Here is a 56,766-nt window from a genome sequence, read left to right on the forward strand (position 1 = left end):
CCCAGGTTACGCCCGATATTCTGCGACAAATAAAGGCTGTCTCTGGCAAATATGTTCAGTCGATTAGTGTTGAACCATTCGGCAATCAAACCCGCGTTCGCTTGAAGATTGCGAACGGTATCCAACCCCGCATCTGGAGCCTCACCAAGCCCGATCGCATCATCGTCGATGTGCGTCCTGACAGTCTGATTGAACGCAATGTTCTGTGGGCACCTGGGTTGCGCTGGCGGCAGCAGACTGTGGCGATTGGCAGCAATCGAGTGCCCGTCACTTGGCTAGAACTCGATCCCCGTCAGCCCGGTCTGAGCCTGAAGCCAATTGTGCCCAACCCTTCCTCCATGATGGGAATTGCGCCCCTTGCCCAAACCGCTCAGCAAGCCCAGGCAACCGCTGCGATTAACGGTGGATTCTTTAACCGGATTCGGCAGTTACCTCTCGGTGCCATTCGTTTAGATGGACGGTGGCTGTCGGGTCCGATTTTGAATCGAGGCGCGATCGCCTGGGATGGATTAGGCAATTTTGCTTTCAAACGCCTTACCCTCCAAGAAACCCTGATTACTGCCACAGGACAACGGCTGCCGATTACTCATCTCAACAGTGGCTACATTCAAGCAGGCATAGCTCGATACACGCCTGATTGGGGAGCCACTTACACACCTTTATCAGACAATGAAATCATCGTTTCAGTACAAAATAATCGGGTTGTCAGCCAACAGCCCTTAGCAAAAGCAGGTAGTGCTGGAGTGCCGATTCCCAGCAATGGTTATTTATTGGTGCTGCGATCGAATCAATCCATCGCCTCTGTCTTTTCGCCAGAAACACAACTACAACTGCTAAGCAGTACCGATCCCCCAGAGATCAACCGCTATTCTTATGTGCTGGGCGCGGGACCTTTGTTAATTCAAAACTCGCAAATTGTGGTTGATCCAAAAATAGAAGGGTTTAGCAATGCTTTTGCGACGGAAGCCGCACCCCGCAGCGCGATCGCTCAAACAAACACCGGTCAAATCCTTCTAGTTACTGCCTATGAAAAACTTAGCGGTAATGCTCTTACCCTAACTGAAATGGCACAAGTTCTTCAACAGCTTGGTGCAACTAACGCACTCAATTTAGATGGGGGTAGCTCCACCACGCTTTACCTAGGCGGACAAGTCATTGATCGCCCCCCTAATTCAGCCGCCCGTGTCCACAATGGCATCGGAGTTTTTCTCCGCTAAATTCCTTCTCTACGTCAACCTGCCCCAACATAAAGCCACCTTCTTAGAAGGCAGTTAAATATATAGATTTAATCAATCTAAGGGGGGCAAGGTGTCAAGCCATCAGAAAAGTTTGTTATGGTAACGCACGGGAGATGTTCTTCCCACACGCCCCATAATGGTTAAGCTTAAGGAGAATTGCTCGTGCCTTCCACCCAAGAAATTCAAGAGATTTCAGCCCTGACCTTGTCTAGCGCCACCCCTCTATCTGTTGCATCTGGTGAATCACGCCCTTGGGGATCGTTCACCATTCTTGAAGAAGGACGAGGATACAAAATTAAGCGAATTGAAGTAAAGTCTGGTCATCGCCTCAGCCTTCAAATGCATCATCATCGGAGCGAGCATTGGATCGTAGTTTCGGGTACGGCTAGGGTCGTTTGTGGGGATCAAGAAATCATCCTACACAGCAATCAATCAACTTATGTACCGCAATGTACAGCTCATCGCTTAGAAAATCCTGGAGTGATCCCGCTCGTTCTTATAGAAGTCCAAAACGGTGAATATCTTGGAGAAGATGACATTATTCGCTTTCAAGATGATTACGCTCGTACCGCTTCAAAGTAATCTGGTTGAATAGTAATGTGATAACCTAATCGTCAGGTTTATTCGGCGATCGCAACTCACCCAGCGTCATGATTCAACTCAGTGCTTCTGCAACTAGCGAAATGTTGCGGCTCAAAGCAAAAACGCATAATGCTGACTCAAAGCTTCGGATCTCAGTATCATCCGGCAGTTGTCTCGATTTTTCCTACTCGCTCACTTTTGATATTGATACTCAACCTGGAGATCACATTTATCAGAACGCTAGCATTTCAGTATTGGTGAGTTCTGAAGCCTTACCCTGCCTAGACGGATTAACTCTTGACTACTCAGAAGACCTGATGGGCGGCGGCTTCCGCTTCCATAATCCTAACGCTACTCAATCTTGTAGCTGCGGCAACTCTTTTTCTGTTCAAACTAATAAATAGCTAATACTATTGGTTGCCTTAAAAATAAACGGTCGGATTGTCAAATCAGCGGTACGTTGATCCAAATAAATATGGTAGACTAGAATTTCTGCCGACTTCTCAGATTTCCTGTCTTAGTGCTTTGTCAGATTAGTGCTGAAGTAAAAAGACCGACACAATCTAAGAAATCGGAACAGCAAAACTGTAAGACTGCCGTACTAATTCTAGACATGCCTACAATTCAGCAACTCATTCGTAGTGAACGTCAAAAATTAATTAAGAAAACGAAATCTCCGGCACTAAAAAGCTGCCCTCAGCGCCGTGGAGTTTGCACTAGAGTCTATACTACGACACCCAAAAAGCCCAACTCGGCGCTACGCAAAGTTGCTCGTGTTCGCTTGACTTCTGGTTTTGAGGTAACAGCTTACATTCCAGGCATTGGGCATAACCTGCAAGAACACTCTGTCGTTATGATTCGGGGCGGACGTGTTAAGGACTTGCCAGGTGTCCGGTATCACATCATCCGCGGCACCTTAGACACTGCTGGCGTCAAAGACCGCAAGCAATCGCGCTCCAAATACGGAGCGAAACGCCCCAAAGCTAAGTGATTTAGTGATGTTTAACTTCATCAACTAATTTTTAATATCCTCAACTATTAAGTACTTCCTTTTTCATCAAGAAGTGCTTTTAGGATTTTGAGTTTTGGATTCAGTCTGCTGGTTCATTCCTGATTGTTTGAAAGTTTCTCTGGTTTATTTCTTTGTTAACTGAAGGTTATTTGCTTTATGTCCCGTCGTACGGTTATTCAGAAACGCCCTGTTCCACCCGACTCAGTTTATAACTCCCGGCTTGTCACGATGATGTCAAGACGCATTATGGAAAGTGGTAAGAAATCTCTAGCTTCACGCATCATTTACGATGCTTTCAAAGCTATTGAGCAGCGTACAGGCTCTGATCCGATGGGAGTTTTTGAGCAAGCAGTTAAAAATGCTACGCCTTTGGTAGAAGTTAAAGCTCGTCGTGTAGGCGGAGCAACTTATCAAGTGCCAATTGAGGTTCGCTCAGATCGAGGGACTGCACTTGCCCTTCGCTGGTTGATTCAATTTGCTCGTCAGCGGGCTGGAAAAACGATGGCAAGTAAATTAGCAAATGAGTTGATGGATGCAGCGAATCAGACTGGAAGTGCAATTCGTAAGCGTGAAGAGACTCACCGGATGGCAGAAGCGAACAAAGCTTTCGCTCACTACCGATATTAGTTGAGCTTCATCCCCAAAAGTAGAAAATCATCTGAGAGCATCAGTGTTTGCACTGATGCTACAGAGACCAAGGAGGTAGCTGTGCCCCGTAATGTACCGCTTGAGCAAGTTAGAAATATCGGTATTGCTGCACACATTGATGCCGGCAAGACAACCACAACAGAGCGGATTCTATTCTATTCCGGTGTGGTTCATCGAATGGGTGAAGTTCACGAGGGAACGGCTGTCACCGATTGGATGGATCAAGAGCGTGAGCGGGGTATCACGATTACGGCTGCTGCAATTACTTCTGCTTGGACTCGGCGTAATCCCCAAAATCCCACTCAATCTATGCCGGGTGAGCCTGAGTATAAGATTAATATCATCGACACACCGGGTCATGTGGACTTCACAATTGAAGTTGAGCGTTCCATGCGGGTGCTTGATGGAGTAATCACTGTACTTTGTTCAGTGGGAGGGGTTCAACCCCAAACCGAGACTGTGTGGAGGCAAGCTGATCGCTACAATGTTCCCCGAATTGTTTTCATCAATAAGATGGATCGGACGGGGGCAAACTTCTTCAAGGTGCAGGAGCAGGTTCGCGATCGCCTACGTGCCAACGCTGTACCTATTCAAATTCCCATTGGGAGCGAGGACAAGCTGCGGGGAATCGTTGACTTAGTTCGGATGAGAGCGTACCTCTTCAACAATGATTTGGGAACCGACATTGAAAACGCTGAGATTCCATCGGATATTGTGGAAACCGCCCAAGCATACCGTCTCAAATTAGTGGAATCCGTTGCTGAGACAGACGATACTTTGACTGAAAAGTATTTAGATGGGCAGGACTTAACCGAAGAAGAAATCAAGTTAGCTCTTCGCAAAAGTACGCTCAGTGGTGCCATCATTCCTGTAATTTGTGGTTCCGCCTTTAAAAACAAAGGTGTTCAGCTTCTATTAGATGCAGTTGTAGATTACTTACCCTCCCCTATCGATGTTCCACCCGTTCAAGGACTTACTTTGAAGGGCGAAACAGTTACACGGACTGCGGATGATGACCAGCCATTAGCAGCATTAGCCTTCAAAATCATGGCAGACCCTTACGGTCGTCTTACATTTGTTCGTGTTTATTCAGGTGTTTTACAGAAAGGTAGCTATGTACTAAATGCAGCGAAGGATAAGAAAGAAAGAATTTCTCGCCTGATCGTTTTGAAAGCAGACGATCGCATTGAGGTGGATGAGCTTCGAGCCGGCGATTTGGGTGCTGCTCTTGGGCTTAAAGATACCTTTACAGGCGATACTCTTTGCGACGAGAACTCGCCCGTTATTCTTGAGTCTCTATTCATTCCGGAGCCTGTGATCTCAGTTGCAGTTGAGCCGAAAACAAAGCAAGACATGGAGAAGCTATCCAAAGCGCTTCAGTCTCTTTCGGAGGAAGATCCCACCTTTCGCGTCAGAATTGATCGAGAGACGAATCAAACTGTGATTGCGGGAATGGGTGAACTACATCTTGACATTCTAGTAGACCGGATGAAGCGAGAGTTTAAGGTAGAGGCAAATGTAGGTGCGCCTCAAGTTGCCTATCGAGAAACGATTCGTAAAGCGGTTCGCGCTGAGGGAAAATTCATCCGTCAAAGTGGAGGCAAAGGTCAGTATGGACATGTAGTCATTCAGCTAGAACCTGGGGAAGAAGGAACTGGCTTCGAGTTTGTCTCTAAGATAGTTGGGGGAACTGTTCCAAAAGAATATGTTTCTCCGGCTGAACAGGGTATGCGAGAAGCTTGTGAATCTGGCATTTTGGCAGGTTACCCAGTCATCGATCTCAAAGCTACTTTAGTCGATGGGTCTTATCATGATGTTGACTCTTCAGAAATGGCTTTCAAAATTGCCGGCTCCATGGCAATTAAGGAAGCCGTAATGAAGGCGACACCTGTTATCCTGGAACCCATGATGAAAGTTGAGGTAGAAGTTCCTGACGATTTTGTTGGGAACGTTATCGGAGATTTGAACTCACGTCGAGGGCAAATTGAAGGTCAGGATAATGTGCAAGGAATTGCAAAAGTAACTGCAAAAGTTCCATTGGCTAACATGTTTGGATATGCTACAGATATCCGAACAAAAACTCAGGGGCGAGGAATTTTCTCAATGGAATTTAGCAACTATGAGGAAGTGCCCCGCAATGAAGCTGAAGCAATCATTGCGAAAAGCAAAGGGAACGCATAATCAGGAAAAGGACGCATAATAAATGGCACGCGCAAAGTTTGAACGGAATAAACCCCACGTAAATATCGGTACGATTGGTCACGTTGACCATGGCAAGACGACACTAACGGCGGCAATCACAATGACCTTGTCTGCTTTAGGGCAGGCGCAAGCAAGGAAGTATGACGAAATTGATGCGGCTCCTGAAGAAAAAGCGCGCGGCATCACCATCAACACAGCCCACGTTGAGTATGAGACTGAAAATCGTCACTACGCTCACGTTGATTGTCCAGGGCACGCTGACTATGTGAAAAATATGATCACAGGAGCAGCCCAGATGGATGGCGGCATTCTAGTGGTTTCTGCCGCTGATGGCCCCATGCCCCAAACTCGTGAACATATCCTGCTAGCTCGTCAAGTGGGTGTTCCTCGTCTAGTAGTTTTTCTGAACAAGAAGGACATGGTGGACGATGATGAACTTTTGGAACTTGTTGAGCTTGAAGTTCGTGAATTGCTAGATTCTTACGAGTTTCCTGGCGACGAGATTCCAATTACGGCAGGCTCGGCACTGCGAGCTTTGGAAAAGATGACCGCAGCCCCTACAACCAAACGGGGAGAAGACGAGTGGGTTGATAAGATCTATGAGTTGATGGAGTCGGTGGATGCATACATTCCTACTCCTGAGCGTGATATTGACAAGCCTTTCTTGATGGCAGTTGAGGATGTTTTCTCAATTACAGGTCGCGGAACGGTTGCAACTGGTCGAATTGAGCGCGGTTCGGTCAAAGTTAACGATAAGGTTGAGCTAGTCGGTATTAGAGATACTCGTGAATTTGTTGTGACGGGTATTGAGATGTTTAAGAAGAGCCTTGAGGAGGGCATGGCGGGAGATAACGCTGGAATTCTCCTTCGAGGCGTGGAAAAGAAGGACATTGAGCGGGGTATGGTGATTGCTAAGCCAAAGTCCATCAAACCTCACACTCAGTTTGAGTCTGAAGTCTATATCTTGAAGAAAGAAGAGGGTGGTCGTCATACTCCTTTCTTCCCTGGATATAAGCCTCAGTTTTATGTTCGTACAACTGATGTAACAGGTACAATCAGCGCCTTTACAACTGATGAAGGAACCGAGGCAGAAATGGTGATGCCCGGCGATCGCATCAAAATGACAGTGGACTTAATCAACCCGATCGCAATTGAGCAAAATATGCGCTTTGCTATTCGTGAAGGCGGTCGTACTGTTGGGGCTGGTGTCGTTGCGAAGATCCTAAAATAGCGATCTTTATTTGATGAAAGCTATTGGCAAGCTAGTTGAGTATCGCCAATAGCTTTCATTATTTCCTATCGTTTTTCAACTGGCTCTTTTTTGATTAAATAAAGCTCAAGCCCATTTTGCGGCTTGCGAGTTTTGATTCAGTACCTAGAAAATTAAAATTGGTGGACTTCGATGGCAACTATTCAGCAGCAAAAGATTCGTATTCGTCTTAAAGCATTTGACCGTCGGCTTTTAGACACATCCTGTGAAAAAATTGTGGATACAGCAAATCGAACCAATGCTACAGCAATTGGTCCAATTCCTCTCCCTACGCGGCGTAGGATTTATTGTGTGTTGCGATCGCCCCACGTAGACAAAGATTCTCGCGAGCATTTTGAAACACGCACACACCATCGCATTATTGATATTCACCAGCCTTCTTCTAAAACGATCGATGCGCTGATGAAGCTAGATTTGCCAGCCGGAGTAGATATTGAAGTTAAGCTGTAAGGTGTCAGACAAGTTTTTCTTCAAAGATAGCAATACCTTAGCGTTTTAACTAACCTGATTTCTAAGGGTTAACAGATTCTATGGTCGATGAAATGCCTTGATCGGCAAGAATTCTTGTTAGCTGTTCTGCTTTTGTGCGATCGCTAAAAGCACCAACTTGCATCAACACACTGTTAGTAGAAGGAATTAAAAACGCATCAGGCACGAGTGATAATACTTGTGCCTGTTCTGTTGCTTGCCTAGCATTTACAACCACCCGAAAACGAACATTACTAATCTTTGGGGCGTTAATAAAGAATGTTGTATTTTGTCCAAGAGATGGTTCAACTGCTCCGCGCATACTATAGACACTAGGCATTCCACCAACTCTGCCCAGTGGAATGTTGGGGCTTGGCACTGGAAGCAGAATTGTAGAAGTCTTTTTAGCGGCTTTTGGGGGTTCAATCATTAAACGATTTGATTTTATTCCCATATCAGGACGTAACGTTACAGTTTCGGGGGGTGGCACGGCGATCGCGATTGGCATCGCTGCAATTGGAGTTTCGGGAGGTGGCACGGCGATCGCGATTGGCATCGCTGCGGTTGAAGATGGGAGCAACAACGGATAGCTTTGAACTAGCTTCCGTGTAGATGGTTTTACGAAGGTATTAGGACGGATAGATTGAGTAGAAAATGAAGGGGGTAGGGGAAAGGTTTCTAAGGAAGGCGCTGTGATTGTTTGAGATGCAACTGATGAAGGTGCGATCGCGGGTAAGTTCTGCACTTTAGCCGAGGGTTGACTGGGTATATTAATCGCCAATGGTTTTGCGGTTGGCGGCGATAGTAATGGCGAAAAATTATCACTCACCGGGGCAACACTCAAAGGTCGAAGGACAGGCTGCACTGGTGTAGTCACTTGGCTAGAACGAGTAGATTGTAAAGGTGGAGTCTGATTATATGGTGCAGAAAGCATAGCAATTTGCACAATCCTCATCGGTCGATGCGGCTCTGCGGCTGGGTTAGATGAGAGTGTCGAAGGGACTGGGAATGCGGCAGCAGAGGTAGAAGTTGCCGACATGAGCAGTGCTGTTTTGGTTGTATTTAACGTGCCAACTGCATTTAGCCACTCGTTGCCGACTGCGGAAATCGCCTGATCAGTCGCTGAAACATCGACATCGGATAATCCATTATTCCGAAAGAAATTCCCTCCTAGGCTTGTGGTAGTTCCCAAATCAGGACGTGCTGTATCTTTGGCAATCAACCCATATTGCCGATTTCCTTCCACAGAATTGTTCCGAACCATCGGCTGGGCAGAGCCTTGAAAAACCATGCCGTTCTGGTTTTGTGTCATGCGATTATTCGCAATCAGGGGGGCAGCGCGATCGCCCCCTGTCACTGCCGAACCATTTTGTTCAAAAATATTATCTTGAATAGTTGGCTGGGCAATTCCTGCTACCCCAATCCCTGCTGTACGGTTCTGAGAAAAATAGTTATTTTTGATGCGGACACTGCTGTTGCCGACAATCACGAGTCCATAACCATTCTCGATAAAGGTGCTATTGGCGATCAACGAATTGCTGGAGTCAACCCCCACACCATAGCCCTGTGAATCTGGATTGGTCACTGTTACCCCGTTTAACGTCGCCGGAGCGGTGATTTCTATCGTGAGGGATTGCGCCAAGGTTTTACGAGTAGAAGCGCCACCGCCCTGGATTAGAATGTCTTGTCCTCTCGTTGCCGGATCACCTTGAAGCGTCACTCCTGCCTTAAGCTCAAGTGGAAAAGTCTCTCCCGTTGCAGTGCTGTAGGTTCCTGGGGCGAGGAAGACTGTTGTGCCTGACTGGGCAACTTTTAATGCACGAGCAATCGTTTTGAATGGAGTGCGATCGCTGCCATTTTCGCTATCACTACCCTCGCTAGGGTTAACGTACAATATGCTGGTTGTGGACTGATCTACCCCAGACTGAGCAAGCAGAATCGAGTGTTTAGTTGATACTTGGATATTTGTATTATTTCCCTTCAAAGAGTTGATATCATTCGCGCTTCCTGGCAGCGCGATCGCGCCTAAACTAATGCTTAAAAGCAGGACTGTAAAGTTCACTATTCGCACTTGGGAAAAACAGCTTAGAGAAAAAATTGGTACAGTGCTTAATCTCAAAGTATTCTCCTAAGACTCAGATTCTAATTGATTTAGCGATCCACTTAAACGGATTGAAGCCGCATTAAGCAACCGATTAGGTCGAGTTCAATGTACTCCATCTACTCAATTTTGCTGCATAGAAATTCGTCAAATTCACAAAAAGATCAGGCTCCAAACACTGGATAGATGAAGTAAATGGATCAAACTAATTAATAGTGAAGTAATCACCGATCCGAGAGGAAAATTGATGGGCGACCTACATATTCAGAATCGATTTGTTGAGATTGCAGTGTTACGCATTTTAGATGCCAATCTTGATCGCGCACGAGAAGGCTTGCGAGTTGTTGAAGAGTGGTGCCGTTTTGGATTAGAGAATGCTGAGTTGTCCCAAGACTGCAAAGCTCTCCGCCAAGAACTCGCCACTTGGCACACAGCGGAACTTCGGGCGGCACGGGATACTCCAGGCGATCCGGGAACTGCCCTGACCCATCTTGGAGAAGAAACCCGTGCGGATGTTCAACAAGTGCTACAGGCGAATATCTGCCGAGTTGAAGAGGCGCTAAGGGCATTAGAAGAATACGGTAAAGTGTATCAACCTGCGATGGCAACTGCGTGCAAACAAATGCGGTATCGAGTTTACACTTTGGAAAGTAAGCTGACGAGTTCTAAACTGCACCAAAAACTACAGCGATCGCGCCTTTACTTAGTTACCTCTCCGTCAGACAAGCTATATGAGCAAGTAGAAGCAGCGTTACAAGGTGGGTTAACTTTAGTGCAACACCGCGATAAAGAAGCGGATGATCACATTCGGTTAGAAACGGCTGACAAGCTGTGCCGATTGTGTCATCACTACGGAGCGCTGTTCATCGTCAATGATCGAGTTGATGTAGCAGTGGCTATCAATGCCGATGGCGTGCATTTAGGACAGCAGGATATCCCCTTTGCGATCGCCCGTCAGTTGCTTGGCGCTCAACGGCTAATTGGACGTTCCACCAAAAGCCCTGGCGAGATGCAACAGGCAATTCAAGAAGGAGCCGACTATATTGGTGTCGGTCCAGTCTATGAAACACCCACCAAAGCAGGTAGAGCCGCCGTAGGGCTAGACTATGTGCGCTATGCCGTAGACCATGCCACTATTCCCTGGTTTGCGATCGGGGGGATTGATATGAGTAACCTTAGTGAAGTATTGGCGGCTGGAAGCGATCGCGTTGCCGTTGTCCGCGCCATCATGCAAGCTGATCAACCAACCGAAGCAACGCAATATTTACTCAACCAGCTTTCTAACAATAGAAGAAGCAATGCCAGTAACGACCCCCTCTAAAAAGCACCCCCTGCCTAAGCCGCCTAGTAAAATTTCTCCATGTTCGACAATATCTGCAAATTCCTGGCAGAAACTTTCCCCACCGACTTTGCCCTATGGTTACTGGGAGAAACCATTGTTCTCACCGAACTTAGCCCCTCAGAACTTTCTTTGGAGCCGATTAGAGCCAATGCATTGATTCTTCTGCAATCCGAGGACGTGATTCTGCACTTAGAATTTCAAACCCAACCCAATCGTGACATTCCCTTTTGCGGTAGTGCCTTTTCGTAAAGGATAGATAAAATAGGGAATGACTGTTATCTTCAACGCCTATGTCAAGCCTTCCTCCCTTTCTGCGTTGTCCCAACTGTTTGTCTGAAGACATCATGAAAAATGGCACCACTCGACGGGGCAAACAAAACTACAAATGCCGTGATTGTGGTCGTCAATTTGTGGAAAATCCCCAGTGGAAACCTCGGAAAAAAGACAGCACTGCGATGATTGACCATCTGCTGTTAGAGAAGATCCCCCTGGCGGGTATCGCCCGTGTGCTGAAGTTGTCAGAGTCTTGGCTACAAGGCTATGTCAACCAATGCTCCAAGGAGGTGCCGCGTCAGGTGCAGGTCACCCCCAAGACCAAGGGAGCACTAAAGGTGCAAATGGATGAATTGTGGTCGTTTGTGGATGACAAAGGCAACAAGCAGTGGGTGTGGCTAGCACTGGATGTCGAGACACGTGAGATTGTGGGTTGCCACATCGGTGATCGTTCCAAAGACTCGGCTTTAGCCTTATGGCAATCGATGCCAGGGGTGTATCGGCAATGCGCCGTGATTTACACCGATTACTGGGATGCTTATCGGGCAGTCCTACCGAGCCAACGGCATTGTGCCGTTGGAAAAGAAACAGGGTTGACGAGCTACATCGAACGATTCAACAACACCTTAAGGCAACGGGTGTCTCGATTAGTGCGAAAGACACTGTCATTTTCTAAGAAATTGGATAATCATATCGCTGCGATTTGGAACTTCATCCATCACTACAACGAACGGATTCGCCTGCAACTATCAAACTGTTGAGAAGGCACCCCTTTTCCCTCATCCTTTACCAAAAAAGACTACCCCTTTCGCATGATTGACTATCGGCTGCGAGTCTATCGGCGCTTTCCTCACAAGCAGATGCGTCAAGTTGTGGTCTACTTGCAACCTACAACCTCCGATCTCGTGCAACAGACTACCTTCATACTCGAAAATACTTGTCATAATTTTGAGGTGATCCGATTATGGGAACAACCGACCCCTGACTTTCTCCCAGCTCCAGGATTGTTGCCCTTTGCCGTGTTGAGTGAGACTAACGACCGCGTCGGGACTCTCCAACAGGTGGCTCAGGCGATTAGTCAAATCCCTGCCCCTCGCACCCAAAGCAATGTGGCAGCGTCTACGTTCATTCTGGCTGGGCTAAGATTAGAGGCGGAAGCGATTCAGCAAATATTGCGGAGGGATGTTATGCAAGAATCAGTTACCTATCAAGTCATCAAAGCAGGCAGAAGGTAGCCAAGAGGCACTTCAACAGGTTGCGCTGAATTTGCTGAGGGAGGGGATAGAAATTGCTGTAGTCGCTCGTGTGACAGGCTTAGCAATCGCGCAAGTACAATTATTAGCGCAAACAGCAGGGCAAGCGCTCGATTCTCAATAGAATGCTTACCCACCTACCCCAAAAAAACAGTAGAAGCTAATAAGCAATTTCTGCTATCCAGGAAATGGCAACTCCAAGGATAGACCCGACAATCACCTGAAAGGGGGTATGACCTAATAGCTCTTTCAATCGGGTCTCTGTGAATTGATGTTCGCCTTGAAAGAATTCATCAATAATTTGGTTAAGTACCCGCGCCTGTTTACCCGCCGCTTGCCTTACTCCAGCAGCGTCATACATGACAATGACTGCAAAGACAACGGCGATCGCAAATTCAGGGCTTGCCCAGCCCAGGGTTTGCCCTACGCCAGTGGCTAAAGCGGTGACAAAGGCAGAGTGGGCACTAGGCATTCCTCCGGTTTCCACAAAAGCACGTAAATTTAGCTTGCCATGGGTGCCCAATTCAACGGGGATTTTAAGCACCTGGGCTATCAAGCACGCCGCGATCGCAACCACTAGTACCTGGTTGTGAAGAATGTCGCTAAAATCCTGCATGAGTTTCCGTGGGTTGAAAAGGGCGTTCGAGTGTTCAGTCAATTAGAGTTCGACAGGACAAAATAAACTTCAAAAAGACAATAATCTTAAACAGTAAATGCCTAATGGGTACGAGCAACAATGAATTCTGCCAATGCAATCAAAGGCGCAGCTTTTTCTTCAAAAACTGCGAGTTCTGCTTTTGCTCCTTCCACTAGCTTTTTCGCTTGACAGCGAGATTCTTCCAGCCCCCAGATGCTTGGATAGGTTGCCTTCTTCGCCTTTAAATCCTTACCCGCCGTCTTACCAAGCTCTTCTTGAGTTGCCGTGATATCCAAAATGTCATCCACAATTTGGAAGGCTAACCCAATGTTTTTTGCATAGCGAGAAAGGCGCTGTAAATCGTCTTCAGGCGCACCTGCCAAAACTGCACCCGAAAGCACGGATGCTTCAAGCAGGGCTGAAGTTTTATGGTTGTGGATAAAATTCAAGGTTTCTAGGGAAACGTCTGATTTGCCTTCACAGTCTAAATCTACCACTTGCCCCCCAACTAATCCCGCCGCGCCGACTGCCCGACCTAGCATGGCAACCACTTTCAGCAGATTTCCAGCGGCGACATCCTTTGTTTCCATCGCGACATGCTCAAAAGCATAGGCTAATAAACCGTCTCCTGCCAAAATCGCCACATCTTCGCCAAAAACCTTGTGGTTTGTGAGTTTGCCACGCCGATAATCGTCATTATCCATGGCAGGCAAATCATCGTGAATCAGCGACATTGTGTGAATCATCTCCAGCGCACAGGCAGTGGGCATCGCGGTGTCTATTGTGCCGCCGCTTAATTCACAGGTCGCAAGGCACAGAATTGGACGCAGACGTTTTCCCCCCGCCATGAGGGAATATCGCATGGCTTCATAAATCTTTTCAGGGTAGATCACTGGAAGTGAACGATCTAACGCTATCTCAACTTGGGCTTGTCGCTCTGCAAGATAAGTGGATAGATCGAAGTGAGATCTCCGCTGGGATGCTCGTACATCGTCCGTTATTATCATTTCATATCCCTCCCAGTTTCTCTTAATTACACAAGAATACGTGTGCATGGGCACGATGGGGAATCTATGGAATCAATATTTGCAAAGAAATGAGCATTAACTGATGGAGTTCCCCGAACCAAGCCATTTCTAATCATTCTACGGAGCTTTCTGCACTCACGGAACATTCAAGCAATAGAGATTAGAGTCGTTTCTCATAGCTTTCTACAGTGTTTTTGAGCAGCATGGCAACGGTCATGGGTCCAACGCCGCCGGGAACCGGGGTGAGATAGGCAGCGATCGCCTGTACCCCATTAAAGTCCACATCTCCCACTAGGCGAGATTTACCATCGAGGTCAGTGACGCGGTTCATGCCCACATCAATCACCGCTGCTCCAGGTTTGACCATATCCGCCGTAATTAACCCAGGGCGACCGACCGCCGGAATCAAAATATCAGCAGTGCGAGTAATGGCTGCTAGATCAGGCGTTTGCGAGTGGGCAATAGTGACTGTGGCGTTGGCTTCCAATAGCATCAAAAATTGGGGCTTGCCCACCAAAATGCTGCGCCCCACCACCACCGCGTGTTTGCCTTTAAGATCAATACCATAGTCTTGCAGCATCCACATGACTCCGGCAGGGGTGCAACTTCGCAATCCTGGCTCTCCTCGCAGCAGTCGCCCCAGATTCACGGGGTGCAGTCCATCTGCATCTTTATCGGGGTGAATTTGGTTGAGTAGGGCAACGGCATCGAGATGAGGCGGCAGAGGTAACTGCACCAAAATGCCATCGACGAGATCGTCCTGGTTAAGTGCTTGAATGGTTTGTTCTAACTCTGTCTGAGTGGTTTCAGCAGGAAAATGTTTGCCAAAGGAGGCGATACCTACAGTGGCGCAGGCGCGTTCTTTATTGCGGACATAGGCGGCACTAGCGGGATTATCACCCACCATGAGTACCGCTAATCCAGGCGGGCGACCTTTTTGGGGTTCTAATTGTTGAATTTGATGAATAAGGCTGGTTTGGATGCGTTGGGAGAGCGCTTTGCCATCCAAAAGTTGGGCGATCGCAGAAGACATGCAGGATAAACAGCGAGGTGAGTAGGAAAGCAAACTGTGACACTAGACTGTATTAACACAGTAAGCTGTTGATCAGTGTCTCAGATTCAACGTCTCAGACTCAACGTCTCAGATTCAACGGGTTCTGCAATGACGAAGTATGCTGGGCGATGTTGATTCACGGAGTAGGAGAAAACAATTGGTGCGTAAACGATTGATTATTGAAATGGGTATGGGAGTGGATCAGCATGGGCAAGAGCCAACGGTTGCAGCAGCGCGTGCGGTGCGAGATGCGATCGCCCATAATGCGTTGCCGGGAGTGTGGGAAGTAGCAGGGCTAAGCCATCCGAATGAAATGATTGTGGAAGTTCAGGTCGGGGTGCCCTATCCCGATCAGGTGAGGCAGGAAGAGGTGTTGGCAGTGTTGCCCTTTGGTCAAAAATCGTTGACCGTGGATCTGGGGGGCATGGTGGTGCAAGGGCGGGCGATCGCTGAGTTTGAAGACAAAAACGATGAAATGTTAATCGCCGTTGCCTCAGTGACCGTTTGGGTAGATATCTGAAAAACATCTAAACCGCAGTGCTTAGAGGCGCTGAAGTAGGCTAAGTCCGTGAGTATCGCTGCCACAGGTGTTCAGCAACCCATAGGTGGAGCTTAAGCGCTGTACTTGCTCAGTTTGGCGAGGACTGGTGCGCCAAGGAGACGGATTGTCATAAGCATAATAGGCTTCTACGCCGTTAATCCCCAAAGTGGCAGCCGCAGCGATTAGGTCGTCGGGCGATCGCCGATAGCGACAGGGATGCGCCAATACTGCTAACCCACCGGCTGTTTGAATGCTAGCAATCACCTGAGCCGCAGAGGCGATCGCCCCTTGAGGCGCGTGTTTCTGCAAATAAGGCTCCATTACTGAATGATTTAAATCGAAGGCATAGCCCAAGATGTGTACTTCTGTTTCCAGCAATCTAGAAGTAACTTCAATCCCCGTCCATAGGTGGGGCACAGTGCTGCCCCGATCAGGATTGGCTTGGATGTAGCTAGCTAGCCAGACTTGTGCCCGTTTGTATCCATCCAGCGTGTGATGATCGGTAATGGCAAATCCTTGTAGCCCGATTGCGATCGCCTGTTCCATCAATCTCTCTGGCTGCAATTGTCCATCCGAGCAGACTGTGTGCATATGAAAGTTAAACGATGTTGGGCAGCTTTCAGCATGAATAGTTTCAAATACGCCCCTTAGCGCCAGGGCATCCTGGGCAGTGGGCTTCGAGGAAACAGAATCCTCAACCAAATTTACGACAGCCATAGTTGCCTCAGAAGGGGTATGTGGGATGTCTTATCTTTGGCAAGACTTTAACACCTCCAACTCTATCTTAACCTTCTGTTACTTACTGTTGCCTGCTTTACTGTGTTGCTGAGTGCTTGTCAATCCTTGTCAGTTCAATAGTTTCCAGTCTTTATCATCTGCTCATCAAACTTTTAAAGCTGCTTCATAAAGGAGACTAATCATTGGGTGCATATCACCTTTGCACCCTCATCCTACAATCTGAGAGGAGGGGCTGGGGGATATAGCTTGCTGCCCGCAGGTTAGGCAGTTCTGGAGTCTTCCAAACTGACCTGCTCCTCTAATTATCTGAGTGAATAACATGAAAGAAATCTGGATTAGGCAAGCAGTCGCTAAAAGTTATTCAGTCTAAGTGGAAATTAAACGGCATTCGAGCATAAATTTCTGAAGGATCGTTCAACTCTCTTAACACTGTGAAGTCTTCCTGGAGTGTGCCTAGCTGGTTAAAAACTGAATTTTTCGACTTGTTTTTTGGCAAACTGGCGCTAGATAGATTTTTCAGCAGTGTTTCCCTGAGTCCGCGAGGTTCTGGAAACTCAGTGAGCTTCCAATCGTCTCCCAGCTTTGCTCGTTGAGCGGCATCTTGAATCGCATCTTGCAGCCCACCCATTTTATCCACCAACCCGATCGCCAATGCTTGCTTACCCGACCACACGCGACCTTGGGCAACTTCTGCCACTTTTGCTTTGGGCAATTTGCGCGACTCTGCCACCTTGCTGACAAAGCGGTCATAAATGCGATCAACGGATTTCTGAAAAACGGCGAGTTCTGGCGCTGTGCGAGGACGGGTGATGCTAGAAATATCGGCGTAGCGCCCAGTTTTCACCACATCCCAGGTCACGCCGTTGTCGTTAGCAATTTTTTGTACGTTAGGACGTAAGCCAAACACGCCAATGGAGCCAGTAATGGTGTTGGGTTGGGCAAAAATGCGATCGCTAAAGGTAGAAATCCAGTAGCCGCCAGAGGCTGCCACCCCTCCCATGGAAACAACCACAGGCTTTTTCTTGCGTGTTTGAATTACTTCTCGCTGAATCACCTCGGAGCCAACCACACTGCCACCGGGACTATTCACCCGAATGACCACCGCTTTGATGTCATCGTCCTGCTGAATTTCTCGTAGCTGTTGGGCAAAGCGATCGCCACCCACCTGATCAGCATCGCCCTCACCATCGACAATTGCGCCCTCGGCATACACCACCGCAATTTGATTTTTTGATTGTCGCTCTAAGGCTTGGGCAACTTTGGCATAACTCTTCAAGCTGATCTGGCGAAATGAGTCATCATCTTTTTCCCCAAGCTGCTGAAGCTGACTAATCATTTCATCTTCATACGCCAGTTTTGTGACTAACTTTTGCTTAGCAGCCTCTTCCGCTTCCAAGATGGGTTGGTTATCCGTAATAGTCTGCAACTGAGTGGGGGTCAGCTTTCGATCCTTGCCCACAGCAGTTAATAACTCACCCCACACATCCCCTAGCAGTGCTTGGGTTTGCTGGCGGCTTTCAGGGCTGCGTTTGTCTGACAGCAATGGCTCCACAGCAGCTTTATACTTGCCCACGCGCGTCACCTGTACACCCACGCCAAACTTCTTTAAGGCACCCGCATAAAACGCCGTGTTGGAAGCCAGACCATTGAGTTCAAAGGAGCCATAGGGATTGATGGCGATCGTATCTGCCACAGATGCCAAATAATATTCCGGTTCACTCCAGGCAACTCCATAGGCAATGATCTGTTTGCCCGTCGCCCGAAACCGCTGCAATGCTTCGCGCACTTCTTTCAGTGCCGCATAGCCTGCGCTAGTCGAACTCTCCATGTCTCCATATAAATACAGCGCCACAATTCGCTTATCTTTGGCGGCGCGATCGATCGCAGTTAGCGCCATTCGCAGCGGGATCGTATCGGGAGAGCCACTGAGTAACGCACTGCCTAGATCGCCGCCAGAGCCTTTCTGCCCGTCGGTAATGTCTACAGATAAGTCGAACGCCAGCACAGACTTATCTTTAACGGATGGTGCAGGATCTTTAGATGAAATGGAAATTACCAGGAGGACTAATCCGCCAATGCTCAAGCCCAAGAAAATTAGCAACGCTAGCAAACTGGCAAAGGTGTATTTAAGAAAGTCGCGCATTCAAATCCTTTTCTCTTCTGCGGATAGCGCAAAGTCGCTATATTTCTCCATGCTGACGTGAAAAGGTGTGAACGACAAGGGGGTAGAGAGGTTTCAGGGGTCAGGGGTGAGGGGTCAGGGGTCAAAGGATTCTATACCCAAGCACTTCCTGAAACCTGAAACCCGAAACCCGAAACCCTCATCTCTCTTCATGCTAGAAATGAAACCTGAGTTTGCGCTGCCCACAACCGCAGTAATAAGAATTCAGCCATGTCTGAAACGACGGTTACAAACACACCTGACTCTGCTTGAACAGTTTCGGCAATCCAGCTTCCATACACGGTCGCTTCCACAAACTCTTGATCCACAGGGGTTACCATGATCACTTGGGTTTGGTCTACCCGCAGAATCTGCTCTAGTTGCTTTAAGCCGGGTGCAGTCGCAGGCAACAAGAATGAGGCGCGACCTGGCTCAATGTGCAGATGTTGCCCCAGACGCATTGCTAGCACCACTCGTTGAGCGATCAACACTTCTAGGGGAGCCATGACGCGCTCCATATGCAGTCCAGTTTCGGTATAAGTCAGCTTCAACATGATGGTTTCTCCAGGGAAGAAAAAGGAGTCTTAGAGTTGAATGGGGTTTGACTGGTAAAAAAGTAAAAATAGGCAAAAAACAACCCCCGCCTCTGGGTTTTCCAGCAGCGGGGGCGTAAGCGTCGGATGCAGCTTGCCTAGGTGGGTTCAGGTTCGTGCCTGCTCCTCCCGCTATCGATATAGATTTCTAAACGCGACTGATTTTGAATAAGTCTAAAACTGCGATCGCCCGGATTTGGATTGACGACATCAGTGCCCATGGGGTGATTCTCTGGCTTTTTAGCATCGCCACCATTCCACAGCCCCGCGATCGCCGGACTCCCGATGATGGACTGGCAATACAATGGGCTAGATAGGGCTGAGAGAGTCAACATAGGACGTGGAGTTTCAATTTTGTTATTAATATACTACAAGATGTAGCATCTATTTGTCTACCTTTAGAGGAATCAGTGCGATCTCCGTGCATTCCTGAAAAATGCAAAAATCGCTCATCCAACTGGAGGAAGGCTAAGGTTAGAAGGAACGGGCACCCTAGTTTTAGGGGGTGTTTAAAGCAGCATTAAACTGGGCTAAAGCAGCGACACGGCGACGGTGCAGTTTAGAAAATTGAAATTTTTCAGTATCTATATTTGTTTGGGGGCGTATGGGGCTAAATCAACCGACTCAATACTGGCGGACGGTGACTGCGATCGCGGCAATCGCAGGATTGATCGTCGCCACGGTTGAAATGGCTATTTGGAAAGTGATGGAGTCCCAAATTCCTACTATTGCTCAAGCGGGCTTTTGGGTGCAGGCTGCAATGATTGGCATTCCAGTGATTTGTAGTGTGGTTGCCGTTGGTTTATCGGCATTTTTTTTGGCTAGTTTTCGGATGTCAGTTCAGGGTTGTGAAAATCGGTTTCGGGCTATTTTTGAAGGAACTGCGATCGGTATCGGGTTAGATGACCTGGAGGGCAAAATTGTGGAAAGCAATAGCGCTCTACAAACGATGCTGGGCTACAGTCATGAAGAGCTTGCCAGTATGACCTTTTCGCATTTCACCCATCCCGATGATGTGGCGATCGATGAAGAGTTTTTTGGCGAAATGATTGCGGGCGATCGCAACTCTTACCAAATTGAAAAACGCCATATTAATAAAGATCAGCAGTTGCGCTGGATCAGGCTAACCAATTCTCTCATTCGGGATGAGGTGAACAAGCCGCGTTACACCGTTGCGGTTGTTGAAGACATTACCGCCTTAAAGCAAGCTCAAGAAAGCATTCAGCTTTATAGCGACATTGTAAAACGGATGCAGCTTGGGCTGTTGGTTTGGCAAATGTGTGACCCAAATGATGTGCGATCGCTGCGGTTAGTTGAGTGCAATCCTGCTGCTCGACAAATCTTGCAAATTGCAGCAACCCATGAAGAGTTGATCGGTCAGCCTTTGGCGGCGCTTTTTCCAGAGTTATTAGAAACCGATATTCCCGCGATCTACGCGGAGGTGATCCGATCAGGTCAAGGTCGAGATTTGTGTGAAGGATGCTATGGCGATACGACCAGTCAGCAGGTTTTTGCAATGAAAGCGTTTCCTTTGCCCAACCACTGCATTGGGTTAGTCGTTGAAGATATCACTCAGCGCAAGCAGGCAGAGGATGCCTTACAACACAGCGAAGCCCGCTTTCGGGTCGTAGCAGAAACCGCCGCTTGCATGTTTTTGATTTTTCAAGGGAAGGCACTTCGCTATGCCAATCCAGCAGCAGAAACCATTAGTGAATATTCTCGTGAAGAGTTGATGGCGATGCCTTTTTGGGATACCGTTCATCCTGATTTTCGAGACATGGTGCGCGATCGCGGTTTAGCCAGACAAAGCGGCGCAGCCCTACCCAATCGATATGAATTTAAAATTCTGACCAAATCGGGAAATGAACGCTGGCTAGATGCCACCGCTGGATTAATTACTTTGGAGGGTAACCCCGCCGTGTTAGCGACAGGCTATGACATTACCGAACGCAAACAGGCTGAGGAGCAACTGCAACTCGCGGCGGATCGGGAGCGGTTGCTCTGGGAAATTTCCTTGCGAATTCGGAGTTCGCTGAACCTAGAGGAAATTTTGCAAACAACAGTGGCCGAGGTGCGCCAGTTTTTGCAGGCAGATCGGGTGGTGATTGGCGGTTTTGAGTCGGGGGAATGCTGTCGTACAGTTGCAGAATCCGTTGGCGATGGTTGGAAGCCTGCTTTGGGTTGGGAAGTTGAAGCCTGCAAGATTGCGGAAATCAAACAGCTATTTGAGCCAGACACCGTTCGTGTCATCCACAACACAGAGGATGTTGAAAAAACTGCTTTTGTCTGGGAATATTACACGCGCTGCCAAGTCAAAGCGGATATGGGGATTCCCATTGTGCTCAATGGCGAAATGTTTGGCGTGTTAGCGGTAAACCAGTGTTCCGCGCCGCGCCATTGGCATCCCTTTGAAGTGGATTTGCTCAAAAAATTGGGCACTCAAGTTGAAATTGCCATTCAGCAAGGGCAGTTGTATCAACAGTTGATCGCATTAGCAAGCAATTTGGAATCTCAAGTGGAAGATCGCACCGTGGAATTACAGCGGCGCATGCAAGAGTTACAAAACCTGAATGAAGTGAAAGATTTGCTGCTGCACGCGGTTTCCCATGACTTACGAACGCCGATCCAGGGAACGCTGATGGTGCTGAACCATCTCCGCAGCAAAGATTGTGAATCGGTGTCGGTGACTCGCTCCATGCTGGATTGCATGATTTCTAGCAGCGATCGCCAACTGAGTCTGCTCAACTCCTTGATGGAAGCTCACGCCGATACTCAGGCAACGCTAACCCTGAACCGTGAACTCATTGATCTATCCCAAGTTTTTGAGCAGGCGATCGCCGCTCAATCTGCGCTGTTGAGCAAAAATGAGGCGACAATTGTCAATCAGATTCCGCTAGACTTGTCGCCCATTAATGCTGATCCGATTAAGCTCCAGCAAGTTTTAGAAAATCTGCTTGCCAACGCGGTAAAACATAATCCACCTGATCGCACTATCACCCTCACTGCCACTTTTGATCCTGAAGACTTTCCAAACTCCCTCTATTGCACCGTGACCGATGATGGCACAGGCATGACTCAAGTCCAGTGCGATCGCCTGTTTCAACTCTATGCCCGTGGCTTAGATCAACCCCATCTCACGGGCATTGGGGTCGGGCTTTATCGCTGTCATCAAATTATTTCTGCTCATGCAGGCAAAATTGGCGTTCATAGTAAACCCGGTAAAGGCTCAACACTTTGGTTTACACTGCCATACTCATAACGAGGTCAATCTGATTTGGCTAGGGCTTCCGAAGCCAGTCAGGTTGGTGGCAGTTGCTCAAGGATAAAAAATGGCACCGCGCTGGCTCAAATCTAATATGATGCTTCTTGTTAGCCCCAAATTTTGACCAAATAGTGTTCGGGTAACGGTAGCGCCAATCAAGTTTGTTGCTTGCAAATTTGCACGACGCAAATCGCAGTTGCTTAAATCGACTCCGTAAAGGTTGGCACCGCTTAAATCAGCCCCATTTAAGTCGGCACGGCGCAAGTTAGCATGATTTAAGGACGCTTCGCTTAAATTAGCGCGTTCTAAAACAGCAGCGGTCAAGTTTGCCCGACCCATCTCTGCCCGACTTAAATTCGCTTGCGTTAGATTGGCACGGGTCAAATCTGCATTCGTCAGGGCAATCCCCAAGGCATTGACTCTAGTCAAATTGGCTCCCACCAAATTAGCGTTATTCAGATTGGCACCAATCAAGCTGGCTGACACCAAAAAGGCACCCAATAATCGAGCATCTTCCAAATTGGCATTGATTAAGTTGGCTCCAGACAGATCGGTGCTGATAAAGTTAGCTCCCACAAGCTGGGCAGAGTGCAAGTCAACCCACTTGAGGTCGGCTCCAGAAAAATCTTCAGTAGGACGTAGTCCCACCAATTTTGCTAGCTCAAAAAAGTCTTCAGTGTCTGCCTTCGCAACCAGTTGAGTTAAATCGTAAAGTTTCTGAAAAGACTGATCGGTTGACATATTTTGGTTGAACTGACCAGAGAGGGTGGAGCTATGATCCATAACACTCCAAGTGGTGACGTTAGCAGAATCAACAGTAGTCAGTACATATCCTGAAATTTAGCTGAAAATATGCAATCCGTTAGGCGATCGCACATCCAAATCTTTTGCCCTCTAAACCCCAGATTGTTTGTAAAGCTGCGACAAATCGAACGTATTTTGGAAAAATTGTGCCCAAACTAGCGTAATTACCTAGATTCTAATTTTTTCTAAACAAGAATGGGTTCACTTCTGTGAACCCATTAATAAGTTTTTTAATAAAGATAGGTGTGGGAGTGTAAAAACTCGCTTCCCAATAAAAATTTAATCTAAATTGCCTTGAGACCATAACTGGATCAACTGCTCAACCATTGCTCGTTTGTTAGGACTCATCTCTGCACAAAGAGTTTCTTTTAATTGAGCTATGGCTGCTTCCGATCTATCAACTGTGGCGCTGCGCTCTTTCCTCCGGGAGAAACTGGGGTTGAAGGAGTTGTGATGGGAAGGGAGCGAGTGCAGTTGAAGATGTGGCTGAAACATTGCTATATCCTAAAGCTAGTTTAACTGGTAAAAATAAATACTCAATTTTTAAAGACTAATTGAGCAATATCTGGAGCTAGTAGCGAACTTTGTGCAGTATATCAACTGCTAGTTGTGAATGGTCAATGCCTAAAGACCTAAAACCTAACGAGAGACTTCAAAGTCTTGAATTGCTGACTTAACAGAACTCTGTGTTTCGGCAAAATGACTACAGCACGAACGTAACATTCCCTTTGTGGCTATGTCTCTAAGAAAATCGAATCTTTAAAAATCAGCCTTTAATTCAGACTTTCCTTAATTAAAGATTTATCTCTTTAAGTTACTTGAAGCAGGTCGCGATCACCTCACCCATTCGGGGAAACTAACCAACCCTCCTGGTTCAGCCTTTTTTATCAGCTATCTCTATTTTAACCACTGCTTTTGAAATGAAACGTTTTGGGGACTTGTAGCGCCAAAGTGAGGGCGCGGGCTGCCATAAAAAGGGTCAGGGCAAACCAGAGAAGCTGGACGTTTTGCAAGAATCCAGCGATCGCGGCAATGGGCGCAAAGCCGACCAAGGTTGCAATCAACGCCGATTTTTGAATGATTTGAGCCTGGGTGAGTCCGAGGAAGTACCCATCCAGCATGTAGGCAATGGAGCCAAATCCAAGAATCCCTAAGAGCCAAGGCACCTGTCCGCGAATCAGTTCCACGATTTCAGGATGATTGGTTAACAGTCCAAATAAAAAGCTGGGCGCTGCCATGAAAGCGATCGCAAAGGTGAGTCCCAACCCTAAACTGGTGAGCCCCGATACGCGCACCAGCAACGCCAGGTTATCGAGATTATTTTTTCCATAAAACACCCCTGCCATGGTTTCGGTGGCAAACGCCAAGCCATCAATAAAATAGGCGGCTAAAGACACTACTTGCAGCATCAGGGCATTGGCGATCAGGATCGCGGTGCCCATAGTGGAACTTAGATTGGTGAAGACAGCAAACGTTGAAACAAAAGCAAAGGTGCGGATGACGATCGCCCCATTCAGGGTAAACGAGGCTTGCAGCGCGGTCGTATCCAGCAATCGTTGGCGGAGGTGAGGCAGGTTCCAGGTGAGGGTGCGATCTCGCCCAATCAGCAAGATGCCGACGAACACCATCAAATATTGACTCACGGTGGTGGCGCTTCCGGCTCCAACACTTTGCCAACCCCACTGCACCACGAATAGGTATTCCAATATAATCTTGCTGCCATTGCTCACAGCGGATAGCAGCAGCACTTTTGAGCTTTGTTCTCGCCCTAAAAACCAACCCACTAGGGTCATATTGATCAGTGTGGCAGGCGCTCCCCAAATTAAGGCGCTGTAATAGGCTTGTCCCGATGCTTTCACTTCGGCGGAGGCATTGAGTAAGGCAAATCCGATGATTCGCAGCGGCTCTTGTAGCAAGACCATACCCACTCCAGCAATCAGGGCAATCGACCCATTGCGTAGCCCAATCAGCATCACCTCGTCGAGATCATCTCGCCCGATCGCCTGAGCTGTTAGCCCCGTAGTCCCCATGCGAAGAAAGCCGAATGTCCAGTACAGGTAGTTAAATAGCACGGTTGCCAGGGCAACTCCTGCCAAGGGATGGATATCTGGCAAGTGCCCCAAAAATGCCATATCTAGCAGACTTGCTAAGGGCACCATCAAGTTTGATAAGACATTGACCGCTGCCAAACGAAAGAATCGCGAATAAAAAGCGCGATCGCCTGACTCATTCACCGCTGACATTTATTGCTTCGCATAAGAATATCTACAATTCCACCACAGGATTCAGCCCCACAAAACTCATTCACAGTTGTTTTTATTTCAATAGACGTTTGTATACCAAGAAACATCTACTAATGAACTTCTTTGCCATGGTATACCGTATCCAATCAATGGATTTTACTCATCGCTGCTCGCTTTTTTGGTTTTTAGGGTCAGTATTACTGATGGCTATCCAGTCGATTTTAGTTGAATCCTAGAACATTGAGGCTCGTTTCTCATAGGTGTGTGTTGGTGTCAACATTTGACGGGGCAATATGGGCTACTCCTTTGATTTTTCGGTGATTTGGGACAACATTGGACTGTTTGTTGCCGGTGCCTTACTAACGTTTAGAGTTTCAATTATTGCGATCGCATTCGGCTTAATTTTCGGTATTGCTGGCGCATTATTCAGAACGTCAGGCAACAAAATTCTCAACCGACTGACCCTGGCATACGTCGAGGTCATTCGCAACACGCCCTTTCTGATTCAACTCTTTTTCATTTTCTTTGGTTTACCCAAATTAGGCATTCGCTTGAATGCTGAGCAAGCCGCCATTCTCTCCCTAGCGTTCAATTTTGGAGCTTACGCCACTGAAATTATTCGATCGGGGGTGGAGAGTATTCATAAAGGGCAGATTGAAGCAGGCATGGCGCTTGGCTTTAAACCCCTACAAATTTTTCGGCACATTATTCTGACACCAGCCCTAGCAAATATTTATACGGCTTTGATTGGACAGGTAATCCTGGCTGTGCTGTTTACCAGCGTCATTTCTCAAATTGCGGCAGAAGATCTGACCTTCGCGGGTGATTTTCTCAACTCCCGCACCTTCCGCAGCTTTGAAATCTATTTCATGGTTTCTCTGTTTTACCTTGCCATTGTTTGGGTGATTAAAGGCATGGGCTACTGGGTAGAACGGCGCTTTTTTGGATTTGCAAAATACTCTCGACGGTAGGTTTTAATCATAGGGATAAAAATTATGGGTGACGACTTTACCTTAGGACGCATCGTCCTTAATCTCCTGATTGCCACCAAGTGGACAATTATTCTCTCCCTGATTGCGTTTTTGGTAGGTGGCATTGTGGGCTTTCTGGTGATGTTGATGCGAATATCACCGATCAAACCGGTGCAATTCCTCAGTTGGCTCTATGTGGAATTTTTTCAGGGTACACCGCTGCTGCTGCAACTATTTCTCGCCTTTTTTGGCATTTCGGTGGTATTCGGGGTTAATCTATCCCCCCTAGCCGCCGCTACTCTGGCTCTAACGGTGTTTACCAGTTCTTTCTTGGCAGATATCTGGCGCGGTGCGATCGAGGTGTTACCCAAGGGTCAGTGGGAAGCGGCTTCGGTACTGGGGCTTAACTATTTTCAGCAGCTTCGATTTGTGATTTTGCCGCAGGCGATCAAGCTGGCGATCGCGCCAACTGTTGGCTTTCTGGTGCAAGTGATTAAAGGCACCTCCTTGGCATCGGTGATTGGGTTTACGGAACTTTCCCGTGCGGCGGCACAGATCAATAATGTGACCCTGCAACCGCTGTTAGTGTTCTCCATTGCCGGGGTGATTTATTTCTTGCTGTGCTATCCCCTGTCTCTGTGGAGCCAGCGAATTGAGCAACGTCTAACTTAGAACGCGAGATCGGTGAAAACTATGGTGCCAAAGATGTTGCCAAATTGGTTGCAAAAGACATTGCAAAAGAAAGAGTTTAGAACCGCGATCGCGCTATTTTTTGCCAGTCTGTTTTTTACAGTCGGGGTGAGTGCCTGTTCTGGTCCCTCGGTGAAATCGACCAAATTGGATGCCTCCGCAGCGGCGGTGCAGCGTCCCAATGCCGTTGATCCCGCGATCGCGCTGAAAGAGGTGATTCAGCGGGGGGAAGTGAAGATCGCGGTTCCCGATGACTTTCCGCCCTTTGGCTCCATTGATGCCGAGATGAATGTGCGCGGATACGACATTGATGTGGCAAGACTCGTCGCTGACGGCATCGGAGTCAAATTGCAATTGGTGCCCGTCATCGGCAACTACCGGATTCCCTTTCTGCAAACGAACCGGGTGGATATGGTGATTTCCAGCCTAGGAAGAAACAAAGATCGAGAGAAAATCATTAGTTTTTCAATTCCCTATGCCCCGTTCTACTCTGGCATCTATGGTGGAGCCGATCTAAAAGCAGCAGATTACGCCGCTCTGTCAGGACATACCGTGGGGGTAACGCAAGGCGCATTGGAGGATCTCGAACTGACGAAAAACTTGACGGAAGGGAAGATTCAGGGAGTCACGGTGAAGCGATTTGCCAACAACAGCTTGACGGCTTCGGCGCTGGTTTCTCGACAAGTAGAATTGATTGCCACTGGAAATGTCGTTGCCAATAAACTGATACGCAACAATCCCGACAACCGAATTCAGCAAAAGTTTGTGATGAAGAATTCCCCCTGCCATGTGGGGTTGCGGCAGGGCGATGTGCAGTTGCTGGAGAAAGTAAACAGCATTCTCACCAGCGCGCGTCAGTCGGGCGAACTCGACAACCTGTCAAAAAAATGGTTTGGTGAGCCACTGGGCGATCTGCCAACGTCTTAAGTCAGTTTCATTCAAGCATTAAGGCTCATTCACCCATTAAGGAGCAGGCATGACTCAATTTGAGGTCAATGGAAACAGAGCTACGGCAGAAACGGGACCCGCGATCGTGGCTCGTGATGTGGAAAAGTGGTACGACAATGGCTTTCATGTGTTGAAGGGCGTGAGCCTCACCGTCAATACCGGGGAAGTCGTGGTGGTGATGGGTCCATCTGGCTCCGGCAAATCTACCTTCATCCGCACCTTCAATGCCCTGGAACCGTTTCAAAAAGGCAGCATTGAAATTGATGGCATTCCCCTAACTCCCAACATGAAAAATGTGGATGTGATTCGCCGTGAAGTGGGGATGGTGTTCCAACAGTTCAATTTGTTTCCCCATCTGACGGTGCTGCAAAATGTAATGCTGGCACCGATTCAGGTGCGGAAATGGACGAAAGCCAAGGCACAGGAGACGGCAACTCAGTTGTTAGACCGGGTGGGAATCTTGCATCAAGCAGATAAGTATCCGGCTCAACTATCGGGCGGTCAGCAGCAGCGGGTGGCGATCGCCCGTGCCCTGGCAATGCAACCGAAAGTCATGTTATTTGATGAACCGACTTCTGCGCTTGATCCAGAAATGGTTCAGGAAGTCTTGCAGGCGATGCGAACCCTGGCAACTTCTGGGATGACGATGGTGTGTGTGACTCACGAAGTGGGCTTTGCGCGGGAAGTCGCCGACCGAATCGTATTTTTAGCGGATGGCTTGCTGGTGGAAGATACGACTCCTAACGAGTTTTTTAATAACCCTAAGAGCGATCGCACTAAAAAGTTTCTCTCGCAGATTCTGCATTAAAGATAGGACATTAAATACCTGCCGCAGGTTGGATTGCACCCTAAAAATCAATCTGCAAAACCAATCTGCAAAACGAAAGTCTTGCTGGATGCTTGACCTGTTTTTTGTTTTTTTGATTTCAGTGTGAGGATTTGACTAGCCATGTTTACTCATTTCAATCGTGTTCTTCTGCTCACTTCAACGCTCTTAAGCCTCAACAGCATCACCGTTGCAACCACAGTCCAAGCTGAAACTTCCAAGGCTGAAAATCCCAGCAGTTCTACGTTGCAGCAGACTTTGCAACAGGTTGATCGTTATGAAGCTGAAGGAGAAACGGTGGATGCCATGAGCCAAGTCACCTCTGTATCTCAGCTAACGGATGTGAAGCCGACCGACTGGGCATTTCAAGCCTTGCAATCCCTAGTAGAACGATATGGTTGCATTGTGGGCTATCCCGATAAAACCTATCGCGGCAACCGTGCCCTGACTCGCTATGAATTTGCAGCGGGTCTCAATGCTTGTTTAGATAAGATCCAAGAATTGATTGCCGCCGCCACTGCCGATTTTGTCAAAAAGGAAGATCTGGAAATCGTCAAAAAGCTGCAAGAAGAATTTGCCGCCGAGTTGTCAGCCTTACGCGGACGAGTGGAATCGCTGGAAGTCCGCACGGCGACTTTAGAAAAGCAGCAGTTTTCAACCACTACCAAACTCAACGGTCAGGTGATCTTTGCGGTGACGGATGCGTTTGGCGGTGCCAGCCGCAATGGTCAGGATGACAACTACAACACGACCTTCAGCGATCGCGTCCGGCTCAACTTCAACACCAGTTTTACTGGAAAAGATTTGCTCACCACGCGGATTCAGGCAACCAACGTCATCGACCCTCGTTCTGTAACCGATACGGCTCCTGGCAATGAAGCTCGTCTCAGTTTTCAATCGGGCAGTGACACCAGCAATGCAGCGTTTTTGAGTCTGCTCCGCTATCAGTTTTTGGTGGGTGATGCCGTCAAGATCGTGATTGCTACCAGCAGCAACATCGGGTTTATTGATGTGTTGGATGATATCGTCAATCCCTTGGCAAGTGACTCGCAGGCAGCCATTTCGCGCTTTGGTCGATACAATCCGATCTATCGACTGGGGTTTGATACGGGCGGTGCCGCCAATATCCGACTCAGCAAACACTTCAAGCTAGAGGTTGGGTATCTAGCCAGTGAAGCCAGTAATCCCGGACGAGGCGCTGGCTTGTTTAATGGCAACTATGCGGCGCTTGCCCAACTGGTTTACACGCCTCCCTTTGGCACCGTTGCCTTCACCTACGTCAATGCCTACAGTGACAGCGGACTCAATCATGGGACAGGCAGTGCCTTATCCAATTTGGGTGGACGGGCAATTTATTCCAACTCCTTCGGGATTCAGGCAAACTTCAAGCTCAGTCCAAAGTTTCAGTTAGGCGGTTGGGTCGGCTATATGGATGCAGAAGCCAGAACGAGTGCCGTGCGCGGCAATGCGGATGTATGGAACTATGCCGTTACCCTGGCATTTCCTGATTTGCTGAAAAAAGGTAATTTGGGCGGAATTATTGTGGGTATGGAACCCAAGCTCACAGGCAGCGATCGCCTGCTGAGTGGTCTGACTCGCCGCCAAGATGCCGATACCGGACTGCACATCGAAGCCTTTTACCGATATGCCATCAACGACAATCTTTCAATCACCCCTGGTATCGTCTGGCTAACGGCTCCCAACCACAACAATGACAACAAAGACATTGTGCTAGGCGTAATCCGTACTACGTTCTCGTTTTAGGCTTCCTGCTAATTCATCGGACTTCAGCCTCTTACCTGTTATTAATCAGTGAGAGGCTTTTTCACAAGAAAATGTTGATATATATTTGCACTATGAGCAAGATTTTGTTATATTAGATACAGAAATAAATCGTTCATCCTTAAAAGTACATAACCACATTAGCTTTGAGAGACGGAAGTAAGGAAAATCCTGAAGGAACGCGCCTCCTATTCACTTCAACGACCTAGAGGCAGGTATCATGAAATTCTTGAATCAAAACACAAATACTCAAGCTCAATATGTCAATCCTCAAACGGCGGCGTTCATGCTGTCTTATGGATTTTCAGGTAAGAAAAATTCTTTTCAATGGGCAAGAACCAGTCAGCCCTTGGTCAAGCCCGCTGAGCATCAAGTTTGAGTCGTTTGACTAAATTCTTACCTTTAATCGGAGCCGATTCTTAAAATTACAGAGTCGGCTTTTTTTTTGCGCGTTTGACTCCGGTTTCAAAAGTACCTGTATAGCCGATATAAGGGAGTTGGAAGTGGTTTTAATGCTTGGAGCAGAGCGCTCCTGTAACAGATAATAGGAAGGCAAAGATTGGAAAGACCCCTGTGAACTGCGATCGCCTGCTTAGCGCTTACGACTATATCCTTCCCACTGAACGCATTGCCCAAACTCCGGCTGTGCCGAGAGATCAGGCTCGATTGCTGGTGGTCAAAGGAGATTCGCAGCAAGCTCATAGCATCTTTCGGGATTTGCCCAACTGGTTGCGATCGGGGGATCTTTTGGTTTTGAACAATACTCGCGTCTTGCCTGCCCGTCTCCATGGTTATAAAGCGAGCGGCGTACCCGTTGAAGTGTTACTACTAGAACCTCAACCAGAGAATGAGGAACCTAGCGATGATTTTTCTCATCGTTGGCTAGCGCTGGTGAAACCAGGACGGCGCTTAAAACCGGGCGCGCAGATTTGGTTTGGGCATTCCTCAGCCGAGCCTGATTCTAGTTTGGATCTTAGGGTTTCTGCGAACGTTCTGGCAACGGATAGTGACACTAGCGGACGAATTTTGCAGTTTAACCTGCTACCGGGGCAATCGTTGCGCGAGTGGCTAGAAACCTATGGGCAAATGCCCTTACCGCCCTACATTACCAACCCTGACAGCGATCCAGCCCAATATCAAACCGTTTATGCCGATCGCCTGGGAGCCGTTGCTGCCCCCACAGCCGGGTTGCATTTCACCCCCGAACTGCTGCAAACCCTTCAGGAGCAGGGAATTCAACAAGCATTTGTAACGCTTCATGTGGGGGTGGGCACCTTTCGCCCTGTAGAAGCGGAAGACATCACCGTTCACCAGATGCATTCAGAATGGGCAGAAGTGCCCTTAGAAACTGTGGAACTAATTCGCAAAACGAAAGCAGCGGGCGGGCGAGTGATTGCCGTGGGCACGACTGCGGTGCGATCTCTCGAAGCCGCTGCCCAAACGGGAACTATCCAGCCGTTTAAGGGGAAAACCAACCTGTTTATTTATCCGGGCTATGAATGGCGAGTAGTGGAAGGATTGATTACCAATTTTCATCTACCCAAATCTAGCTTGCTAATGTTGGTGAGTGGATTGATTGGGCGATCGCGGTTGCTGGATCTGTACGAACAGGCGATCGCGGCAGACTATCGCTTTTACTCCTTCGGCGATGCCATGCTGATTTTGCCAGAAGCGAGAATTAGGGGCTAGGTTTCGGGGGTAATGTTTCAAACTTGTTGTTTTCGATAATAAAGATTACCTTGATAAAAGACTCAAAGATTGCGGAGACTCAAGCATGGTTTTAGAGCCGATTGACTGCCCTCAATGTGATGGAGTCGAAGTGATCAAACACGGCACCACTCCAGACGGCAAACAGCGCTATTTTTGTCAAAACACCCAGTGCCATCGGCGCCCCTTTATTTTGCGGTATGAGTATCAAGGATATGTGCCGGAAGTCAAGCAACAAATTAGCGATATGGCGATCAATGGTAGCGGCATCCGAGATACTGCCCGTGTGCTTCATATTAGTCCGACTACCGTGATTAAGGAGTTAAAAAAAAGAGTGTCAACTCAAAGCGGTGAATGAAGCTAAACTCGCCCAACTAGAACCTACTCAAAGCATCGTCAAGCTCTGCTAGTGGGAGGATACAGAAGCAGAAGCCGATGAAATGTGGAGTTTTGTTGAGTCTAAAGCACAACAACGATGGCTGTGGCACGCCATTGACCATGCTAGTGGCACAGTATTGGCTTATGTCTTAGCATCGCATCAAGATGAGGCGTTTATCCAACTGAAAATCTTGTTAGAACCATTCGGGATTATGCAGTTTTACACCGATGGTTGGGGAGCTTATGAAAGACACCTCGATCCAAGTCTTCACACCGTTGGTAAACGTAATACTCAGAAGATTGAGCGCAAGCCTTTAACCTGACGGACTCGAATTAAAAGATTGGCTCGCAAAACCATTTGCTTTTCCAAGTCCGTTGTGATGCATGACATTGTGATTGGACTGTTCCTTAACCGTTATGAGTTTGGCTTACCTATCTAACCTGAAACAACAACTCTAGAACACGACCCCAGACTGCATTCAAATTTTAGAGACAAGCCGCTTAAGCCTTTTGCTTGCCAGACGTTTCGGATTTCTAGAACTGCAACTTAAATGACGATTGACTTATTCCGTCCCGATCCCTGAAACCTGCCCCTCTTTTTAACCAATATTCAGCGGATCAACATCGATGGTGAAGCTGACCGAACTAGGGCAGAGATCTCGTAGGCTAGAGAGAAATGAAGCAGCGATCGCCACGGTTGCCGGAACTTTGAGCAAAATTTGCCAGCGATACCGACGGGCAACGCGCTCAATTGGAGCCGCCGCCGGACCCAATCTTTCTACTCCTTGCTCTTCCAACGCCTGTAGCGCCGCCGCAATCTGTGCCGCTGTTGTTTGAACAATACCGGGGCTTAGTCCACTGAACTTGAGCAAAATCAGGCGACCATAGGGTGGATAGTTCAGCATTGCCCGCTGCTCAAGTTCGGTTTGGATAAAGGATTCGTACTGGTGCTGCTGTACAGCGGCGATGACGGGATGATCGGGGGAGTAGGTTTGCAGGATGACTCGACCAGGGAGATCGCCCCGCCCACAGCGCCCCGCCACCTGAGTCAACACCTGAAAAGTCCGTTCGCTAGCCCGATAGTCCGATAAATGCAGCAACCCGTCGGCTGCCACAATGCCCACCAGAGTCACTTGGGGCAGATCAATTCCCTTGGTGAGCATCTGAGTACCCACCAGCAAATCGGCTTCCCCTTGGGCAAACCGGGTCAGCAGCGATCGATGGGCACCTTTGGTTCGGGTGGTGTCGCTGTCAAACCTGAGGACTCGTAGCACCGGGAATTCTTGCTCTAATGCTTGCGTGACTCGCTGAGTGCCGCTGCCAAAATGTTTGAAATAGGGTGACTGACAGTCTGGGCAGACCTCTGGATGAGCCTGAGTATAGTTACAGTAGTGGCAGCGAAGCACAGGACGTGCCTCAGCATGGGTCTGGTGATAGGCAAGAGACACATCACAATGGGGGCACATGACCACATAGCCACAGCTTCGACAGGATACAAAGGTGCTGTGTCCTCGTCGCTGAATAAACAAAATTCCCTGTTCGCCGGACTCGTGCAAGTGATTGAGCGCCGTTTGCAAGGCTTGACTAAAGATCGAGCGATTGCCCCGTCCCAATTCCTGACGCATATCTACTACTTCGATCGCAGGCATCGGACGAGCCTGAACGCGAGTTGGCAGCGAAAGGTAAACAGGATTGCTCTTCTGACTATTCAGCCCTTCGTTCTGCTTGACTGCGAGCCAAGTCTCTAAGGAAGGGGTGGCTGATCCAAGAATCAGAGGACAGTCTTCTAACTCAGCCCGCCACTGGGCAACGGTGCGAGCGTGATAGCAAGGGGAAGGCTGATCTTGCTTAAAGCTGCTGTCGTGTTCTTCATCTAAAATAATCAAGCCCAAGTTGGACAGGGGCGCGAAAATGGCAGAGCGGGTGCCAATCACCACCTGTGCCGTGCCTGTAAGCAGTTGCCGCCATGTGTCGTAACGCTCCCCTTCTGATAAAGCACTGTGATAAACGCACACCCGATCGCCAAATCGAGCGCGAAAGCGATCAGTCAACTGGGGCGTTAAGCCAATCTCAGGCACCAAGACGATCGCCGATTTTCCTTGATGCAGCAGCGGCGCGATCGCTTGAAGATAGACCTCCGTTTTACCCGATCCAGTCACCCCATGCAGCAATACCGAGGTATAGCCCGTTAGAGTCTGAATCCTAGTCAGCGCAATCTCCTGATCGGGGGTTAAAGCTTTAGGCACATCCGGCACAGTACTGATCCCCGACTCCGATCTCAACACTTCTCGCGGCTGAATCACCAGGTATCCTTTTTGGGCGATCGCCTTCAGCGTCGTGGAACTGGTTTGACATAGCGCCAGCAGATCGGTCAGCCAAAGCTCTCCTCCCTGACGCTGCAACACGCGCAACACTTCTTGCTGACGAGGACTTAATAGCGCCACATCGGCGTGATCAACCAGTATCACCGCCTGCCGCTGCTTGGGGCGAATGGGAGTTGGAGGTTGCAAATAGCTTTCGACCCAGCCCAATTTGAGCAATTCTTGCAGCCCCCGGTAAGCATTGGGCACCTGCCGCTGTAAATATTGCCAACTATAGTCACCTGTTTTACTCGATTGAAGCAGCGTTAAAATTTGCTGAGCCACGATCGAGATCGGATCGGTCAACGGTTCCAAAAGCGGATCTTGTTCCTGCCCCCTGCCCCCTGACTTCTGATTAAGCTTGATTCGACGCTGCGATCGCCCTAGCAATCCAGTCGGCAACGCCATCCGGATCACCAGCATCAACGGCGTGCAGTAATACTCCGCCACACGCAGCAAAATTTCCCAATAAACAGGCGGGAAAAAGCCTCGTGCAACCACCCCATCAATTTCACGAATCTGAGCGAGATTCACTCCATCCGGCAACTTATCTAAGCATTGCACCACGACCCCGCCGACCTGCTGCACCCCAAACGGCACACTAAGGATGTCTCCGGGCTGCACCAATAGCCCCAGTGGCAGTCCATAGGTGAAAACTCCCTGCACCCCCGGACAATCGACCAGCACCTCGACCCAAAGCCCAATTTTCCCTGTTGATTCATCGCAGGCAGTGCCGCTAACGACGGGCAGTTCTGAGACGGGCAGTTGAGATGATAGTGAGGGTAGCAGGTGGCTTTGGGGCATTTACCCTCCAAGTAACGTAGATATTCTACAGACAGAATACACGGTAGCGATTAAATGTGAATCCGTAGAGTCTGTCTATTCTAAAGCGCCTGCTCCCGCGATCGAAATTTATTTTTAGTTACCATAATCCGGTACGTCTGGTGGCTTCAGCCTCTGTCGAATCTGTTCGATTACCCTAGCAGTCAGTTGATTCAGGGATTCATTGGGGATGTAGGGAACCTGAACATCTGCTTGGGCATACAGCGATCGCCGCTGATCCATCAGCGTTTGCAGGTGGACGCTGAGATCGGGGGATTGCTCTGAGGGTTGCAATAAGGGGCGCTGTTGATCTCCTTGCAGTCGGTGATGCAACACTGCCAATGGCACATCTAGCCACACGATAATGCCATGCCGAAGATAGCTCCAGTTTTGCTGTTTTAGCACAATCCCGCCGCCTGTAGCGATCGCCAACCGCGTATATGCCGATAATTCTGCTAGCACTTGAGTTTCTAGCACTCGAAAGCCCGACTCGCCCTCTGCGGCAAATAGATCGGGAATCGACTGCTGCGCGACTTGCTCAATCACGCTGTCCGTATCAAAAAATCGGTAGCCCAATTCTTGCGCTAAGCACTTGCTTACGGTGGTTTTCCCTGCCCCCATCATGCCAATTAGGTAGAGATTCGTGCCCTTTAAAAAATCGCCCATGGTTTCAAGATCACCTCTTTGCCAGAATATCGATTTGCCAGATCGACCGAAAAACAATATTGCAATTTAACGCGGCGATCGCGGCGCATCCCCTTCCTCATCCTCAAACCAACTATCGGGGTTGCTGGCATTGCTGGGAGTTTGGGCAGGTTCATCCTCTAGCGATCGGTAGGGTGGCACCAATACCCGGAAATCTGCATCGACCACCCGCTCAGGTTTGCCGCTATCTGATTTGCTACCCTCTGATTTGCCGCTGCTGCCACTGGATGGGTCTGGTTCGCGATAGCTGTAGGAATAGGATGAACCGGAGCGAGATCCTTGTTTTGGCTGCTGCGATGGCTCAAACCGATCGCGCGCTGGAGGCGGGGACGAAGAGACCGGGCGATCGCGGGGTGCTTCTTCCCAATCATCACTCATTCCCTGCTCCCAATCATCGAGATCGGCATCCTGAGCCGATTGTGGATTCGTTCGCTTGCTCTCTGCCGCAGACGACGACTCATAACCGCGCCAATCCTGCCAAACGGCATCGCCCTCTGCCTCGGAGGGTCTAGCTTCACGGGCTGCTGCTGCTGCCGCCGTCCTATTTTTCTCCGCAGGTGTTTTTGCAAAAGGCTCTGAAACGGAATTGCGCCGCGCCGATGATCGAACCTGAGCGCGAACTCCCTGCCCCGTTAAAAAATTGGATAGCCCCACCAAGAACGTGACGGCAAGAGTCGTCAACGCTCCTGCGGCGATCGCCCCCAACACCCACCAAGACAGCGGTAATGCCAAAGTTGGACTGCCCAAAAACACCAGTGGCAGCACCGGAGTCAGATTTTGCAGCGTGAACAGCGTCATTGCTCCCGCGATCGCCAATAGCAAGATCAAACGAAACAGCATGGTCTAACACCATCAGTAACCAGCATTCAGCTTAGCTCAGAATAAGAAGGACGGTTTGATGGGCTTATTTTTGGGCATTCTGGTTTTAGAATAAACTCAATTTGTAAAGAAACACGTCATGAGAAAAAGCTTCCTCTTTTGCATTTCCTTAGTATCTATACTGGTTGGTTTCGCACCGCACAGTTATGCAGCCGAGAAAAGATGTGGGTGGCTCCAAAATCCAACTCCTGCAAATTGGTGGTTGGTTGATAGAGATGGTACGTGGACTATTTCATCACAGGGAGGCTATCGCGCTAAGGGAATGGATGCTATCCCAGATGTATCTAAAAGGGAATATGTTGCAACAAATGGTGTTTATGGATACGCTTGCGCTTGCCTAGATGTCTTGGCTAATCGAAGATCTAAAAGAATTACAACGATTTATAAGATAAAGCAATTACCCTTAAGCACTTGCCGAAAAGATCCTGCACTGCCCAGAGAATAAGGCATGCAATTATCATTGAAAAATGAAAAGCGCGTGGGAGTATTGGCAGCAACGCTCAGGGGAAGACTGGCTGATTGGACAGAAAAGCCATGATCTTCAAGACCTAGCAAATCAGGCGATCGCAGATTTACGCCAAGAGAAAGCGCGATCGCCCCATCCTCCCATTATTTTTCTCGCCGAATCTGACCCAATCCACTTCCTAGCAAAATTCATCGCCGCCTGCGCCACAGACTGTCACCTTTTTCTCTGCAACCCCACTTGGACAGACCCCGAATGGGCACAAGTTTTCGCCCTTGCCCAGCCCACTCTCATTTGGGAAAGCCGCACCCTTTCCCCTTCTTTTGCTGCCCCATCAAACTCTGACCCCCGACCGCTGATACCTGACACCCGACCCCCCACCCCGCCCCTCATCTGCATCCCCACGGGCGGCTCCTCCGGCACCATTCGCTTTGCCATGCACACCTGGGAGACGTTCGCAGCTTCCGTTACAGGCTTCCAGCAATACTTTGGCGTAGAGCAAATTCATTCTTGCTGTGTGTTGCCGCTTTATCACGTTAGCGGTTTGATGCAATTTGTGCGATCGCTCATCTCTGGCGGCAAGTTTGCGCTCATATCTTACAAAATTCTTGAGTCATCCCCATTGCCCTTTGATCCTGCCGATTTCTTTCTTTCCCTTGTCCCAACGCAGCTTCAGCGCTTGATTGCTTCCCATAAACTGTCTCACTTCAAAACGGTTCTGCTTGGGGGTGCGCCTGCTAGCTCAGAGTTGTTAGAGCAGGCACGGCGGCTGAGGATTCCGCTTGCGCCCACCTACGGCATGACAGAAACCGCATCCCAAGTGGCAACGCTAAAACCAGCAGATTTTTTGCAGGGGATAACAGGCTGCGGTCAAGCACTGCCCCATGCTCAAATCACGATCCGCAGCGCTACGACCGGGGAAGTGCTGGGGCTTAATCAAACAGGCGTAGTGACGATCGCCTCAGAATCCTTGGCGCTGGGCTACTATCCAGATCTCTTTAGCGATAGCGCCTTTTCTACAGACGACCTCGGCTGGTTGGATGAGCGCGGCTACCTGCACATCGTCGGGCGGCAGAGCGACAAAATTATTACAGGCGGCGAAAATGTGTTTCCGGCAGAGGTAGAAGCGGCGATTTTAGCCACGGGGTTGGTGCAAGATGTGAGCGTGATTGGGGTGAGCGATTGCCAGTGGGGAGAAGCGATCGCTGCCATTTATGTGCCAACTGCCGATAATCTAACAGTAATAACCCTAAAGTTTGCCTTAGAAAATAGCCTGAGCAAATTTAAACGACCAAAACACTGGATTGCCGTAGAACAATTGCCCCGCAATGCTCAAGGCAAACTTAATCGGCAAGAGCTTCGGAGACTGGTGCCCACTGACGCAGCCAAGTAAGCAATATCGCTGGCAAGTCTTGTCGAGTTCGAGTTGAAGTATCGATACAAACATGGCGCGTAACTGCCTTAATCACAGGCTTATCGGATAGGCTCTCCCAATAAATCTGATAGTAAATTTCAAACTCGCTGGAGCTAGTCTGATGAGGCGTGAGGTGAATTTCTAGGCGATCGCCCACTGTTATGGGGCGCAAAAAATCCACGCTGGCATGGACGATTGGCACCGCCACAGGAATTCCCTGAAAAAATCCCTTCAGATTGATTCCTGCCGCTTGCAACGATGCTTCATAGGCTTCGTGCGCGATCGCTAGCCCATTGGCGAAATACACGACCCCCGCCCCATCCGTATCCTGAAATCGCACCGTCCGCTGATAAACAAACACCCCTTTTCCCTCTTACCTCTTGCCTCTCGCCTCTTCAAAAGCTAATCTTCCAAAGCTGAAAGATTTCTCCAGGTAAGGTTTTGACGAGTTTGCCCCCCGCATCTTGAACGATCTTTTTCCAGTTTTCCAGTGGCTCAAGAAACACCTCGCTGCCCAAGTACATTTCCAGGATTGCCCAGTTTTCTGCCAAAGGCATCTCAGGATCGACCACATCAAACACAAAGGAACTGCCCGGTTTTAGAACCCGCTTGGCTTCAGAAAGCACTCCAGTCCAGTATTCTGGCGGATAGTAGGCGCTGACTCCCGTGGCGATCGCCAAGTCAAACTGATTCGCTTCATAGGGCATTTGGTGGGCGGGAGCCAGTTCTACTCCTTTAAACAGTTTAGAGTTCAGTTGCGGTCCTCGTGCATTCAACACCTCGCGCGCTGCGGTACTCACTTCCAGGCCATAGAAAACGGCATCCCACTCGCGCCAAGGATAAATCAAAAAGCTAACACCACAGCCAATATCCAGGCAGCGCTGATTTTTTTTGGGTTTAGCCAGTTGCCAAAAAGGAGAGGTGAGTTTGCTTTGCAGCAAGCCAGAGAGCCGCTCTTGGTAGATTGGCATTGCCTTCACTTCATCGGGCAAATCAACCGCTGTGCCTTGATATTCCTGGTTAAAGCGGAACGCGATCGCGGCAATATGGCTTTCCCAATCGAGCGGGCGATCGCGTAACACTTCAAACCCATCCCTGAAATCTGCTTGAGATGCAAGACGCTTGTTTTTGTTAGACATCCAATCCCTCAGCCTTTCAACGCTTTATTAAAGTTTTGGCGGTAGGGTTTGTTAAAAATCAAAACGGGCCATAAGGGGGCTAAATACCAGCGACCTTGACTAAAGTTTGTGCGATCAAATCCTGTCCAAAACTTCCAAATGCCACCGACGTAGACAATGGACGCAAGAATGCCAATAATTCCCATAACTGAACGACCCTTCTAAATTGCTAGTGAAGCTTACTACTCTGTTTTATCCTATCTCCAGAAATCAGGATGTCTAGTAGGGTCGATGTAACAAGGTTTTACGATGTTTCAGTTTAGGTAGCATTCCTGCCGTCCGGAGGATACCTTGAAGGCATAACGCTACAAAACTATAGAAAACTCCACCCTTCAAGAGTTAAAACTTTTTCATTCTTTTTCATTTAAAACACAAAATCGAGGGCGTATGCGAGCAGTTTTGATGGCAGGAGGATCGGGAACTCGATTAAGACCGTTGACTTGCGACCTTCCTAAGCCGATGGTTCCGATTCTCAACCGTCCGATCGCAGAACACATCATTAATTTGCTAAAGCGCCACGGCATTTATGAAATTATCACCACGCTGCACTACTTGCCCGATGCCATGCGGGACTATTTCCAAGACGGCAGCGATTTTGGCGTGCAAATGACCTATGCCGTCGAGGAAGATCAACCCTTAGGGACGGCAGGCTGCGTTAAAAATATTGCTGAGCTATTGGATGACACATTTTTGGTGATCAGTGGTGATAGCGTTACAGACTTTGACCTGAAAGACGCGATCGCCTTCCACAAAGCTCATCGGTCTAAAGCAACGTTGATTCTGACCCGCGTTCCCAATCCTCTAGAATTCGGCGTGGTGATCACCGACGAAAACTATCGCATTTGTCGCTTTCTAGAAAAACCATCCAGCAGCGAAATCTTTTCCGATACGGTCAATACGGGCATTTATATCTTGGAACCAGAGGTATTAGAGTATCTGCCAGAAAACCAGGAAAGTGATTTTTCTAAAGATTTGTTTCCGCTAATGTTGGCGGCAGAGGAACCGATGTTTGGCTACATTGCGGATGGTTACTGGTGCGATGTCGGTAATTTGGATGCCTATCGCGAAGCCCAGTACGACGGCTTATTTCGTAAAGTCAAGCTCGATTTTGCTTACGACGAGCGGATGCCCGGTATTTGGATTGGGCAAAACACCTACCTTGACCCGACCGCGCAGATCGAAGCACCCGCCATGATTGGCAGCAATTGCCGGATTGGGGCACGAGTGTTGATTGAAGGCGGTACGGTGATTGGCGATAACGTGACGGTGGGGACAGAGGCGAATCTGAAACGTCCGATTGTGTGGAATGGGGCGATCGTGGGGGAAGAAGCCCATTTAAGAGCCTGTGTGATTGCACGCGGCACGCGAGTCGATCGCCGCGCCCATGTGTTAGAAGGTGCCGTCGTGGGTCCGCTTTCCTCCATTGGCGAAGAAGCCCAAGTTAGCCCCGGTGTGCGAGTCTGGCCCAGCAAACGGGTGGAGCCGGGTGCCATTCTCAATATCAACTTGATTTGGGGGCAGGCTGCCTATCGCAATTTGTTTGGTCAGCGGGGGGTGTCTGGTCTGGCGAATATTGACATTACTCCGGAGTTTGCAGTGAAACTAGGGGCTGCCTACGGTTCCACGCTTAAGTCTGGTTCCCATGTCACGGTTTCTCGCGATCAACGGACGATTTCGCGAATGGTGTCGCGATCGCTGATTGCGGGGTTAATGTCCGTTGGGGTAAACATTCAAAATCTGGAAGCTACAGCCATTCCAGTGGCGCGATCGATTGTGCCGACGATCGCGATCGCGGGTGGCATTCATGTCCGCGTCCATCCAGAGCGCCCCGACCATATCCTGATCGAATTCTTTGATCACAAAGGCATCAATATTTCTAAGGCGCGGGAAAAGAAAATTGAAGGCGCATACTTTAAGGAAGATTTCCGTCGCGCTCAAATGCACGAAATTGGCAACGTCGCCTACGCTAACCAAATGCTGGATATTTACGGCATCAGTTTCGAGCGTCACCTGAATGTGGAAGCGATTCGCCACAGTAGTTCCAAAGTAGTCATTGATTATGTCTACGCGGTATCGGGAGCGGTGCTACCCCAAATTCTCGCCAAATTTGGCTGCGATGCTGTAGTGCTGAATGCCAGCCTCAGCCAAACCGCGCCCACCAACTCTAATCGTGAAATGTTACTCAGCCAACTGGGGCACGTCGTCGAAGCGCTGAAGGCGAATTTTGGGGTGCAGGTGTATGCCAATGGCGAACAACTGATTTTGGTGGATGAGGCTGGCAGCACCATTCGCGGCGAAATGCTAACGGCGCTGATGGCAGAAATGATGCTAACTCAAACTCCTAGGGGCACGATCGTGGTGCCTGTTAATGCTTCCAGCGCCGTGGAACATATTGCCCGCCGTCACGATGGTCGGGTGATTCGTACTAAGGCAAACCCGACCGCCCTGATGGAAACTTGCCAAACCAGCGCCAATGTGGTTCTGGGCGGCAGTGGCGAGATGGGGTTCATTTTTCCTCACCTCCATCCCGGCTTTGATGCCATGTTTTGTATTGCCAAGATCATTGAACTGCTTACTATTCAAGAGCGATCGCTCGGACAAATTCGGGCAGCGCTGCCCCGGATTAGCCATAAAACTCATGTCGTCCGCTGCCCTTGGGCAACCAAAGGTTCGCTCATGCGGCACTTGGTCGAAACTCATCCGGTGGAATCGTTGGAACTAGTGGACGGCGTGAAAATTTTTGATCATCGATCCGATGGTTGGGTGCTGATTTTGCCCGATGCGGGAGAACCGTTAGTCCATATTTTTGCCAACAGCCCCGATCGCAACTGGGTAGACGAAACCCTGCGAGACTACCGCATCCGAGTTCAAGCATTTGTTGATCTCGAACATGAATCCGAAGAAGAAATCTACGCTGAAAGCACTTATTCCTACTAACGGGGCGATCGCCTCGTTAGTAGACAGCGATCGCATGATTTCCAAACTGCGATCGCGAATGGAGCGCAATCGTTCCCAAAGTCGGAACTATTGCCCTACCTGCACCGTCTACCCATTGTCTAACAGCACTTTTGTAGGAGGGCATCCAATGCAAGTACTCAATCGATGGCAGGTCGGTTCAGCGTGGGTCGTGATCGCAGGAATCACAGCCGGGGCGATCGCGCCATTCACCTTGTCCTCTGGGGCGGTTGCCAATCCAACCCCCTACACCGTTGCTCAGCTTTTTCCTTCTGCTCAGCCTCCCGTCGTTGTTATTCCGGCTGGGGCAAGAATTCCCGTGCGATATCTGGGCACCGATAAATTTGTTGTGACTCCCACCGAATCTAAGCCGTTAATTGTGTCGGTGGCTAAAAATATTCGGGCTGCCAACGGCGAGTTATTAATTCCCGCAGGAAGTGAAGTCAGGGGACAGCTTGTGCCTGTCAATGGCGGGGCGCAGTTCATTGCAGATACCCTAGTTTTGCAAAATGGTAGCCGGGTTGCGATCAATGCCAATTCTGAGATCGTCACTACTACAGATACACAAGGAAACGGGATTAACGGCAACGCGATTTTGAAGGGGGCTGGCATCGGGGGCGTTGGGGCTACAGCGGTTTCAGCGATCGCGGGCAGAAGGCGCGTCACCATTCCCAAAATTTTGCTAGGTGCTGGGCTAGGTGCAGCCGGTGGTTTACTGTTAGGGCAAAAACCGACCAGTGATTCCATTGCACTGAATCCCAACACCGATCTAACACTGACTCTCAATTCACGCCTTGCTCTAGAGCCAAACTATTCTAGCTATCAACCACCCGCCTATCCCCGATATTAAGCTACAGCCCTATGGAATAGGACTCTTGAGTGATCCCCACATCGACGTTTGAACGCTCCGGGTTTGAGTTCGCTAAGTTGTTTATCGCTTATAACTTCTCCTTGACCTAGTTCTAGCCACTTTCTCCTATTTACTCAAGAGGTCTGTGTAAGAGGTTGCTTGAGTATCCGCTTAGGCTTTCGATTTCTCAGCTAATGAACGCCTTAAAAGATGTGTCAAGTCGCAGATACGGACAGGCTGGATTCAAGAAGCCTTATGGCGGAGAAGCCCTATGGACTCGCGACTTTGTTTCATCCGTGGGTGGCGCGCTGGTAGACGTGCTAAAGCGATATATTCAGGAACAAGAAAAGCTGTCTTAAAACAACGGGGTTTTCAGCCCATTTCATTGATAAAAATTAATGTAGTCGCGATCGCTAAAGTTCTAAGACAACGGCTCCTTGCCGCAAAATCTCCCAGTCACCGCCATTCCAGCGAACTACGGTCGATGGGGTCCCTGAAGCAGCTAGGGAACACTGTCCGGCGATCCGCCGATTCTCTTCAGGTGAAAGGGTCAGGACGGCTGGAAATTGGGCTTCAATCTCGCTGATTTTTTCTAACGGCGGTTGCCCAGAAAGATTGGCGCTGGTAGTTGCCAGCGCACCCGTTTGAGCCAAAATCGCCTGAGCGATCGCATGATTAGGGACGCGCACCCCAATCGTCGTAGAGTCATGAGGATTCATCATGGAGGGTACGCGATCGCTCGCAGGCAGCACCAATGTTAACGCGCCCGGAAGATACTGATTGGCAACTAATTCCCATTGATAGCGCTCTGCCTCCGTGCCTTTCACATACTCCCAAAGATCCATCACAGTTGCCGCCATTAAAATGAGTGGCTTATCAAAACTACGTTGTTTTGCCGTATAAATTAGCGCGGCTTGCTCAGGATGAGCCGCCAAAGCGGGAACCGTATCTGTTGGAAAACTAGCTAAGTGTGTCCCGGCAAAAACCTTGGTTGTCAGTTCATCTAAAAAAACTTGGGGCATAAAATAGAAGAGTAGAAAGAAGATTCAGTACTAAAAAATAATCAGACTCTATTTATCATGTAAAGGTAGTTGTTCAATTGCTGAATGAGTATGTGCTTCATCCCATGGGCGTTGGTAAAGGTCTAACTGAGTCTGTCAAAGCCAATCTTCCGACAGAACTTGCCAAAAGAGAAACAGCACCCGTCATTCTCGCATTCGTTGATGCTGAACCCGCCGGACTCATCGTTTGCATAGAAGGATTCTCTACATTGGCGTGTAAGACATCCTCTCAACGGTTCTGGCTCTCTTAGGTTGTTTAGATGTTCTCACCATACCCACATTTGGGGAGCTTGAACAGCTATTTCCTATAATGAGAATTGCTGGTATGAGGAGTTTGAAAAAATGGAACCATTGTTGAAAAGTATGATGTTTGTCGCTGTTCCGCCAATGTTTCTAATGAAATTTTGTTTGGTTATAGTTCCAATGAAATAGGCTTTGGCTGGACAAATGCCACAGCGTTAGAGTTCTTACATTTCATTTATAGATAAATAGAAACATTTTTTCTGGTTCCCCTTAACTTGATGGGTTTCTTGGGCATCCACTCAACAAAGCAATACTTTGGGACATCAAAGCTAAAGGGCTAGGATGAAGCGAGATTTATAGAGAATCTTGTACGTTCCTGAGATATTCGGCATGTTGGAATGGATACTTACTGTTGGTGCGACAGAACTGGCAAAAGTTGGACTTGAGCAACTGCTGAAGCTGGGGCAAAACGCCGTAGAAGATTATGTCAAGGATTTTTTCAAAGGGTGCCTGAAGGAAGGAGTGGCGGCGGCCAAACCAGAGGTGGCAAAGAAAGCGGTTGCTGGAGCCTTGAAAGCGTTTTTGCTACTGGTGACGGATGAACTGGAAGATCAGGATTTGTCAAAAGCTGAAATTCGCGATCGCTACGATCCAGCCTTGATGCAATTTGTCCAGAATGAGTCGGTGAAGCCAATTCTGGGTAAAGCGTTTGAAAAAGATTGCAGCGCTATCGATGTGGCAGGATTAACTACCACCTGGCAACAGTCCACACTGAAAGGTAAACCATTTCCCATTCTGCCCCCGGGTTTTGACTGGCAACGAATTGGCAGCGAATACCTCAAAAAAGTGCGACGAATTGTACGGGAATCCCCAGAGTTGAGATCGCTGCTGGAGACTGAACTTCTGGAAACGATCGCCCGTAACACCACTCAGATTTCACCCGGCTTTGATGTTGCCAAATATCGCGCCAGTCTGCAAATTAGCTATGGGTCTCTGAAACTGCACGAAATTGATTGCACCGATCAGTAGATAAGACTTTGGCTAGTGAACAGATGAGATGAAATTAGGCTGCTAAGGAGTAGCGCCTGAGGACGCTTGAAAACCAAAGAATTGCCGCCTCGCCATCTTTTATAATTACATCGGTAAGCTCACGATTGTGCGCTAGCGTATTTCGCAGATTTTGAAGCTGTTTAAAACGGCTTTGTAATGACGTTTTATCATTGAAGTAGGGTTCAAAGTACTGCCAATTAGTACTGCTAATAATTAAGTCACAGTATTCAGACACATCAAAAAATTTTAACTGCTTCTTAAGAGACTTAAAACTCTCCGCACTATCAGAAGGATTCTCCTTCAAATATTTTTGAATTTTTCCATCTAATTTGGGGACAATATGATGCGGAATATAAGAGTTAGAAACAATGTCCTCTTCATGCTCTGCTGCAACATCTTCAATCAGTTGGCGAATTGCAAGCTCCAATTCTTCAACCTTTTGTCGCCATTGCTCAACATCTCGCGATACGTGAATGGTTGAATCACCTTGATGAAGTTCATGCATAAATTTGTTGATTCCTGCCGCTAAAAGTCGTCTCCGCTCCTTGATAAAAGCTTGATAACCTTCAAGACTCATCTGCCAAAGTTCAGGTTCACAGGGAACAAATTGGCAGCGTAGCTGATTAGCACCAACCTTGGGTAGATAAACAGCAGGATCGTTGTTGAAAATACTGTGATTGGTCTCTGAAGTTAGCAGCGCAATGTTGGCTAGCTCGTTTACCAGACTTTTGTCATAGGTAGAATTGGAACTGAAAATTTTGTAGAGCTTGCTTTTTGGAAAAATGTGATGACGTTCAATGGAGTAGGAGCGTCCAACCACATGGTTGTAAAGAGGAAAGGAAGAATCTGCCCAATCGACGGCATTATTTCGTCGAACAAGAATGTAGAAAATTTGATAAAAGCGGCTTCTAACACCTTGTAGCTCTAAGTCTTCTTCTGTAACTTCAAGGTTTCCTCCTCGTGTTAGAGCCACCGTTTTGACAAGTTCATCAATTGAATTAGTTTCCTTGAGGGTACGAACATCGCGATCGAGGGCTGACTCCGAACTGTTACTATAACGCCCCCACATTAACGCGTTGTAAAGCCAGTAAAGCGATTTATCACGAGTTTTAGCGTCAGGAAACTTGAACTTATTGTTTGAGAGGTAGTAAACAAGTGGGAAAAATATATAGGGTGTGCTTAAAAATGATGTGTCATCTATATAAGCGTGTTGGGGCAAAACATTAACCAAGTAATCTAATGATTTTTCAGTTTTGCTCCAAGCATTGATTAAATCATCTTTAGTAAGAGCCGATACATTATCAAACACACCACGAGCGGTGGCAATGACAGCAATGCAACGGGTAAAGAAATATAAATCGAAGTGGAAGTTACTCTTCTTATATTTCTCAGAAGCAGCACGCATTTTGTCTTTACAGTCTTCCCATCGACCTGTAATCACTGCTAAAGCAAGGTCGGCATCCGAAAGCGGAGTTCCAGCACTATTAACGAGGTTGAAGATTTCAACCACCTGCATTGGGTTTTGCTGTTCAACTTCCTGAATGTAATACTCGTAGTTTTTGATGCCGTCCAGTCGGTTCAATGGTTCCAGTCGAGTTACTAAATACACGGCAAGTTCTGGGCTACTAGCGGCGGCATTTGCAATGTAAGCTCCTGCTCCCTTTTGTAGTAAGTCAGCAACGGGAATCCATTCTTGCTTGCCAGTCATCAAAGTTTGAGTAAAGTACTGAAACTCCTCAGTTTCTAGGTTGAAAAACAAGTCTGTTCTAGGCGGATTACCCTCAATCCAGTTGGGCGGAACGCCTTTAATTAGCGTGTAGAGAGTAGTCAATCGTTGTTGCCCGTCTAGAATTAACCGTGTAAAAGTATTTTCTTCTGAAGGAGAAGACCCTTTGATTTTAGATGGAATTTCAGCTTTCCAAACTAAAAAGGCTCCTGTTGGGTAACCACGATAGAGGGACTGGAAGTATTTTTTAACTTGCTCAGAGTTCCACCGAAAACCACGCTGAAATTCAGGTAGGAAATATCGGTTTTTCTGAATGTCATCGATTAGAGAGTGAATTCTCTGAGTAGTTGCCATGGACATAAACCTTTAGAGCAAGGAGCTAAAAACTTTTGAGTAGGAATAAAATGTATTGATGCTTAAGCGAATGTCTGGTTTTCTTCCGTTATTAACGTTCCCATCCTTCTTACCTTACGCACACTAACAGCGATTTTGATAGCAAGTTATTGATGCGGTATGAACACTCGAAAAACTGATGATGATGTTCTCATCCATCCCAAAACCCTTGAACTGCTGCGCGATAGAGCGGAAAATGACCCCGATGAGCAACTGCGGCAATGGGCACGGGAGCAATTAAAAATGCAAAACGTAGGCTTGAAAATTGAAGAGGAGGCATGAGCACACTGATATGCACGTGGTTACTCGTAAACGGCTCAATGAGTTTGCCAAACTTCATCCAGATACAAAAAACGCTTTAGCTCAGTGGTACAAACTCATCAAACAAAATGAATTTGCAACCTTCGTTGAACTCCGTGAACTATTTCCATCCGCCGATCAAGTTGGAAAATTGACTGTCTTTAACGTTGGAGGTAACAAAGTTCGACTGATTGCAGCTATTCATTACAATCGGAAGAAAGTCCACATTCGGGCTGTATGAACTCACGCTGAGTACGATGAAGAGAGGTGGAAAGAATAATGCAAAGCCTTAATCTGGATCAAACGATCGCTGCCTGGTCATCCATTACCGAAACAGTCTTTGTTCCTCACACAGAAGAGGAATATGAGCATTTAGTTGAGCTACTGGATACCCTGATCGATCAAGTGGGCGAGAATGAAACTCATCCTCTTGCTTCAATGATGGACGTGATTGGGGTTTTAATTGAAAACTACGAAGCAGAACATATTCCTGAGTTAGAGGAGGTTGCCTAATTACTACCCCCTCCCATTCCAATACCCTTGAACTGTTGCGCGACAGAGCCACCAACGACCCTGATAAGCAAGCAAACTTTTTCCTCACTTGTGATGACGTGCTACTAAGGCAAGCCAGAAAACTTTCATTAGTCTGTGAGGTCGTGAATCCAGTTGACTATATTCAGCGGGAAAGCTACGACAGACTCTCCCAAACCATGAACGACATTCAACTTTGAGTCTAAGCGATCGCTGCTCTCAAAAAAGAACTGGGTATGGCAACTGCTTTACGCGTCCTAAGGCTGTGCCCTTCGCAAATATTCGACTAAACTTGAATCACGCGATCTCAATCATTTGTGATGATAGGGATCAAGATCGGGGGCTTTTCTGCAATCGCAGAGATTTTATGATAGACCTGCCACATAATTCTATTGATTCTGCCACTCAATCGGCGGTTAGTCATGCAGCCAATTTGCTGCGTCACTATAGTTTTGAGTTAGACATTACCATTGAGCAACAGATGGCTGCCTGGTTAGAAACATATCCAGCGCCATGGATTTTGTTGTCCGTAGTAGAAGCGCTGTATCAAGGACGATATAAAGCAGTTTCGGTGGAGCAAATTTTGCACATTTGGCAGCGGCGCGGTCAACCGCTTTGCCACTTCACTCATGAGTTTGAGCGATTGGTGCGAAGTGAAATTCCTGCGGCGCTCGCGCCTCCACCCTGCCCGGAAGCGCAGCCGGAACCCTTGCCCCAGGCAACCCTTTCCTATCGCACCATGCTGCTCCAGCTTCCCAGCGTCAAAGCGGCTTCTAAGCTAAAGCGCCTGACAGAAATTCCTTCGCTCACCTTTCCCTTAAGTGGCGACACAGAACTAGTTAGGCAAAGTCAAACACAAGACTCGGATCACCGAGCAGCCAGCACTTCGAGCCACTCAGTCAGCCTACCCGCCGTTGCAATAGTCCGCCAGCCAGCCAACGACAAGAAAGCGATCGCCTCTGCATCTAATCTATTTGCATCCAATGGATTTGAATCCAACAGCAAACCGAGATTGCCAGGAGAAAGCGATCGCGACTTTCAGCAGTTTAAGGAAGGGGTGATTTTTGCGCTCAGTTCCAGCTTGGCAACCCCGGCGTTGCATCCAATCATTAGACTGAAACTGAGCCAATATTATCGGCTTGACTGGCACCATTTTTTAGACAGCCAAGCCCCCTGCGTGTAAGCGTTTACGGGAAGAATACAACTAGACCAGACAGATTGCATTCCTTTTTGTGCCTAAACTACGCAAGCAAATTTTCTCGCTTAATCTGTTTCTGCTCTTTGCGGGCTTTTTTGCCATCTAGCAAAACCTGAGACATTTCCGCTGCCAGAATTGTCACCACGACGGCATCATCAACTTGCCCTACCACGGGAAACACGTCGGGCAATACATCAAATGGGTTCAGCACATATAGCAACGTGCCGCCCACAATCCACCAGCGGAGCTTGGGTTGGCGGAGCGTGGTGCGATACCAAGAGTAAACAAATTTGAGGGGAGACATGGCTAACTTCTGTGTGACTACAGAGTAAAGATTCACAGCTTTCGGCGATCGCTTCGGCAATCAATCGGGTCGGGTAGCCGTCGAAAATGGGCTAGAAATCCACACTAGAGTTTCGGAATATCGAGTGCTTTTGTTTCAAAGGTTGAAGCATTGAGGGGCGATCTCGGTAGGGCAAAGTCTGCCAGAACATCTCGCTAATATGGCTTTTGTCCGACGAAATTTCCCGGTGGATCGTAATTGCAAACCCACACTTCTCGACCGTTGCCGCGTGCCATGCCACACCCCACTTGTTTCGTGTTGCGCCAGACAATTTGCGTATAGTGTCCACACATTTTGCCCGGTTTACAACTGTTCGCCGCGTAGTTGTAATCGCTGACTTCCTCGCCCCACATCTTTACCACACGCTCTGGGCTGAACTGTTGCCCCGATGCAGCGGCTAGATTCTCTCCATAGGGTGAATCTGTCCGATGTTCAAAGCGGTTTTCTTTCAGCAGTTTGGTTGCCCATTGCTGAGCAACCGTTGCTAACTGTGGCGACCAGGTGACCGCAGCCACGCCCGCTTGTTCCCGCCATTTGTTGTGAGCATTCAGCATCTGCTGAATTCCTGCCTGACTGGATACGTCATACACCGTGGTAGCAATTCCGTCTTGTTGAGCGCTGTTTAAGGACTTAATCCGATTAATTCCAACGCCTTTTTCGGTGGTGCCGCTTTGGATATATTTCACGTCATAGCGCACACCCGATTGACTATTCCAGGCATAGCCCATTAATAAAGCTTCTTGCCATTGATTGCCCCGACGCACATAAACTGGTTTGCCATCCAGCGGAAACGGCAAGGCTGGTTTTTGAGCGATTATCGGGAGGGATGGGCTTGGCGCAATTGCATTCGGCATAGGCTGCATCCCCGCTAGAATTCCATTGGCTGGCAGCGTCGGATTGATGTAAGCCGCTAATAGACCGACGGCGATCGCGGTCGTGAGTGAACCATATCGTAGTGGAATCATCTTTTTGCCTACCACAAACGTCTCGTTCCTTTGAGTATGCCCAAGTGTTTTAAGTTCCCCACTCAGCCGGAACTTTTTGTTCAGTCACTAGGGTTAAACTTAACCATTCGCCCTTATCGCCATAGCAACGGATCATTCGTTGGCGCAAATTAGGCTCAATTAGCCAGCCTGCTTCTAAGAAAAAAGCTTCTCTCGGTTTAATCTGCACGGGACAGTTTGAAGATGCCCCATCTGGTAGCAATACAATCTGAATAGGCTGAACACTTTGGGTAAACATTAGCCGATTGCCATCAATCTCCGCGACTGAGGCGATCGCTTGGCTGGATGCGCCCGACCCAAAAGATAACTCTTGCAATAGGCGATCGCCCTCTCGCTGAATGTTCAGGGTGCTAGAAAACCTGCTAGGTTCTCGCCAATCGGGATAGAACGTTGTGGCTTCTCCTTGCCAAGTGCCGATTAGGTCTTCCACAGTCAAGGGCGGACGCTCTACAGCCAGTGTTCCTGCGCGATGTTCTCGGATCAGGGTAACGCGATCGCACTGACTTTCTTTGTTAAACAACTGCACAAACCGCAAGCGGCGATCGCCGTGGATGAAGCCTAACTCAGCGCCAAATTCTGAAAAAGGTGAAAACTGAAGCGCTCCTTGAGAAAATGCGCCCTCTTCAAAAAACAGGATTCCACGCCCCAAAGTGCTGTACTCCAACATGATTTCATTCGGTTCCGGCGTGAAGCGGCGTACAACTTGACGAATGGTTTTATTGCCATTCAGCCCTTCCAAGGAAACCATGGTTGGCGTATCTTCCAGTTCGTTGCCCTCCGCCGAAAAGCGGGTGAAGGAACCCTGCCATTCGCCTAGATTTTGCAGTAAACAGTCCCATTGAGATTTCATAGCTACCTCATGGCGATTTTGCGGACGGCAAACAGGCTGCCCATGACCCCAATCGTGCTTCCTAAACTCAATAAGATAATGGCGAGGAATAGGCTTTGGAACGGGCTAATCTGGAAGCCATTCGTTAGAAACTGAATGAATTCTGGCTGTTGAGCCAAAAGGCGATTGAGAAATTGTTGGAAAGCACTGAGTAGGCTCCAAGCGATCGCGGCTCCGACCACGCCAAAGGTGACACCCTGCAAAATAAACGGCAGATAGATCCAGCTTGTGGTGGCACCCACCAATTGCATCACCTCAATTTCGCGGCGACGTGCCATGACAATCAGGCGAATAGTAGTAGTAATTACAGCGATCGCGGTCAAGGTTAACAAAGTAATCACCACTCCACTCATCCAATTCAGCCCTTGATTAAGCTGAGCCACTCGTTTCACAGCTTCATCCACAAAGATGACTTCATCCACTCCTGCCAATTGCGAAAGCTTTGCTGCCAAAATGGGCACGCCAGCGGGAGATTTTGCTTTTACCTTGAGTTCATCCACCAGCGGATTGCCTTCTAGCTGTTGGGTTGCGCCATTGATTTCTGAAATGCCCAATTCCTTAATTAATGCTGTCCAGGCTGCTTCCTTAGAAACGGCTTCCACTGCTGCCACTTCTGGCATTGCGGCGATACTGGGTCGCAAATCAGCCGCTTGAACGCCCGTATCGAGATAGGCAGACACTTCTAGCTGATTGCCAAATTGATTGAGCAAGCCTTCAAGCTGCCAGGAGGCTTGCAAACTAATGCCAAACAAAAATAGCAGTACGGCGATCGTGCTGATTGCTGCCCAGTTCATCCAGCCGCCGCGCCGCAGCCCTAGAAAGGTCTCACGCAGAAGATAGTCGGTTTTTGTGAAAATTTGCAGCATTGTCACACGTTAGCTTGAGGTCAGCGATCGACTCCAAAAGAGTCGTGGTATACGCTAGACGAAGATGGGGCGATCGTCAATAGATTCAATGGAAAAACTCGTTGCCCTAGTAATGCTGGCAAAGCAGATCCTTGTCTCTGTAACTTTCCCAGATTTAAAGCTAACGGCTGAACAGGTGGTTATGACTGGCAGATGAAATTATTCTACAAAGGGCGATCGCTGAATGGATAGGCGATCGCAGGCATCTTTCCCGACCAGCGCAACACTACCACTTCTTCACGAATTTGTTCTTTCAGGGTCGTTGCTAGGCGTGTACGAAACAAATCGATCCGAACGACTTCATAGCCTAAGCCTTCAGCAATTTCTGCTAGCAGATTTCCGGTGTAAATCATCACCTGAAGATAGGATTTTTGATCGCCGACGACATAGGCAAGTTGGGCATTGGGGCGAAGAGCCTGCCGCAAATCTGCCAGATGCTTTGCCATGCCGCCAAAGTAGTGTTTTGCTGCACGATGATAGAGCTTTTCAAAGCCGCTGGTTTTACCGAGTTCAATCCGACGATCTTCAATTGCCTGAGCGATCTGCTGAATTCCAGCGTGTTTAGCAACCCACTGATCATCGAGATCTGCTTTATAGACATTGCGGGTGTTCGATCGCAGCATCGATCCTTGTTTCAACGCCCGTAGTTCTGCTTTATTATTCAAAAAACCTAGCAGGACGGACTCTAGCCGAGTCGTGCGGGTGTAATCTTTTTCGTTGGGGTAAGGCGGCGAAGTGATGACTGCATCAATCGAGTTGGGTTCTAGCACCTGCAACAACTGGCGCGAATCGGCATGATGAATCGTGGCAGGTGCCTTGGGCAAGGTTTGCAAATAGCGCAAATCCCCTGCCATTGCCGCCACCCGTCCCAGCCACACCTCCACTACGGGCGCATCGGGTTTAAGTTTACTCGTCACGCCCACTTCTGGACCAAACCGCAGATTGCTGATATCGGCGACGATCGCCCGTGCGAATGCTAACAGCAAATGGCGCTCATAAAATGACTGTTCCGCTAAAATCTGTTCTTTCAAAATCAGCGCTTTATGCAGCGGTAAAGGGCTAATCGAATTTTTTAGGATAATTTTGGCGCTGTCTTCTGGCAGCGATCTCCATTCTCCTTCACGCTCAATCTCTCTCAGCGATCGTTCCGCAATTCGTTCAGCCTGCTGCACCAACTGATCAGGATTCGGACTCCAATCCAGCTTCACCGATCCGGCAAAATGCGCCATTGGGTTTGCTTCCACGCCCACACTGGCAATGCCTATCTTTTTCGCATCCACTACGGTTGTGCCCGTGCCGCAAAACGGGTCTAGGACACACTGACCAGCCGTGATGCCAAATCGCTCCAGGTAATCTTGCACCAAGTGCGGCGGAAACGACAACACAAACCGATACCAGTCATGAGCCGCGCGATCGCAGTCCTTTAGTTGGTTGAGATGTAGCAAGCTAAAATCCGATGTTTGCTTCAACGGATCAACAAGATTGAGCAAGGTGTTTTCCAAATGAAAGGTAGCTCTATGCATTAAAGAAGATCACTTGCACTAATGCAACCTTAACTAATCTGAGCAATTTAGCATATCTCAGGACTTACGTAATCATTTGAACAGATGGATCAATGACTTCATCGATGGTTAGACTTTGCAATCTCAGGCGATCGCCCCAGCAGTCCTGTCATCAGCTTCAACGCCAGCACCTTAAGCGGTTGCACAGATTGTAAAGCCCATAATCCTGCCCGACGAAGGGTTACTAGTGGAAATAGGCTATTGGAAAATAGGCGATCGAGGACATCGGTGAAACCCAAAATCATCAGGTTTTCTAAAAACCGCCAGCGATCGTACTGACGTAGCACCGATAACAGCCCTAAATCGTCCCCTTGTTGAGCGGCTACCTGTAGCACTTGCGCCAAAGCCGCCGCATCGCGAATCCCCAAATTTACGCCCTGCCCACCAACCGGATGACAGCAGTGAGCCGCATCGCCAATCAGCGCTAGACGAGGCACCGTGTAGTCCCGGCTGTGCATGAAATGAACCGGAAACAAGTGGCGCTGTCCCACGAGAGCAAGTGCGCCCATCTGATCCCCAAAGCGCTGCTGTAGCTGAGCCAAAAACTGATCATCATCCAGCGCTAAAATTGCAGCGGCTTCTGCTTTAGGAGCCGTCCAAACAATGCGACAGAGATTATTGGGCAACGGCAAGATTGCAAAAGGTCCACTTTCCCAAAACCGCTCATAGGCAATGTTGTGATGGGGTTTTTCAGGTTGAATAAACGCGACGACGCAGGATTGCCAGTATTGCCAACCATCGGCGCGAATCCCTGCCTGCTGACGAATCGGCGATCGCGCCCCATCTGCTGCCACCAATAGCTGAGCCGAAATACGTTTGGTTTCGCCCTGTTGGATCACCTCCAGTTCCACGCAATCAGCCTGGTATTCGATCTGCACCACCTCAACCGGACACAGGTAAGTCACAGTCGAACATTGGCGCAAAAACGCCTGTAGTGCTTCAAGCACCACCCGATGATTTGCCACATATCCCAATACAAGCGCGTCTAAATCTTCTGGTAAAAACTGCACGACCCCAGGATGATTGGCATCCGAAAGACGGATCTGCTGGATAGGATTGACCTGAGATTGCATCTGCTCCCATACCCCAATGCCCTCAAAGATGCGGCTAGACATTAGGTTAATGTGATACGCCTGTCCCCGACCTACGGCGGCTGAATCGGTTTTGGCTTCAATGACTGCCA

General features: G+C 48.5%; 57 protein-coding genes, 1 pseudogene and 1 riboswitch (2 of these 59 running past the window's edge). Of the genes and pseudogenes, 35 read left to right on the forward strand and 23 right to left on the reverse strand.

The features are described from left to right. From AC1S5B_RS08575 to rpsJ, 8 genes are all read left to right on the forward strand, one after another. Positions 1–1,217, forward strand: partial view of a phosphodiester glycosidase family protein gene (locus AC1S5B_RS08575; RefSeq protein ID WP_482035255.1) — the 3' portion only. Its footprint begins 568 nt before the window's first position; 1,217 of the gene's 1,785 nt are visible here — the last part of the coding sequence; the start codon falls outside the window, past its left edge; its stop codon occupies positions 1,215–1,217. A gap of 183 nt (positions 1,218–1,400) precedes the next feature. Next, the gene (locus AC1S5B_RS08580; RefSeq protein WP_482035256.1) at positions 1,401–1,820 is read left to right on the forward strand and encodes a phosphomannose isomerase type II C-terminal cupin domain; all 420 of its coding nucleotides are present in this window, start codon (positions 1,401–1,403) and stop codon (positions 1,818–1,820) included. Positions 1,821–1,888: 68 nt separating this feature from the next. After that, a complete protein-coding gene (locus tag AC1S5B_RS08585; protein ID WP_482035257.1) occupies positions 1,889–2,224 on the forward strand; it encodes a HesB/IscA family protein in 336 nt (111 codons plus the stop codon). 209 nt (positions 2,225–2,433) lie between these two features. After that, positions 2,434–2,811 carry a 30S ribosomal protein S12 gene (gene rpsL / locus AC1S5B_RS08590; RefSeq protein ID WP_482035258.1) on the forward strand — a complete coding sequence of 126 codons (378 nt, stop codon included), beginning with the start codon at positions 2,434–2,436 and terminating at the stop codon, positions 2,809–2,811. Between the two features lie 177 nt (positions 2,812–2,988). After that, positions 2,989–3,459: a 30S ribosomal protein S7 gene (rpsG, locus tag AC1S5B_RS08595; RefSeq protein ID WP_482035259.1), complete on the forward strand. Its 471-nt coding sequence runs from the start codon at positions 2,989–2,991 to the stop codon at positions 3,457–3,459. Positions 3,460–3,540: 81 nt separating this feature from the next. After that, positions 3,541–5,661 (forward strand): elongation factor G, encoded by a 2,121-nt coding sequence (gene fusA, locus AC1S5B_RS08600; protein ID WP_482035260.1) that lies wholly within the window; start codon positions 3,541–3,543, stop codon positions 5,659–5,661. Positions 5,662–5,683: 22 nt separating this feature from the next. Beyond that, the gene (gene tuf / locus AC1S5B_RS08605) at positions 5,684–6,913 is read left to right on the forward strand and encodes an elongation factor Tu (RefSeq protein WP_482035261.1); all 1,230 of its coding nucleotides are present in this window, start codon (positions 5,684–5,686) and stop codon (positions 6,911–6,913) included. 171 nt (positions 6,914–7,084) lie between these two features. Beyond that, positions 7,085–7,402: a 30S ribosomal protein S10 gene (gene rpsJ, locus AC1S5B_RS08610; RefSeq protein ID WP_482035262.1), complete on the forward strand. Its 318-nt coding sequence runs from the start codon at positions 7,085–7,087 to the stop codon at positions 7,400–7,402. Between the two features lie 61 nt (positions 7,403–7,463). Here the strand turns inward: rpsJ and AC1S5B_RS08615 are convergent, their stop codons facing one another. Continuing rightward, positions 7,464–9,482 (reverse strand): DUF1565 domain-containing protein, encoded by a 2,019-nt coding sequence (locus tag AC1S5B_RS08615; protein WP_482035263.1) that lies wholly within the window; start codon positions 9,480–9,482, stop codon positions 7,464–7,466. Between the two features lie 286 nt (positions 9,483–9,768). Here AC1S5B_RS08615 and AC1S5B_RS08620 point away from each other — a divergent pair, with 286 nt between their 5' ends. From AC1S5B_RS08620 to AC1S5B_RS08635, 4 genes are all read left to right on the forward strand, one after another. After that, complete coding sequence (locus tag AC1S5B_RS08620; RefSeq protein ID WP_482035264.1) at positions 9,769–10,842, forward strand: thiamine phosphate synthase; 1,074 nt, start codon at positions 9,769–9,771, stop codon at positions 10,840–10,842. A gap of 39 nt (positions 10,843–10,881) precedes the next feature. Beyond that, positions 10,882–11,112 carry a hypothetical protein gene (locus AC1S5B_RS08625; RefSeq protein ID WP_482035265.1) on the forward strand — a complete coding sequence of 77 codons (231 nt, stop codon included), beginning with the start codon at positions 10,882–10,884 and terminating at the stop codon, positions 11,110–11,112. A gap of 62 nt (positions 11,113–11,174) precedes the next feature. Continuing rightward, on the forward strand, positions 11,175–11,897 hold the full coding sequence (locus AC1S5B_RS08630) for an IS1 family transposase (RefSeq protein WP_482036601.1): 723 nt from the start codon (positions 11,175–11,177) through the stop codon (positions 11,895–11,897). A gap of 51 nt (positions 11,898–11,948) precedes the next feature. Continuing rightward, positions 11,949–12,371, forward strand: a complete 423-nt coding sequence (locus AC1S5B_RS08635; RefSeq protein WP_482035266.1) for an RpnC/YadD family protein — start codon at positions 11,949–11,951, stop codon at positions 12,369–12,371. A 178-nt stretch (positions 12,372–12,549) separates the two neighbouring features. Here the strand turns inward: AC1S5B_RS08635 and AC1S5B_RS08640 are convergent, their stop codons facing one another. The 3 genes from AC1S5B_RS08640 to folD all read right to left on the reverse strand — a co-directional run bounded on the left by AC1S5B_RS08640 (position 12,550) and on the right by folD (position 15,087). Then, complete coding sequence (locus AC1S5B_RS08640; protein ID WP_482035267.1) at positions 12,550–13,005, reverse strand: divergent PAP2 family protein; 456 nt, start codon at positions 13,003–13,005, stop codon at positions 12,550–12,552. A 101-nt stretch (positions 13,006–13,106) separates the two neighbouring features. Next, positions 13,107–14,033 (reverse strand): geranylgeranyl diphosphate synthase CrtE, encoded by a 927-nt coding sequence (gene crtE, locus AC1S5B_RS08645; protein ID WP_482035268.1) that lies wholly within the window; start codon positions 14,031–14,033, stop codon positions 13,107–13,109. A 181-nt stretch (positions 14,034–14,214) separates the two neighbouring features. Continuing rightward, on the reverse strand, positions 14,215–15,087 hold the full coding sequence (folD, locus tag AC1S5B_RS08650) for a bifunctional methylenetetrahydrofolate dehydrogenase/methenyltetrahydrofolate cyclohydrolase FolD (protein ID WP_482035269.1): 873 nt from the start codon (positions 15,085–15,087) through the stop codon (positions 14,215–14,217). Positions 15,088–15,268: 181 nt separating this feature from the next. Between folD and AC1S5B_RS08655 the strand changes: the two genes are divergently transcribed. Further along, positions 15,269–15,628, forward strand: a complete 360-nt coding sequence (locus tag AC1S5B_RS08655) for a Lin0512 family protein (protein ID WP_482036611.1) — start codon at positions 15,269–15,271, stop codon at positions 15,626–15,628. 21 nt (positions 15,629–15,649) lie between these two features. On the opposite strand, the gene AC1S5B_RS08660 is transcribed toward AC1S5B_RS08655, so the two are convergent. The 3 genes from AC1S5B_RS08660 to AC1S5B_RS08670 form a co-directional block, all read right to left on the reverse strand. After that, entirely contained in the window at positions 15,650–16,366 is a 717-nt protein-coding gene (locus tag AC1S5B_RS08660) for a PHP domain-containing protein (protein ID WP_482035270.1), read from the reverse strand. A 382-nt stretch (positions 16,367–16,748) separates the two neighbouring features. Next, positions 16,749–18,530 carry a signal peptide peptidase SppA gene (gene sppA / locus AC1S5B_RS08665; protein ID WP_482035271.1) on the reverse strand — a complete coding sequence of 594 codons (1,782 nt, stop codon included), beginning with the start codon at positions 18,528–18,530 and terminating at the stop codon, positions 16,749–16,751. Positions 18,531–18,718: 188 nt separating this feature from the next. Next, positions 18,719–19,102, reverse strand: coding sequence for an alr0857 family protein (locus AC1S5B_RS08670; RefSeq protein ID WP_482035272.1), 384 nt, complete (start codon positions 19,100–19,102; stop codon positions 18,719–18,721). A 203-nt stretch (positions 19,103–19,305) separates the two neighbouring features. Here AC1S5B_RS08670 and AC1S5B_RS08675 point away from each other — a divergent pair, with 203 nt between their 5' ends. Both AC1S5B_RS08675 and AC1S5B_RS08680 read left to right on the forward strand, forming a co-directional pair. Further along, a complete protein-coding gene (locus AC1S5B_RS08675) occupies positions 19,306–19,458 on the forward strand; it encodes a hypothetical protein (protein WP_482035273.1) in 153 nt (50 codons plus the stop codon). Between the two features lie 287 nt (positions 19,459–19,745). After that, positions 19,746–22,400, forward strand: a complete 2,655-nt coding sequence (locus AC1S5B_RS08680) for a PAS domain S-box protein (protein ID WP_482035274.1) — start codon at positions 19,746–19,748, stop codon at positions 22,398–22,400. A 57-nt stretch (positions 22,401–22,457) separates the two neighbouring features. On the opposite strand, the gene AC1S5B_RS08685 is transcribed toward AC1S5B_RS08680, so the two are convergent. Both AC1S5B_RS08685 and gntT read right to left on the reverse strand, forming a co-directional pair. Continuing rightward, positions 22,458–23,186, reverse strand: coding sequence for a pentapeptide repeat-containing protein (locus AC1S5B_RS08685; protein WP_482035275.1), 729 nt, complete (start codon positions 23,184–23,186; stop codon positions 22,458–22,460). A gap of 923 nt (positions 23,187–24,109) precedes the next feature. Further along, positions 24,110–25,450, reverse strand: coding sequence for a guanitoxin biosynthesis MATE family efflux transporter GntT (gntT, locus tag AC1S5B_RS08690; protein WP_482035276.1), 1,341 nt, complete (start codon positions 25,448–25,450; stop codon positions 24,110–24,112). Positions 25,451–25,743: 293 nt separating this feature from the next. Between gntT and AC1S5B_RS08695 the strand changes: the two genes are divergently transcribed. The 8 genes and pseudogenes from AC1S5B_RS08695 (at position 25,744) to AC1S5B_RS08730 (ending at position 33,192) form a co-directional block, all read left to right on the forward strand. Beyond that, on the forward strand, positions 25,744–26,421 hold the full coding sequence (locus AC1S5B_RS08695) for an amino acid ABC transporter permease (protein WP_482035277.1): 678 nt from the start codon (positions 25,744–25,746) through the stop codon (positions 26,419–26,421). Positions 26,422–26,445: 24 nt separating this feature from the next. After that, positions 26,446–27,093 carry an amino acid ABC transporter permease gene (locus tag AC1S5B_RS08700; RefSeq protein WP_482035278.1) on the forward strand — a complete coding sequence of 216 codons (648 nt, stop codon included), beginning with the start codon at positions 26,446–26,448 and terminating at the stop codon, positions 27,091–27,093. Between the two features lie 21 nt (positions 27,094–27,114). After that, positions 27,115–28,038, forward strand: coding sequence for a transporter substrate-binding domain-containing protein (locus tag AC1S5B_RS08705; protein WP_482035279.1), 924 nt, complete (start codon positions 27,115–27,117; stop codon positions 28,036–28,038). Positions 28,039–28,087: 49 nt separating this feature from the next. Further along, complete coding sequence (locus AC1S5B_RS08710) at positions 28,088–28,867, forward strand: amino acid ABC transporter ATP-binding protein (protein ID WP_482035280.1); 780 nt, start codon at positions 28,088–28,090, stop codon at positions 28,865–28,867. A gap of 141 nt (positions 28,868–29,008) precedes the next feature. Continuing rightward, on the forward strand, positions 29,009–30,649 hold the full coding sequence (locus tag AC1S5B_RS08715; protein ID WP_482035281.1) for an iron uptake porin: 1,641 nt from the start codon (positions 29,009–29,011) through the stop codon (positions 30,647–30,649). A 128-nt stretch (positions 30,650–30,777) separates the two neighbouring features. Then, positions 30,778–30,853: riboswitch (Glutamine riboswitch) on the forward strand. A 34-nt stretch (positions 30,854–30,887) separates the two neighbouring features. Beyond that, a complete protein-coding gene (locus AC1S5B_RS08720) occupies positions 30,888–31,046 on the forward strand; it encodes a hypothetical protein (protein ID WP_482035282.1) in 159 nt (52 codons plus the stop codon). Between the two features lie 194 nt (positions 31,047–31,240). Then, complete coding sequence (gene queA / locus AC1S5B_RS08725) at positions 31,241–32,356, forward strand: tRNA preQ1(34) S-adenosylmethionine ribosyltransferase-isomerase QueA (RefSeq protein ID WP_482035283.1); 1,116 nt, start codon at positions 31,241–31,243, stop codon at positions 32,354–32,356. A gap of 85 nt (positions 32,357–32,441) precedes the next feature. After that, positions 32,442–33,192, forward strand: a pseudogene (locus tag AC1S5B_RS08730) (IS1 family transposase). Positions 33,193–33,351: 159 nt separating this feature from the next. Here AC1S5B_RS08730 and priA read toward each other — a convergent pair. The 3 genes from priA to AC1S5B_RS08745 all read right to left on the reverse strand — a co-directional run bounded on the left by priA (position 33,352) and on the right by AC1S5B_RS08745 (position 37,479). Beyond that, positions 33,352–35,916, reverse strand: coding sequence for a primosomal protein N' (gene priA, locus AC1S5B_RS08735; protein WP_482035284.1), 2,565 nt, complete (start codon positions 35,914–35,916; stop codon positions 33,352–33,354). 114 nt (positions 35,917–36,030) lie between these two features. Further along, positions 36,031–36,600: a shikimate kinase gene (locus tag AC1S5B_RS08740; protein ID WP_482035285.1), complete on the reverse strand. Its 570-nt coding sequence runs from the start codon at positions 36,598–36,600 to the stop codon at positions 36,031–36,033. A gap of 66 nt (positions 36,601–36,666) precedes the next feature. Continuing rightward, complete coding sequence (locus AC1S5B_RS08745; protein WP_482035286.1) at positions 36,667–37,479, reverse strand: LapA family protein; 813 nt, start codon at positions 37,477–37,479, stop codon at positions 36,667–36,669. 118 nt (positions 37,480–37,597) lie between these two features. Here AC1S5B_RS08745 and AC1S5B_RS08750 point away from each other — a divergent pair, with 118 nt between their 5' ends. After that, positions 37,598–37,963, forward strand: a complete 366-nt coding sequence (locus AC1S5B_RS08750; RefSeq protein ID WP_482035287.1) for a DUF4087 domain-containing protein — start codon at positions 37,598–37,600, stop codon at positions 37,961–37,963. Between the two features lie 22 nt (positions 37,964–37,985). After that, positions 37,986–39,374 (forward strand): 2-succinylbenzoate--CoA ligase, encoded by a 1,389-nt coding sequence (locus tag AC1S5B_RS08755; RefSeq protein WP_482035288.1) that lies wholly within the window; start codon positions 37,986–37,988, stop codon positions 39,372–39,374. Here AC1S5B_RS08755 and AC1S5B_RS08760 read toward each other — a convergent pair. The 3 genes from AC1S5B_RS08760 to AC1S5B_RS08770 are packed head-to-tail and all read right to left on the reverse strand — an operon-like array spanning position 39,325 to position 40,719. Further along, positions 39,325–39,756: an acyl-CoA thioesterase gene (locus tag AC1S5B_RS08760; RefSeq protein WP_482035289.1), complete on the reverse strand. Its 432-nt coding sequence runs from the start codon at positions 39,754–39,756 to the stop codon at positions 39,325–39,327. The genes AC1S5B_RS08755 and AC1S5B_RS08760 overlap by 50 nt on opposite strands. A 34-nt stretch (positions 39,757–39,790) precedes the next feature. Next, the gene (locus AC1S5B_RS08765; RefSeq protein WP_482035290.1) at positions 39,791–40,534 is read right to left on the reverse strand and encodes a class I SAM-dependent methyltransferase; all 744 of its coding nucleotides are present in this window, start codon (positions 40,532–40,534) and stop codon (positions 39,791–39,793) included. 8 nt (positions 40,535–40,542) lie between these two features. Next, a complete protein-coding gene (locus AC1S5B_RS08770) occupies positions 40,543–40,719 on the reverse strand; it encodes a hypothetical protein (RefSeq protein ID WP_482035291.1) in 177 nt (58 codons plus the stop codon). Positions 40,720–40,975: 256 nt separating this feature from the next. On the opposite strand from AC1S5B_RS08770, the gene AC1S5B_RS08775 reads away from it, so the two are divergent. From AC1S5B_RS08775 to AC1S5B_RS08785, 3 genes are all read left to right on the forward strand, one after another. Further along, complete coding sequence (locus AC1S5B_RS08775) at positions 40,976–43,510, forward strand: sugar phosphate nucleotidyltransferase (protein ID WP_482036612.1); 2,535 nt, start codon at positions 40,976–40,978, stop codon at positions 43,508–43,510. Beyond that, complete coding sequence (locus AC1S5B_RS08780) at positions 43,464–44,378, forward strand: TraB/TrbI/VirB10 family type IV secretion system protein (protein WP_482035292.1); 915 nt, start codon at positions 43,464–43,466, stop codon at positions 44,376–44,378. The genes AC1S5B_RS08775 and AC1S5B_RS08780 overlap by 47 nt, the downstream gene beginning before the upstream one ends. Positions 44,379–44,533: 155 nt before the next feature. Further along, positions 44,534–44,737: a transposase gene (locus AC1S5B_RS08785; protein ID WP_482035293.1), complete on the forward strand. Its 204-nt coding sequence runs from the start codon at positions 44,534–44,536 to the stop codon at positions 44,735–44,737. 54 nt (positions 44,738–44,791) lie between these two features. Here AC1S5B_RS08785 and AC1S5B_RS08790 read toward each other — a convergent pair whose 3' ends face one another. Continuing rightward, positions 44,792–45,400 carry an L-threonylcarbamoyladenylate synthase gene (locus AC1S5B_RS08790; RefSeq protein ID WP_482035294.1) on the reverse strand — a complete coding sequence of 203 codons (609 nt, stop codon included), beginning with the start codon at positions 45,398–45,400 and terminating at the stop codon, positions 44,792–44,794. 104 nt (positions 45,401–45,504) lie between these two features. On the opposite strand from AC1S5B_RS08790, the gene AC1S5B_RS08795 reads away from it, so the two are divergent. From AC1S5B_RS08795 to AC1S5B_RS08805, 3 genes are all read left to right on the forward strand, one after another. Next, on the forward strand, positions 45,505–45,690 hold the full coding sequence (locus tag AC1S5B_RS08795) for a hypothetical protein (protein WP_482035295.1): 186 nt from the start codon (positions 45,505–45,507) through the stop codon (positions 45,688–45,690). Positions 45,691–45,789: 99 nt separating this feature from the next. Continuing rightward, complete coding sequence (locus AC1S5B_RS08800) at positions 45,790–45,927, forward strand: trehalase family glycosidase (RefSeq protein ID WP_482036613.1); 138 nt, start codon at positions 45,790–45,792, stop codon at positions 45,925–45,927. 145 nt (positions 45,928–46,072) lie between these two features. Continuing rightward, on the forward strand, positions 46,073–46,711 hold the full coding sequence (locus tag AC1S5B_RS08805) for a hypothetical protein (RefSeq protein ID WP_482035296.1): 639 nt from the start codon (positions 46,073–46,075) through the stop codon (positions 46,709–46,711). Positions 46,712–46,745: 34 nt separating this feature from the next. On the opposite strand, the gene AC1S5B_RS08810 is transcribed toward AC1S5B_RS08805, so the two are convergent. Then, entirely contained in the window at positions 46,746–48,812 is a 2,067-nt protein-coding gene (locus AC1S5B_RS08810) for a GmrSD restriction endonuclease domain-containing protein (protein ID WP_482035297.1), read from the reverse strand. A 159-nt stretch (positions 48,813–48,971) separates the two neighbouring features. On the opposite strand from AC1S5B_RS08810, the gene AC1S5B_RS08815 reads away from it, so the two are divergent. From AC1S5B_RS08815 to AC1S5B_RS08830, 4 genes are all read left to right on the forward strand, one after another. Beyond that, on the forward strand, positions 48,972–49,133 hold the full coding sequence (locus tag AC1S5B_RS08815; protein ID WP_482035298.1) for a hypothetical protein: 162 nt from the start codon (positions 48,972–48,974) through the stop codon (positions 49,131–49,133). Between the two features lie 10 nt (positions 49,134–49,143). Further along, positions 49,144–49,392, forward strand: coding sequence for a type II toxin-antitoxin system HigB family toxin (locus tag AC1S5B_RS08820; protein ID WP_482035299.1), 249 nt, complete (start codon positions 49,144–49,146; stop codon positions 49,390–49,392). A gap of 38 nt (positions 49,393–49,430) precedes the next feature. Further along, a complete protein-coding gene (locus AC1S5B_RS08825) occupies positions 49,431–49,664 on the forward strand; it encodes a hypothetical protein (RefSeq protein WP_482035300.1) in 234 nt (77 codons plus the stop codon). Positions 49,665–50,049: 385 nt separating this feature from the next. Next, a complete protein-coding gene (locus AC1S5B_RS08830; protein ID WP_482035301.1) occupies positions 50,050–50,865 on the forward strand; it encodes a hypothetical protein in 816 nt (271 codons plus the stop codon). Positions 50,866–50,923: 58 nt separating this feature from the next. On the opposite strand, the gene AC1S5B_RS08835 is transcribed toward AC1S5B_RS08830, so the two are convergent. From AC1S5B_RS08835 to AC1S5B_RS08860, 6 genes are all read right to left on the reverse strand, one after another. Then, on the reverse strand, positions 50,924–51,184 hold the full coding sequence (locus AC1S5B_RS08835; protein WP_482035302.1) for a YkvA family protein: 261 nt from the start codon (positions 51,182–51,184) through the stop codon (positions 50,924–50,926). Positions 51,185–51,378: 194 nt separating this feature from the next. Continuing rightward, positions 51,379–52,188, reverse strand: a complete 810-nt coding sequence (locus AC1S5B_RS08840) for a pathogenesis-related family 1 protein (RefSeq protein ID WP_482035303.1) — start codon at positions 52,186–52,188, stop codon at positions 51,379–51,381. Positions 52,189–52,237: 49 nt separating this feature from the next. After that, positions 52,238–53,077 (reverse strand): DUF3598 family protein, encoded by an 840-nt coding sequence (locus AC1S5B_RS08845; protein ID WP_482035304.1) that lies wholly within the window; start codon positions 53,075–53,077, stop codon positions 52,238–52,240. 2 nt (positions 53,078–53,079) lie between these two features. Next, positions 53,080–53,982 (reverse strand): cell division protein FtsX, encoded by a 903-nt coding sequence (locus AC1S5B_RS08850; RefSeq protein ID WP_482035305.1) that lies wholly within the window; start codon positions 53,980–53,982, stop codon positions 53,080–53,082. A 203-nt stretch (positions 53,983–54,185) separates the two neighbouring features. After that, on the reverse strand, positions 54,186–55,511 hold the full coding sequence (locus AC1S5B_RS08855; protein WP_482035306.1) for a DNA methyltransferase: 1,326 nt from the start codon (positions 55,509–55,511) through the stop codon (positions 54,186–54,188). A 131-nt stretch (positions 55,512–55,642) separates the two neighbouring features. Further along, positions 55,643–56,766: the 3' portion of an FAD-dependent hydroxylase gene (locus tag AC1S5B_RS08860; RefSeq protein ID WP_482035307.1), read on the reverse strand. The gene runs 184 nt beyond the window's last position; the window shows 1,124 of its 1,308 coding nt (coding positions 185–1,308); its start codon lies beyond the right edge, outside the window — the gene reads right to left on this strand; its stop codon occupies positions 55,643–55,645.

It is taken from the genome of Leptolyngbya sp. CALU 1928 (assembly GCF_056784215.1).

What these genes read in the sequence shown, in the direction of transcription:
- AC1S5B_RS08585 (WP_482035257.1), top strand. Translation starts at nt 1,889, where the DNA reads ATGATTCAACTCAGTGCTTCTGCAACTAGCGAAATGTTGCGGCTCAAA.
- rpsL (WP_482035258.1), top strand. Translation starts at nt 2,434, where the DNA reads ATGCCTACAATTCAGCAACTCATTCGTAGTGAACGTCAAAAATTAATT.
- rpsG (WP_482035259.1), top strand. Translation starts at nt 2,989, where the DNA reads ATGTCCCGTCGTACGGTTATTCAGAAACGCCCTGTTCCACCCGACTCA.
- tuf (WP_482035261.1), top strand. Translation starts at nt 5,684, where the DNA reads ATGGCACGCGCAAAGTTTGAACGGAATAAACCCCACGTAAATATCGGT.
- rpsJ (WP_482035262.1), top strand. Translation starts at nt 7,085, where the DNA reads ATGGCAACTATTCAGCAGCAAAAGATTCGTATTCGTCTTAAAGCATTT.
- AC1S5B_RS08620 (WP_482035264.1), top strand. Translation starts at nt 9,769, where the DNA reads ATGGGCGACCTACATATTCAGAATCGATTTGTTGAGATTGCAGTGTTA.
- AC1S5B_RS08625 (WP_482035265.1), top strand. Translation starts at nt 10,882, where the DNA reads ATGTTCGACAATATCTGCAAATTCCTGGCAGAAACTTTCCCCACCGAC.
- AC1S5B_RS08635 (WP_482035266.1), top strand. Translation starts at nt 11,949, where the DNA reads ATGATTGACTATCGGCTGCGAGTCTATCGGCGCTTTCCTCACAAGCAG.
- AC1S5B_RS08640 (WP_482035267.1), bottom strand. Translation starts at nt 13,005, where the DNA reads ATGCAGGATTTTAGCGACATTCTTCACAACCAGGTACTAGTGGTTGCG.
- crtE (WP_482035268.1), bottom strand. Translation starts at nt 14,033, where the DNA reads ATGATAATAACGGACGATGTACGAGCATCCCAGCGGAGATCTCACTTC.
- folD (WP_482035269.1), bottom strand. Translation starts at nt 15,087, where the DNA reads ATGTCTTCTGCGATCGCCCAACTTTTGGATGGCAAAGCGCTCTCCCAA.
- AC1S5B_RS08660 (WP_482035270.1), bottom strand. Translation starts at nt 16,366, where the DNA reads ATGGCTGTCGTAAATTTGGTTGAGGATTCTGTTTCCTCGAAGCCCACT.
- sppA (WP_482035271.1), bottom strand. Translation starts at nt 18,530, where the DNA reads ATGCGCGACTTTCTTAAATACACCTTTGCCAGTTTGCTAGCGTTGCTA.
- AC1S5B_RS08670 (WP_482035272.1), bottom strand. Translation starts at nt 19,102, where the DNA reads ATGTTGAAGCTGACTTATACCGAAACTGGACTGCATATGGAGCGCGTC.
- AC1S5B_RS08680 (WP_482035274.1), top strand. Translation starts at nt 19,746, where the DNA reads ATGGGGCTAAATCAACCGACTCAATACTGGCGGACGGTGACTGCGATC.
- AC1S5B_RS08685 (WP_482035275.1), bottom strand. Translation starts at nt 23,186, where the DNA reads ATGGATCATAGCTCCACCCTCTCTGGTCAGTTCAACCAAAATATGTCA.
- gntT (WP_482035276.1), bottom strand. Translation starts at nt 25,450, where the DNA reads ATGTCAGCGGTGAATGAGTCAGGCGATCGCGCTTTTTATTCGCGATTC.
- AC1S5B_RS08695 (WP_482035277.1), top strand. Translation starts at nt 25,744, where the DNA reads ATGGGCTACTCCTTTGATTTTTCGGTGATTTGGGACAACATTGGACTG.
- AC1S5B_RS08700 (WP_482035278.1), top strand. Translation starts at nt 26,446, where the DNA reads ATGGGTGACGACTTTACCTTAGGACGCATCGTCCTTAATCTCCTGATT.
- AC1S5B_RS08705 (WP_482035279.1), top strand. Translation starts at nt 27,115, where the DNA reads ATGGTGCCAAAGATGTTGCCAAATTGGTTGCAAAAGACATTGCAAAAG.
- AC1S5B_RS08710 (WP_482035280.1), top strand. Translation starts at nt 28,088, where the DNA reads ATGACTCAATTTGAGGTCAATGGAAACAGAGCTACGGCAGAAACGGGA.
- AC1S5B_RS08715 (WP_482035281.1), top strand. Translation starts at nt 29,009, where the DNA reads ATGTTTACTCATTTCAATCGTGTTCTTCTGCTCACTTCAACGCTCTTA.
- AC1S5B_RS08720 (WP_482035282.1), top strand. Translation starts at nt 30,888, where the DNA reads ATGAAATTCTTGAATCAAAACACAAATACTCAAGCTCAATATGTCAAT.
- priA (WP_482035284.1), bottom strand. Translation starts at nt 35,916, where the DNA reads ATGCCCCAAAGCCACCTGCTACCCTCACTATCATCTCAACTGCCCGTC.
- AC1S5B_RS08740 (WP_482035285.1), bottom strand. Translation starts at nt 36,600, where the DNA reads ATGGGCGATTTTTTAAAGGGCACGAATCTCTACCTAATTGGCATGATG.
- AC1S5B_RS08745 (WP_482035286.1), bottom strand. Translation starts at nt 37,479, where the DNA reads ATGCTGTTTCGTTTGATCTTGCTATTGGCGATCGCGGGAGCAATGACG.
- AC1S5B_RS08750 (WP_482035287.1), top strand. Translation starts at nt 37,598, where the DNA reads ATGAGAAAAAGCTTCCTCTTTTGCATTTCCTTAGTATCTATACTGGTT.
- AC1S5B_RS08755 (WP_482035288.1), top strand. Translation starts at nt 37,986, where the DNA reads ATGAAAAGCGCGTGGGAGTATTGGCAGCAACGCTCAGGGGAAGACTGG.
- AC1S5B_RS08765 (WP_482035290.1), bottom strand. Translation starts at nt 40,534, where the DNA reads ATGTCTAACAAAAACAAGCGTCTTGCATCTCAAGCAGATTTCAGGGAT.
- AC1S5B_RS08770 (WP_482035291.1), bottom strand. Translation starts at nt 40,719, where the DNA reads ATGGGAATTATTGGCATTCTTGCGTCCATTGTCTACGTCGGTGGCATT.
- AC1S5B_RS08775 (WP_482036612.1), top strand. Translation starts at nt 40,976, where the DNA reads ATGGCAGGAGGATCGGGAACTCGATTAAGACCGTTGACTTGCGACCTT.
- AC1S5B_RS08780 (WP_482035292.1), top strand. Translation starts at nt 43,464, where the DNA reads ATGAATCCGAAGAAGAAATCTACGCTGAAAGCACTTATTCCTACTAAC.
- AC1S5B_RS08790 (WP_482035294.1), bottom strand. Translation starts at nt 45,400, where the DNA reads ATGCCCCAAGTTTTTTTAGATGAACTGACAACCAAGGTTTTTGCCGGG.
- AC1S5B_RS08795 (WP_482035295.1), top strand. Translation starts at nt 45,505, where the DNA reads ATGGGCGTTGGTAAAGGTCTAACTGAGTCTGTCAAAGCCAATCTTCCG.
- AC1S5B_RS08805 (WP_482035296.1), top strand. Translation starts at nt 46,073, where the DNA reads ATGTTGGAATGGATACTTACTGTTGGTGCGACAGAACTGGCAAAAGTT.
- AC1S5B_RS08810 (WP_482035297.1), bottom strand. Translation starts at nt 48,812, where the DNA reads ATGGCAACTACTCAGAGAATTCACTCTCTAATCGATGACATTCAGAAA.
- AC1S5B_RS08815 (WP_482035298.1), top strand. Translation starts at nt 48,972, where the DNA reads ATGAACACTCGAAAAACTGATGATGATGTTCTCATCCATCCCAAAACC.
- AC1S5B_RS08820 (WP_482035299.1), top strand. Translation starts at nt 49,144, where the DNA reads ATGCACGTGGTTACTCGTAAACGGCTCAATGAGTTTGCCAAACTTCAT.
- AC1S5B_RS08825 (WP_482035300.1), top strand. Translation starts at nt 49,431, where the DNA reads ATGCAAAGCCTTAATCTGGATCAAACGATCGCTGCCTGGTCATCCATT.
- AC1S5B_RS08830 (WP_482035301.1), top strand. Translation starts at nt 50,050, where the DNA reads ATGATAGACCTGCCACATAATTCTATTGATTCTGCCACTCAATCGGCG.
- AC1S5B_RS08835 (WP_482035302.1), bottom strand. Translation starts at nt 51,184, where the DNA reads ATGTCTCCCCTCAAATTTGTTTACTCTTGGTATCGCACCACGCTCCGC.
- AC1S5B_RS08840 (WP_482035303.1), bottom strand. Translation starts at nt 52,188, where the DNA reads ATGATTCCACTACGATATGGTTCACTCACGACCGCGATCGCCGTCGGT.
- AC1S5B_RS08845 (WP_482035304.1), bottom strand. Translation starts at nt 53,077, where the DNA reads ATGAAATCTCAATGGGACTGTTTACTGCAAAATCTAGGCGAATGGCAG.
- AC1S5B_RS08850 (WP_482035305.1), bottom strand. Translation starts at nt 53,982, where the DNA reads ATGCTGCAAATTTTCACAAAAACCGACTATCTTCTGCGTGAGACCTTT.